The sequence below is a fragment of the Pseudomonas aestiva genome, assembly GCF_039908605.1.
GTDB classification, from domain to species: Bacteria; Pseudomonadota; Gammaproteobacteria; order Pseudomonadales; family Pseudomonadaceae; genus Chryseomonas; species Chryseomonas aestiva.
In genome coordinates this window covers 2,426,771-2,482,453 of the sequence record NZ_CP150916.1, presented here as the reverse complement: position 1 = coordinate 2,482,453, position 55,683 = coordinate 2,426,771, and the positions used below count along the sequence as shown (strand labels likewise).

Annotated in this window: 53 protein-coding genes (2 of these 53 only partly in view); 28 read left to right on the top strand and 25 right to left on the bottom strand. The window is 64.5% G+C overall.

Going from position 1 to position 55,683, the window contains the following annotated elements; translation table 11 throughout:
* Positions 1–41, top strand: partial view of a hypothetical protein gene (locus tag AABM56_RS11515; protein WP_314563249.1) — the 3' end only. 559 nt of this gene lie to the left of the window's left edge; only the last 41 of its 600 coding nucleotides appear in the window; the start codon falls outside the window, past its left edge; its stop codon occupies positions 39–41.
* Between the two features lie 65 nt (positions 42–106).
* On the opposite strand, the gene AABM56_RS11510 is transcribed toward AABM56_RS11515, so the two are convergent.
* A complete protein-coding gene (locus tag AABM56_RS11510) occupies positions 107–667 on the bottom strand; it encodes a hypothetical protein (RefSeq protein WP_314563247.1) in 561 nt (186 codons plus the stop codon).
* 70 nt (positions 668–737) lie between these two features.
* Here AABM56_RS11510 and AABM56_RS11505 point away from each other — a divergent pair, with 70 nt between their 5' ends.
* From AABM56_RS11505 to AABM56_RS11490, 4 genes are read left to right on the top strand one after another with little or no spacing between them, the layout of a single operon-like run.
* On the top strand, positions 738–1,382 hold the full coding sequence (locus tag AABM56_RS11505) for a glycoside hydrolase family 19 protein (RefSeq protein WP_347884111.1): 645 nt from the start codon (positions 738–740) through the stop codon (positions 1,380–1,382).
* 33 nt (positions 1,383–1,415) lie between these two features.
* Complete coding sequence (locus tag AABM56_RS11500) at positions 1,416–2,726, top strand: hypothetical protein (RefSeq protein ID WP_347884110.1); 1,311 nt, start codon at positions 1,416–1,418, stop codon at positions 2,724–2,726.
* Positions 2,726–3,136: a hypothetical protein gene (locus tag AABM56_RS11495; RefSeq protein ID WP_347884109.1), complete on the top strand. Its 411-nt coding sequence runs from the start codon at positions 2,726–2,728 to the stop codon at positions 3,134–3,136. Before AABM56_RS11500 ends, AABM56_RS11495 begins: the two co-directional genes overlap by 1 nt.
* Positions 3,133–3,399, top strand: coding sequence for a hypothetical protein (locus AABM56_RS11490; protein ID WP_347884108.1), 267 nt, complete (start codon positions 3,133–3,135; stop codon positions 3,397–3,399). Before AABM56_RS11495 ends, AABM56_RS11490 begins: the two co-directional genes overlap by 4 nt.
* On the opposite strand, the gene AABM56_RS11485 is transcribed toward AABM56_RS11490, so the two are convergent.
* Entirely contained in the window at positions 3,362–3,895 is a 534-nt protein-coding gene (locus AABM56_RS11485) for a hypothetical protein (protein ID WP_347884107.1), read from the bottom strand. The two genes, AABM56_RS11490 and AABM56_RS11485, sit on opposite strands and share 38 nt — an antisense overlap.
* Before the next feature lie 1,294 nt (positions 3,896–5,189).
* Here AABM56_RS11485 and AABM56_RS11480 point away from each other — a divergent pair.
* The gene (locus tag AABM56_RS11480; RefSeq protein ID WP_166655948.1) at positions 5,190–5,348 is read left to right on the top strand and encodes a hypothetical protein; all 159 of its coding nucleotides are present in this window, start codon (positions 5,190–5,192) and stop codon (positions 5,346–5,348) included.
* An 81-nt stretch (positions 5,349–5,429) separates the two neighbouring features.
* Here the strand turns inward: AABM56_RS11480 and AABM56_RS11475 are convergent, their stop codons facing one another.
* Positions 5,430–5,663 carry a hypothetical protein gene (locus AABM56_RS11475; protein ID WP_263259703.1) on the bottom strand — a complete coding sequence of 78 codons (234 nt, stop codon included), beginning with the start codon at positions 5,661–5,663 and terminating at the stop codon, positions 5,430–5,432.
* A 159-nt stretch (positions 5,664–5,822) separates the two neighbouring features.
* On the opposite strand from AABM56_RS11475, the gene AABM56_RS11470 reads away from it, so the two are divergent.
* Positions 5,823–6,083 (top strand): hypothetical protein, encoded by a 261-nt coding sequence (locus tag AABM56_RS11470; RefSeq protein WP_133863108.1) that lies wholly within the window; start codon positions 5,823–5,825, stop codon positions 6,081–6,083.
* A 273-nt stretch (positions 6,084–6,356) separates the two neighbouring features.
* On the opposite strand, the gene AABM56_RS11465 is transcribed toward AABM56_RS11470, so the two are convergent.
* The gene (locus AABM56_RS11465; protein WP_133863107.1) at positions 6,357–6,755 is read right to left on the bottom strand and encodes a response regulator; all 399 of its coding nucleotides are present in this window, start codon (positions 6,753–6,755) and stop codon (positions 6,357–6,359) included.
* A 250-nt stretch (positions 6,756–7,005) separates the two neighbouring features.
* On the opposite strand from AABM56_RS11465, the gene AABM56_RS11460 reads away from it, so the two are divergent.
* Positions 7,006–7,200 (top strand): hypothetical protein, encoded by a 195-nt coding sequence (locus AABM56_RS11460; protein ID WP_007158427.1) that lies wholly within the window; start codon positions 7,006–7,008, stop codon positions 7,198–7,200.
* Positions 7,201–7,273: 73 nt separating this feature from the next.
* Here AABM56_RS11460 and AABM56_RS11455 read toward each other — a convergent pair whose 3' ends face one another.
* Positions 7,274–8,482 (bottom strand): MFS transporter, encoded by a 1,209-nt coding sequence (locus AABM56_RS11455; protein WP_347884106.1) that lies wholly within the window; start codon positions 8,480–8,482, stop codon positions 7,274–7,276.
* Positions 8,479–9,687 carry an MFS transporter gene (locus AABM56_RS11450; RefSeq protein ID WP_133863105.1) on the bottom strand — a complete coding sequence of 403 codons (1,209 nt, stop codon included), beginning with the start codon at positions 9,685–9,687 and terminating at the stop codon, positions 8,479–8,481. Before AABM56_RS11450 ends, AABM56_RS11455 begins: the two co-directional genes overlap by 4 nt.
* 64 nt (positions 9,688–9,751) lie before the next feature.
* On the opposite strand from AABM56_RS11450, the gene AABM56_RS11445 reads away from it, so the two are divergent.
* The gene (locus AABM56_RS11445) at positions 9,752–10,225 is read left to right on the top strand and encodes a DUF192 domain-containing protein (RefSeq protein WP_133863104.1); all 474 of its coding nucleotides are present in this window, start codon (positions 9,752–9,754) and stop codon (positions 10,223–10,225) included.
* 211 nt (positions 10,226–10,436) lie between these two features.
* Here the strand turns inward: AABM56_RS11445 and AABM56_RS11440 are convergent, their stop codons facing one another.
* The 3 genes from AABM56_RS11440 to xthA form a co-directional block, all read right to left on the bottom strand.
* Positions 10,437–10,637 carry a hypothetical protein gene (locus AABM56_RS11440; RefSeq protein ID WP_347884105.1) on the bottom strand — a complete coding sequence of 67 codons (201 nt, stop codon included), beginning with the start codon at positions 10,635–10,637 and terminating at the stop codon, positions 10,437–10,439.
* A gap of 5 nt (positions 10,638–10,642) precedes the next feature.
* On the bottom strand, positions 10,643–11,788 hold the full coding sequence (locus AABM56_RS11435; protein WP_347884104.1) for a substrate-binding domain-containing protein: 1,146 nt from the start codon (positions 11,786–11,788) through the stop codon (positions 10,643–10,645).
* Positions 11,789–11,857: 69 nt separating this feature from the next.
* On the bottom strand, positions 11,858–12,670 hold the full coding sequence (xthA, locus tag AABM56_RS11430) for an exodeoxyribonuclease III (RefSeq protein WP_133863102.1): 813 nt from the start codon (positions 12,668–12,670) through the stop codon (positions 11,858–11,860).
* Between the two features lie 121 nt (positions 12,671–12,791).
* Here xthA and AABM56_RS11425 point away from each other — a divergent pair, with 121 nt between their 5' ends.
* The 7 genes from AABM56_RS11425 (at position 12,792) to AABM56_RS11395 (ending at position 27,919) form a co-directional block, all read left to right on the top strand.
* The gene (locus tag AABM56_RS11425; RefSeq protein ID WP_263259698.1) at positions 12,792–14,525 is read left to right on the top strand and encodes an autotransporter assembly complex family protein; all 1,734 of its coding nucleotides are present in this window, start codon (positions 12,792–12,794) and stop codon (positions 14,523–14,525) included.
* Complete coding sequence (locus AABM56_RS11420) at positions 14,522–18,214, top strand: translocation/assembly module TamB domain-containing protein (protein WP_133863101.1); 3,693 nt, start codon at positions 14,522–14,524, stop codon at positions 18,212–18,214. The genes AABM56_RS11425 and AABM56_RS11420 overlap by 4 nt, the downstream gene beginning before the upstream one ends.
* Before the next feature lie 79 nt (positions 18,215–18,293).
* A complete protein-coding gene (tpx, locus tag AABM56_RS11415; protein ID WP_133863100.1) occupies positions 18,294–18,794 on the top strand; it encodes a thiol peroxidase in 501 nt (166 codons plus the stop codon).
* 158 nt (positions 18,795–18,952) lie between these two features.
* Positions 18,953–20,188: an MdtA/MuxA family multidrug efflux RND transporter periplasmic adaptor subunit gene (locus AABM56_RS11410; RefSeq protein WP_133863099.1), complete on the top strand. Its 1,236-nt coding sequence runs from the start codon at positions 18,953–18,955 to the stop codon at positions 20,186–20,188.
* Between the two features lie 9 nt (positions 20,189–20,197).
* Entirely contained in the window at positions 20,198–23,329 is a 3,132-nt protein-coding gene (locus AABM56_RS11405) for a multidrug efflux RND transporter permease subunit (RefSeq protein WP_263259696.1), read from the top strand.
* A gap of 1 nt (position 23,330) precedes the next feature.
* Positions 23,331–26,441 (top strand): efflux RND transporter permease subunit, encoded by a 3,111-nt coding sequence (locus tag AABM56_RS11400; protein ID WP_133863097.1) that lies wholly within the window; start codon positions 23,331–23,333, stop codon positions 26,439–26,441.
* Positions 26,438–27,919, top strand: a complete 1,482-nt coding sequence (locus AABM56_RS11395; protein WP_347884103.1) for an efflux transporter outer membrane subunit — start codon at positions 26,438–26,440, stop codon at positions 27,917–27,919. Before AABM56_RS11400 ends, AABM56_RS11395 begins: the two co-directional genes overlap by 4 nt.
* 51 nt (positions 27,920–27,970) lie before the next feature.
* On the opposite strand, the gene AABM56_RS11390 is transcribed toward AABM56_RS11395, so the two are convergent.
* Positions 27,971–28,282, bottom strand: a complete 312-nt coding sequence (locus tag AABM56_RS11390) for an SCP2 sterol-binding domain-containing protein (protein ID WP_017640561.1) — start codon at positions 28,280–28,282, stop codon at positions 27,971–27,973.
* Between the two features lie 259 nt (positions 28,283–28,541).
* Here AABM56_RS11390 and sohB point away from each other — a divergent pair, with 259 nt between their 5' ends.
* Together sohB and AABM56_RS11380 are read left to right on the top strand one after the other, a co-directional pair.
* Entirely contained in the window at positions 28,542–29,567 is a 1,026-nt protein-coding gene (gene sohB / locus AABM56_RS11385) for a protease SohB (protein WP_133863095.1), read from the top strand.
* A gap of 49 nt (positions 29,568–29,616) precedes the next feature.
* Positions 29,617–30,609, top strand: coding sequence for a YhdH/YhfP family quinone oxidoreductase (locus tag AABM56_RS11380; protein WP_133863094.1), 993 nt, complete (start codon positions 29,617–29,619; stop codon positions 30,607–30,609).
* Positions 30,610–30,667: 58 nt separating this feature from the next.
* Here AABM56_RS11380 and AABM56_RS11375 read toward each other — a convergent pair whose 3' ends face one another.
* The 9 genes from AABM56_RS11375 to AABM56_RS11335 form a co-directional block, all read right to left on the bottom strand.
* Complete coding sequence (locus tag AABM56_RS11375) at positions 30,668–31,168, bottom strand: DUF934 domain-containing protein (RefSeq protein WP_133863093.1); 501 nt, start codon at positions 31,166–31,168, stop codon at positions 30,668–30,670.
* Entirely contained in the window at positions 31,152–32,810 is a 1,659-nt protein-coding gene (locus tag AABM56_RS11370) for a nitrite/sulfite reductase (protein WP_133863092.1), read from the bottom strand. The genes AABM56_RS11375 and AABM56_RS11370 overlap by 17 nt, the downstream gene beginning before the upstream one ends.
* Before the next feature lie 201 nt (positions 32,811–33,011).
* A complete protein-coding gene (efeO, locus tag AABM56_RS11365; protein ID WP_347884102.1) occupies positions 33,012–33,827 on the bottom strand; it encodes an iron uptake system protein EfeO in 816 nt (271 codons plus the stop codon).
* Between the two features lie 21 nt (positions 33,828–33,848).
* Positions 33,849–35,141: an iron uptake transporter deferrochelatase/peroxidase subunit gene (gene efeB, locus AABM56_RS11360; RefSeq protein WP_347884101.1), complete on the bottom strand. Its 1,293-nt coding sequence runs from the start codon at positions 35,139–35,141 to the stop codon at positions 33,849–33,851.
* Positions 35,138–36,292, bottom strand: coding sequence for an iron uptake system protein EfeO (gene efeO, locus AABM56_RS11355; protein WP_166655950.1), 1,155 nt, complete (start codon positions 36,290–36,292; stop codon positions 35,138–35,140). The genes efeB and efeO (AABM56_RS11355) overlap by 4 nt, the downstream gene beginning before the upstream one ends.
* A 41-nt stretch (positions 36,293–36,333) precedes the next feature.
* The gene (gene efeU, locus AABM56_RS11350; RefSeq protein WP_133863088.1) at positions 36,334–37,188 is read right to left on the bottom strand and encodes an iron uptake transporter permease EfeU; all 855 of its coding nucleotides are present in this window, start codon (positions 37,186–37,188) and stop codon (positions 36,334–36,336) included.
* Positions 37,189–37,337: 149 nt separating this feature from the next.
* Positions 37,338–38,360, bottom strand: a complete 1,023-nt coding sequence (locus AABM56_RS11345; RefSeq protein WP_133863087.1) for a twin-arginine translocation pathway signal protein — start codon at positions 38,358–38,360, stop codon at positions 37,338–37,340.
* A gap of 51 nt (positions 38,361–38,411) precedes the next feature.
* Entirely contained in the window at positions 38,412–38,816 is a 405-nt protein-coding gene (locus tag AABM56_RS11340; protein ID WP_133863086.1) for a 3-phosphoshikimate 1-carboxyvinyltransferase, read from the bottom strand.
* Positions 38,817–38,916: 100 nt separating this feature from the next.
* Complete coding sequence (locus AABM56_RS11335) at positions 38,917–39,945, bottom strand: RNA methyltransferase (RefSeq protein ID WP_133863085.1); 1,029 nt, start codon at positions 39,943–39,945, stop codon at positions 38,917–38,919.
* An 85-nt stretch (positions 39,946–40,030) separates the two neighbouring features.
* Here AABM56_RS11335 and AABM56_RS11330 point away from each other — a divergent pair, with 85 nt between their 5' ends.
* Positions 40,031–40,333 carry a DUF1883 domain-containing protein gene (locus tag AABM56_RS11330; protein WP_133863084.1) on the top strand — a complete coding sequence of 101 codons (303 nt, stop codon included), beginning with the start codon at positions 40,031–40,033 and terminating at the stop codon, positions 40,331–40,333.
* Between the two features lie 35 nt (positions 40,334–40,368).
* Here AABM56_RS11330 and AABM56_RS11325 read toward each other — a convergent pair whose 3' ends face one another.
* Together AABM56_RS11325 and metH are read right to left on the bottom strand one after the other, a co-directional pair.
* Entirely contained in the window at positions 40,369–41,496 is a 1,128-nt protein-coding gene (locus AABM56_RS11325) for a PQQ-dependent sugar dehydrogenase (protein WP_347884100.1), read from the bottom strand.
* A gap of 93 nt (positions 41,497–41,589) precedes the next feature.
* Positions 41,590–45,306: a methionine synthase gene (gene metH, locus AABM56_RS11320; protein WP_263259692.1), complete on the bottom strand. Its 3,717-nt coding sequence runs from the start codon at positions 45,304–45,306 to the stop codon at positions 41,590–41,592.
* A gap of 226 nt (positions 45,307–45,532) precedes the next feature.
* Between metH and AABM56_RS11315 the strand changes: the two genes are divergently transcribed.
* From AABM56_RS11315 to nfuA, 3 genes are all read left to right on the top strand, one after another.
* Complete coding sequence (locus AABM56_RS11315; RefSeq protein ID WP_133863081.1) at positions 45,533–46,534, top strand: response regulator; 1,002 nt, start codon at positions 45,533–45,535, stop codon at positions 46,532–46,534.
* Positions 46,535–46,536: 2 nt separating this feature from the next.
* Entirely contained in the window at positions 46,537–47,502 is a 966-nt protein-coding gene (locus tag AABM56_RS11310; protein WP_017640577.1) for a diguanylate cyclase, read from the top strand.
* Between the two features lie 81 nt (positions 47,503–47,583).
* Complete coding sequence (gene nfuA, locus AABM56_RS11305; protein WP_133863080.1) at positions 47,584–48,168, top strand: Fe-S biogenesis protein NfuA; 585 nt, start codon at positions 47,584–47,586, stop codon at positions 48,166–48,168.
* Positions 48,169–48,227: 59 nt separating this feature from the next.
* On the opposite strand, the gene AABM56_RS11300 is transcribed toward nfuA, so the two are convergent.
* Positions 48,228–48,638, bottom strand: coding sequence for a PA2817 family protein (locus AABM56_RS11300; RefSeq protein WP_133863079.1), 411 nt, complete (start codon positions 48,636–48,638; stop codon positions 48,228–48,230).
* A 142-nt stretch (positions 48,639–48,780) separates the two neighbouring features.
* Here AABM56_RS11300 and AABM56_RS11295 point away from each other — a divergent pair, with 142 nt between their 5' ends.
* From AABM56_RS11295 to queF, 3 genes are read left to right on the top strand one after another with little or no spacing between them, the layout of a single operon-like run.
* Positions 48,781–49,713, top strand: coding sequence for an ABC transporter ATP-binding protein (locus AABM56_RS11295; RefSeq protein WP_133863078.1), 933 nt, complete (start codon positions 48,781–48,783; stop codon positions 49,711–49,713).
* Positions 49,710–50,489, top strand: coding sequence for an ABC transporter permease (locus AABM56_RS11290; RefSeq protein WP_347884099.1), 780 nt, complete (start codon positions 49,710–49,712; stop codon positions 50,487–50,489). The genes AABM56_RS11295 and AABM56_RS11290 overlap by 4 nt, the downstream gene beginning before the upstream one ends.
* 13 nt (positions 50,490–50,502) lie before the next feature.
* Complete coding sequence (gene queF / locus AABM56_RS11285; RefSeq protein WP_347884098.1) at positions 50,503–51,330, top strand: NADPH-dependent 7-cyano-7-deazaguanine reductase QueF; 828 nt, start codon at positions 50,503–50,505, stop codon at positions 51,328–51,330.
* On the opposite strand, the gene AABM56_RS11280 is transcribed toward queF, so the two are convergent.
* A complete protein-coding gene (locus AABM56_RS11280; RefSeq protein WP_007158392.1) occupies positions 51,331–51,600 on the bottom strand; it encodes a DUF4404 family protein in 270 nt (89 codons plus the stop codon).
* 144 nt (positions 51,601–51,744) lie between these two features.
* Here AABM56_RS11280 and AABM56_RS11275 point away from each other — a divergent pair, with 144 nt between their 5' ends.
* The gene (locus tag AABM56_RS11275) at positions 51,745–52,446 is read left to right on the top strand and encodes a VacJ family lipoprotein (protein WP_347884097.1); all 702 of its coding nucleotides are present in this window, start codon (positions 51,745–51,747) and stop codon (positions 52,444–52,446) included.
* A gap of 31 nt (positions 52,447–52,477) precedes the next feature.
* Here AABM56_RS11275 and AABM56_RS11270 read toward each other — a convergent pair whose 3' ends face one another.
* Positions 52,478–53,818: an IS4 family transposase gene (locus tag AABM56_RS11270; protein WP_263259874.1), complete on the bottom strand. Its 1,341-nt coding sequence runs from the start codon at positions 53,816–53,818 to the stop codon at positions 52,478–52,480.
* A 125-nt stretch (positions 53,819–53,943) separates the two neighbouring features.
* On the bottom strand, positions 53,944–54,243 hold the full coding sequence (locus tag AABM56_RS11265) for a PilZ domain-containing protein (protein WP_133861613.1): 300 nt from the start codon (positions 54,241–54,243) through the stop codon (positions 53,944–53,946).
* Between the two features lie 204 nt (positions 54,244–54,447).
* Between AABM56_RS11265 and rssB the strand changes: the two genes are divergently transcribed.
* A complete protein-coding gene (gene rssB / locus AABM56_RS11260) occupies positions 54,448–55,632 on the top strand; it encodes a two-component system response regulator RssB (RefSeq protein ID WP_133861614.1) in 1,185 nt (394 codons plus the stop codon).
* Positions 55,629–55,683, top strand: partial view of an anti-sigma factor antagonist RssC gene (rssC, locus tag AABM56_RS11255; RefSeq protein ID WP_007158388.1) — the start only. The gene runs 428 nt beyond the window's last position; only the first 55 of its 483 coding nucleotides appear in the window; its start codon is at positions 55,629–55,631; its stop codon lies beyond the right edge, outside the window. The genes rssB and rssC overlap by 4 nt, the downstream gene beginning before the upstream one ends.

Genomic DNA, 55,683 nt, shown 5'->3' with positions numbered 1-55,683 from the left:
GGCCAACTATGGATGCAACCTCGAAGGTAACTGAAACGTAGTTTTCTATCACAGCACAGTTTTTATGTTTCTGCGGCTCACTAGCCTGAGAAGGCTAGTTGCCCATTTAGCTCAGGCTTGAAGTAAATTCATTGGGCTCTCCGTAGATGCTTGTGTAGCTGATTTTTATCTTCAGTCTATTGTGCACCTCTGTCTCGATCTCTGACGTATTTCTATCATTGAATATCAATCGGAACAGCTCGTACTTTTTTCCGACTGGAACAAACTCGCCCGTAGAAAAAGTTTCGATGATGCTTTGAAAGCCGCGCTCAGGAAAAACTATTAAGAGAGCGTTTTCGATCTGCTCGATACCTTTTCCAGTAACCTCGACTCCGTCCACAGTAACCTGCAGCGAATTAATAATTGCGGGTCCGATGCCTGCATTTTCTACAGCGTAGATATATATGAATTGTCTGATCTCGACATGGGATATCCCTAATAGGTGCGGTGTCGCCATCAAGCGATTGTGATGTTCTTGTATTTCTATTTGTCTTTTTGCGAAGTAGATGGCTACGGCTGCGGCAATTGCGGAGAACGTCGCGGCAATTGCTGAAAGTAACGCCGCCCAATCAAAGTCTGTCTTGGTGTTCGAAATTATGTAAACGACCGAGTCTAGAGGAGTTTCCACTTTTAATTATTCCATGTGATTGATTTGCATTTGGGATGTCCGCACCGAGCGTTTTCCTTGGAGTTTGCCTATGCCTATCACTGAATACCAGTTGGTCGCCATCCTGCCCGGCGCCGCCAAGGTGGCGGCCGTCTTCGTCCCGGCGTTGAACGCCGCCATGAATCGCTATGCCATCGACCATAACCCGCTGCGCATGGCCGCCTTCATTGCCCAGTGCGGGCATGAGTCCGGCGAGCTGACCAGGCTGGTCGAGAGCCTGAACTACGGCGCTGAGGGGCTGGCCAAGACCTGGCCAAGCCGCTACGCCATCGACCCGCGCGCCAAAGAGCCGAAACCGAACGAGCTGGCCGTCCGCCTGGCGCGGCGGCCCGAGGCGATCGCCAACAACACCTATGCCAACCGCAACGGCAACGGCCCGGAGTCCTCCGGAGACGGCTGGACCTATCGGGGCCGCGGCCTGCTGCAGGTCACCGGCCGGGCCAACTACATCGCCGCCGGCGCCGCCCTGGCGCTGGACCTGGTCCGTCACCCCGAGCTGCTGGAGCTGCCCTGGAACGCCTGCGCGTCTGCCGGCCACTTCTGGTCGGTCAACGGCCTGAACCAGCTCGCCGACCTGCAGGACACCGTGGCCATCACCAAGAAGATCAACGGCGGCACCAAGGGTCTGGCCGAGCGCACCACGCTCACCGCCCGGGGCCTGGCCGTTCTCGCCTGATCCACCCACCGCGTCACCTCAAGGAGAGGGACCATGCCCCTGCCTACCTCGGATCTACCGTTCCAGCGCCTGTTCGGCGACTTCTACAAGCGCCTCGACGACCAGGGCCGCCTCGATGGCCTGATGACTACCGGGACGAACGTGCTGACCAAGCACCTGTTCGGCCGGATGAAGACCCAGGACGCCGCCAATGCCATCACTTTCAACATGCAGATCGAGCTGGAGGCGCCGTTCATGGCCTTCCGGATCGGCATCCCCAACATCCACACCGCGGCGGTCACCGGCGTGAAAGCCAGCGTCGGGCTCTCGGCCTCGGCGCCCGCGGCGAACTACCTGGTGCAGACCTCGCCCGAGGGCGGCGAGTGGATCGATTGCACCTTCAACGGTTCGGCAACCGTGGATCTGCTGAAGCAGATCGACGCCGAGCGCTACAGCATGACCTGGTCGGATCTGATCTATCTGCCCAGCATCGCGCGCACGGATGTCGCGAATGGGCGCCCCATCGTCATGGTCCGGATCGAATTCCCGGCCGGCTCTAAGCTGACCACGCCGAACAACGATCTGTATTTCTGGCGCTCGATCGGCCCGCGCATCTACTGCTGCTCGAACCAAGAGGTACAGGGCGTCACCAACAAGGGCGCCTTCACCCAGAACAACGTCTATTCCAGCGGCGGCGATGCGAAGGCCGTGGTGCCGGCGATCCAATACGTCAGTCAGGCCCGTGGCCACCAGCTGATGCTCTGCGGCGACAGCATCGTCGAGGGTCTCGGTGGCGATGTCCGGGACTATGGCGCCATCCAGCGCGCGGCCTATGAGCTGAGCACGCCGGCACGGCCCATCGAATACTGGAACGCCGGCCTGCACGCCCAGGCGCCCGCGGTCTACAGCCGGATGGTGGACGATCACATCGATCGCGTGCGGCCCACGGTGCTGTTCTATGCGCCCTGGTCGGTGAACGATGTGGCAGCCGGCGGCATTACCACTGCGGCGCTGCGCCGGGCGAAGGGCGAGATGGCCCGAGTGATGGCTACGCTCCAGAGCAAGGGCCAGCGGCCCCTGGTGGCGATCCTCGAGGCGCTGCCGTGCAATACCGACTACCGCGCGGTGGGCGCCGCGGACAGCATCCGGCGGGACTTCAACGGTGTCTATCTGCCGAGCCTGTCGGGGGTGGTACTCATGTCCGGCTACGCCGCAGCGATCACCGGTGTCCGGGATGCCAGCGGGCAGGACCAGATCAGGGAGGGGGCGACTGTCGATAAGGTCCACCCGAACGATGTGGGCCACATTCTGCTCAAGGCGATTCCGAAGGCCTTCCTGCTCATGCTGCTGGATCGGGTGCAGTAATGGCCGTCGTCGAGCAGTACAGGGTGGCCGTGCTATGGGTCGCCGCAGTCGTGTTGCTCGCCGTGGGTGCGCTGGCGGGTGCCGGCGCTGCCTACTGGGCCACCGCCGGCCATTACCGGCCCATCGTCGACGCCAAGACGAAAGCAGCGGAGGCCTCGGCCAGCACCCTGGCGTCCTGCCGGACCACCAGCAGCACGCTGGAAGGGCAGGTCTGGCAGCAGAACCAGGCCCTGGCCGATCTCCGCCTGGCCGCCGAGAAGCGCGCCAAGGATGCCGAGCCGATTCAGCAGCAGGCCGCCAAAGCCGCCGCCGGCGATTACCAGGCCGCCAACCGCCTGCAGCAGGAGCGCACTGGCGGCGACCCGGCGACGGCCGCCGCCGCCATCATCGACAAGGAGCTGGGGCTATGAGGTGGATCATGGTGGGGGTGCTGGTCGCGCTGGCGGGGTGCGGCGCCCAGCCCGTTGTTGAGCCTGAGCCGCGCGTGGTGCGCGTCGAGGTGCCAGTCCAGGTACCGTGCCGGGTGAAGGAGCCGGCAGTGCCGGCTTGGGCGGCAGATGGACTGCGGAGGGAGGACAGCCTGGAGGTGAAGGTCCGGGCGCTGCTGGCTGAGCGCCGGCAGGCGAAGGGGTACATTAGGGAGCTGCAGGCAGCGGGTGTGGCGTGTCAGTGATCGGCACCACCTGCAGGCCGTCCCATCGACCAGCCAGCACCATTTCGTAGAGCCGGCCGTCGATCTCGGCGGCGGTCGGTGTCACGAACACGCCCAGGACCTCCTCCTGGCGCGTGTCCACCAGGTGGATGCGGCCCTCGCCGCGCCGACTGAACTGGCCAACCGGCAGGCGGCCGAGCTCTGGCCTGACGAAGCTGGGCCCGCCTGATGTCGCCCATACCTCGCCGGTATCCGGGCAGGTCAGGCGGTAGCTGAGCCGGATGTCCCAGCCTCGAGGCCAGGTCGCCTGGATCTCCAGCGAGTGGTCGAGCCCGGCATCGGCATGCTCGCAGAGCTCGACGCAGTCCGGCTGGCTGATGGTCCTGCGCTCCAGCAGGGCGAGGGCGGCCGAGGTACAGAACCGATGCCACATCTCTGGGAAGTTGAGCCGGTCGCGCTCGTCGGCGAGGTAATCCCGCAGCCCAGTAAGGGTGGGGTTGTCTGGGTCGAAAAGCATGGGCGCGTCCTTACTGTTCGGGCATACAGTAATTCCGCCGATCTGGATGTCGAGTGCGTGGTGACGAAAGGAGAGGTTTTCGGGTCGGCAGAACGCCGGAAGAGGGGATGCGGCCGGGGCCAATTCTGGGGCCAATCGGTGCAATTCAGCGGGCAAGGCGGGGGATAGATGGGGACGAAACCCGCATGGTTACTGCCCTCTGATCCCCACACAACCCCATGACTTACTGCATGGTGATGTTAGCGGTGGAGATCAAGGGGGTACCTATCAGGGACTAAAGGCGTCGCCGGAACTGACGGTACCGATTCGATACCGACACCGAGCTTGGCTATCTTGCTCAGAACTGAACCTGGCCGACTCAGCGAGCGTAGGTGGAAAGGAAAAATCTGGAGGAGGGTTTCCAGCTGTAGGCCATGAAGCCGATGCTCATGCCGGACATTGGGTTCATTGTCGCATAGGTCCGCCAGTGCTGATAAGGCCGCTGTCGGGGCGACAGGGCTGCTGCGACTCGCCATTACGCCAGCGGCGTTCGGGCCGCCGGTGATGATGGCCACGGAACGGCAATCGTCAGGACCCTGCTTATGGTGCATTGATGTCGCCATCCCAGGAGCAGGAGATGTCCGAGCAAACGAAAAGCCGAATAGATGCTGGAGCACCGCGGGAGGCGCTGCCGCCCACGCTGGAAGAAATCCAGGCATTGAAATGCTGAGTTGCGGCTGCAGAAGATGGCGAAGGAAGGTCAGCAGGCGCGGTCACAGCGGTCAGCTCAGCGCTGAAAGGAATGGAAAGCCGGCGCCTTGAGCCCGGGACCGTCGGTAATAGTGGCCACTGAACAGGTAACCCCCGTGGCGCCTCTAATCCAGTGAGGCCAATATTGGTCTCACTGTGAGGTGACCCATGATCACAACCACCAGTCATTGGCAAAGATTCAGTTCGCCCCAGGCTCCCGGAATGATCGCGAGGGCGATGTTCGGGGTCGATGCCCAGCTCGCCGTGGCGCAAGGTGGGCAGGCGACAGAGCCTGCTCCGGCTGAGCCATTGAAACCCGATGACACCAATGTCGCTGACCCATCTGTCCCCGCGCCCGACGATCCGTCAGCGCCCGAGCCTGGTGAAGCTGATGACCAGGAGCCAGCGCCCCGGTAGCCCCTGAGCCGTGAGAGAGCCCAGCCTGGGTGCTGGGCTCTCTCACGAACAGCGGTAGACAGACGCGTCTTTGGGGCATGGCCTCCAGGCAGGAAGTGTTCTTTAGGTTTATGTCAGGGTGGCTTGGATACTCTCCCGATTCATCAAGATGTCCCTTTCCATCAGTGATATAGGGTTGGCCCTTCCGAAAAGCGTAGAACAACAACTTCCGGTGGGTGATGTAATCGGCAATATTGAAAACAATCGTTGTGCTGGAAGTGCAGAATATTGGCCAAAATTTCCGTTTTATATGAAGCAAGGCGGTTAATAGGCAAGACCTTCTTTCCGGGAGATTGCCGCGCATAAGCGACGGTTGAGGAGCGGCTTATGAAGACTGATCGCCGCTTCGCTATTCCTTACCCGGCTTTTCCTTGAGATCAAGTAAAAAGCGGAACGCACTTTGAACGGTGGTCTGCCGATCTTGTATTTCAGCTATGCATAGCGTCAGCATATCCCTGAGCGCTTCTGAGTCAGAGGTGCCATGGCATTCGTAAATCTGCCGCAACAGCTGATTGATCGCATCTTGTTCGGCGGAGTATCGCTCCAGTAGCAGAAGGCCATGTTTCCGGTCCTGTTCGTTCATTCGACGTTCTCCGGTACAGCTTGAACGGGCTACAAAAGCAGCGTTGCGACCGTTAGAAAATAGCCTTAATCCAAGGAGCCGGATAAACGGTCAAGGACAGCATGGAAAGCGGTATGTCAAAAAGATGAAACGTTTCACTAGTTTCACCCCGGGGGCTTCATGAACAGGCTGAAAAAAGCGTTGGAAATGCTGGATCCACCGGTGAAGCATTTCATCGAATACCGGGGTGAAGATATCTTGCTGACGCTCCTGGATCCCAGAGTGCCAGCAAAGGTGTCTCGCCTTATTGTCAAACGCACGGTGTTGAATGTCGAAGCACTTAATATCATGGTGCTATATGCCGTCAACGAACTTCGCCTGAAAGGTTCCCATTTACCGTTGCAAGCCGATACGGTGCTCATTGGCGGTAAGGCTCCGTAATCCTGGCCAAGCGGCAAATTGCTGATTGACCATTACCTTTCAATTCGCTTCTTCTCGATATCGCCATGTGCGCATACCCGCCATAGCCTGCAGTTCTTTCCTTCGTCCCTGGCAGCAGTGAAGGTTGTCAGCCGTAAGGAGGATGTCGCCTTGGCTATCCTCTTCAGCAGCAGCGTTGGACGGCTCGCGTCTTCCGGGATCTATCCGGGTTACCGTCGCCCGCCGAATTCTGCGTCTGCTCAGCAGACAGCTGCAGGTCCTGTCCACGGTCACTCAAGGCGATGGTAGCGGTACTACCTTCCAGACGGCCTCGGTCAATTGATCCAGTGTCCAGGGTTTATGGAGGAAGGGCACACCGGCGGGAATGTCATCTCTCAACCCGGCATAACCGGACATCAGCACAAAGGGCACCCCGGGCCAGCGTTCACTGACGATTTTCGCCAGCTGGATGCCATCGATCACGCCTGGCATCCGCACGTTGGACACCACCACGTTGACCTGTTGCCAGTGCAATTCGAGAAACTGCAGGGCGGCATCGGCAGTGCCAAAGGTCTCCACATGGAAGCCTTCCTGTTTCAGGACCTCCCGGACCAGCGCTTGCAGCAGCAACTCGTCTTCCGAAACGACCGCGAGCAGATTCGAGGCGTGAGGGGGGAGAGCGTTGGTTTCCATGGACAGCCTTTCCTGGGTGGAGAATCTTTTCAGTCTAGTCAGGCCTGGACCTTCCGCCTGGCCAATCGCCAGGATCTGCGGCCGCACCTGCTGCCAGGCGTGGCGAATTCTGTCCTGGAGGGTCACCAGCCGCGCTGGCGTGCACCAGTCAGTTGCCTGCCATCCGACGACGTGCGGTAGGGGCCTGGATGAAACATCTGGCCCCGCCGACCTACTAATCTCTGAGACCGACAGGCACAGGAGCCACGGCATGATCCTTTCTCTTTCTCCCGCGCCCGACACCACCTCGCCGCTGGCCCTCTGGCTGGGCGGCGATCAGGCACCGCTCAACGACTCCGACATGGCCGACGAGGAAATCGATACCGAGATCCCCGACGAGGTGGTCGAGAATCTGACCGAACCCGCCAAGCCCCCGGCGCCGATCCCGGATCCTGGTCCGCTATAGGCACCACAGGAAGCCGGCGGGCGACAGCTGCTAGGTGATGCAGCCGCCGCCTGTCGCTGACCCGGTCAGCCGCTCAGGCTGGTGTGAGGCCGGGACGCTCGCGCAAGGCGCGGCGATAGAGCAGGGCGCTGAGGCCCAGGCCGGCCAGGGCCATGAGGCCGGCGAACAGGAAGATGGCACTGAAGCCGAAGCCATTGGCGATGGCCCCGGCCAGCGGCCCGGTGATGCCGAGCGCCAGGTCCAGGCACAGCGAGTAGGCGCCCAGTGCGGCACTGCGGTTGGTGGGCGGTACCTTGACGATGGCCTCTACTCCCAGGGCGGGATAGACCAGCGACAGCCCGAAGCCGGCCATGGCCGCGCCGATCAGCGCCATCTGCGGGGTGACTGCCAGCCAGAGCAGCAGTAGACCCAGGGTCTCGACGGTGAAACAGGCCAGGGCGACCCGAAAGCCACCCAGTTTGTTGATGGTGCCGGCGAACAGCAGCCGCGCGCAGATGAAGGCTGCGCCGAAGGCAGTGAGGCAAAAGGCGGCGTTGGGCCAGGCATTGCTCGCATAGTAGAGCGTGACGAAGGTGGCGATGGCGCCGAAACCGACGGAGCTCAGCAGCAGGCAGAGACCGAAGGGACTGATGCGCCAGAACACCTTATGGAAGGGCAGTCGTTCTCCGGGAATCACCGGCGCCGGTTCCTTGTTCCAGGCCAGGGCCAGGCCCAGGGCACCCAGCAGGGCGATGGCCACGCCCAGGCTCCATAGGCCGAGGCCGGCGACCATGGCCACGCCCAGCGGCGCGCCGATCGCGAGGGCGCCGTAGGCGGCGATGCCATTCCAGGAGATCACCTTGCTCACGTGCTGCATGCCGACGCTGCCCATGCCCCAACTCAGGCAGCCGGTGCCGATCAGGGCCTGGGACATGCCGAGGATGATCCGGCCGACGATCAGCAGGCCCAGGCTGAGACCAGGCAGGCTCTGCAGCGAGGTGGCCAGCAGGGTCAGCACGCCGCAGGCGACGCAGCCGAACAGGCCGTAGATCACGCCGCGCTTGGCGCCAATGCTGTCGGCCAGCTTGCCGGCCAGGGGCCGAGTGAACAGGGTGGCAAGGTACTGGATGCTGATCGCCAGTCCCGCGATCACCGAGCCGTAGCCGAGATCGTCGTGCACGTAGCCCGGCAGGATCGCCAGCGGCAGGCCAATCGCCAGGAACAGCAGGAAGCTGAAGACGACGATCGAAACGATGCGCAGCGTGACGGCGAGCGAGGTAGCGGGAGGGACGGTCGTGGTCATGGCTGTTCTCGGGAGGACTCGTCGAAACGGCAGAGGAGGCGAACGCTGAGGGCCAGGCCGGCGAGCGCGGCCAGGGCAGCGCAGAGAAAGCTGGCGGCATAGCCGAAGTGGGTGGCCACGGCGCCGATCAGGGGGCCAGTGACTGCCAGCGAAAGGTCGATGAATACCGAATAGCCGGCCAGGGCGGCGCCCCGGTTGGAGGACGGGACCCGCTGCACCGCTTCCACGGCGAGTGCCGGGAATACCAGTGAGAAGCCGATCCCGGTGAGGGCGGCACCCACCAGGGCGGTGGTCACGCTGGGCGCTAGCCAGAGGACCGCCAGGCCGACCGCTTCCACCGCCAGGCTGACGATGGCGACGCGAAAGCCGCCGTGGCGGTTGATGGCGTTGGCACAGACCAGGCGTACACCGATGAAGAAGGAACCGAATACGGTCAGGCACAGGGCCGCGCCGCTCCAGCCCTGGCTGGCGTAATAGAGGGTAATGAAGGTCGCCAGGGTACCGAAGCCGATGCCGCCCAGCGCCAGGCCGAGGCCGAAGGGCAGGACCCGACCCAGCACGGTGGTGAAGGGCAGGCGTTCGCCGCGCACCGGGACGATTGGCGGACGGGGTTTGGCGATGCGATAACCCACGGCGGCCAGCCCGATGATGCTGACGCCCATGATCCACAGCCCCAGGGTATCCACCAGGACTACCCCCAGCGGCGCGCCTATGGCCAGGGCGCCGTAGCTGGCGACGCCATTCCAGGAAATCACCTTGGCGGTATTGGTCGGGCCGACCCGGCCGATCGCCCAGGAAATGGCACCGGTGCCCGACAGGCTTTCGGCGCAACCCAGCACCAGTCGGCCGAGCAGCAGGGCAGTGAGGCTGACCCAGGGCCAGGCCTGGAGAAGCACCGAGGCCAGCATCAGCACGCCACTGAGGCCGCAGCCGAGCATGCCGTAGAGCACCGACTGCTTGGCGCCCACGGTATCGATGATGCGTCCGGCGTGGGAGCGCGAAAACAGGGTCGCCAGGTACTGACTGCTGATCACCAGGCCGGCGATGATGGAGTTGAAGCCCAGCTGGTCATGCACGTAGCCCGGCAGCACGGCCAGGGGGATGCCGATGGTAAGGTAGGCGATAAAGGTAAAGAGCACCGTGCCCAGGGTAATGCGGGTGGCCAGAGCGGGTGAGGGTGCGGGCGGTAGGCTGGCGGTCGACATCGGACTCGAGAGGTTGTCTGACAATGTGGGATAGATTGCTTTCGTCCGGTAAAGGTCACATGCGATGACATTTTTTGTCCATGGGCGCGAGGAAGCGAAACGAGCGCCAGGTCCTGCTTGGGTTGGTTTCCTGCTGTTGGTCGCCATGCCCGGTTGGGCAGCGGAGCGGATCGAATTGCGGATCGGTGGGCAGCGCCTGGCCGTCGAGGTGGTGACGACACCTGCGCAGCGGGCTCAGGGACTCATGGGGCGACCGCCACTGGGCGCCCGCGAAGGGATGCTGTTCGTTTTTGCCGGGGATGACGAACGCTGCCTGTGGATGCGCGATACCCCCAGCGCATTGGCCGCCGCCTTCATCGACAAGGGTGGCAGGATCCTCAATACTGTCGAGATGCAGCCACTGACCGATACCCATCATTGCTCAAAGGCTCCGGCGCGCTACGCGCTGGAAACCCAGGCCGGCTGGTTTTCAGGGCGTGGGATCAAGCCGGGCGAAGCTGTACAGGGGCTGGAGACGGCCGCGCCTGCCTCCCGGTAGTCCTTCGATTTGGTATCAAGATAATTTTATATTTTTTTCTAAATCAATTAGATACGTTCATTTTATAATCTTGAGTAGAGTCTACTTTTAAGATGTTACCTTAAGTTTTTTACGCATCTGAATTGCCTGGCAACCGCTGTGCCTGCACTGCCGGCTGGCGCTGTAGGGGTGTGCTATACCTCTTCACGTTCTTGGCATAACACCTTGATTACTATTGAATCCAGGCCTCGACACGCCGGTTCTTCACCCGACCGTTGGACGACAGTCCTGCAACGGGCAGCTGGTCGCCGAGGGAAAGCAATTCGCCGGCAAAGGCCTGCTGATGACGCAACGCCGTGGCGACCGCGGTGGCTCGCAGGCGCGCCAGCAGGGCGGCGCGTGCCGGATCTTCAGTGGCATCGTTGAAGCCCACCAGAATCAGCTGCCGACCGGCATTTCTGGCTGGCGCATGAAGGCGGCCAGCCGCTCGGCATCACGCAGCGCCTTGTTGTCCAGGCGCGCGCTGCCGGCGGTGAAACGGAAGTTGACGGTGAGGCGCTGCGCCCGGCGCGCCAGTTCGCCGTAGGCCGGTGGCATGCCGCGGGTGTCGTCTATGGTCAGAGGCTCGATGCGCTGGGCGACAAAGCCGCTTTGTTGCACCACCGCCTGACCCGTCGGGGTCTGGCTGAATTCCAGCAGACTCTGCGCCCAGTCCGAACGCTGGGCAGGCGGCGCATAGAGGAAGAGGCGGCGGGCGAGCGGATAGTCTTCGGTGGCGATGCTGGCTTCGCTTGGCGCTATGGCGCGACCTTCACCGTCGCGCAGGGCGAGCTTTGGCGACCCGGCAGCCGCCGCCAGGCTGGTGAAGCCTATGCCGGCGGGATCCTCGGCCACCCGCTGCGCCAATTCTTCATTGGATTCGAAGCGCCTGGCGGCGGCGCTCAGGCGTTTGCCGGCAGGAGTCAACACCAGCTCGCGAAAGGTGTCGTAGGTGCCCGAGCGATCATCTCGCGCATAGAGTCGGATCGTGCCGGGCTTGCCGCCCAGTTGCTGCCAGTCGCCGATGTCGCCGGAGAAGATCTGCGCCAGCTGCTGCAGATCGAGTTCTCGCAGCGGATTGCCGGGATGCACGATGATCGCCAGGCCGTCCAGGCCGATGACGTACTCCGCCTCCTTGCTGCGCAGGTCACCCAGACCGGCCAGGGTGTTCACCTCGGCATCGGTGACCGGGCGCGAGGCGGCAGCGAGATCGGCTGTGCCCGCGGCCAGGGCGGTAAAGCCGGTACTGGAGCCATGGGCCGCGATTTGCACGGCCACGCTAGCGCCGTTCGGGGTGCGCGCCACCAGCTGCCATTCATCCATCACCGCGGTGGGTACCACCTGGGGATCGCGGAAGCCGCGCTCGGCGAGCAGGGCCGCGACCAGGCGCGGGCCCAGGCGGGCGTTGATGGTATTGGAGCCCTGCAGACGCAGTAGGGTGGTTGGGCTGTCGCTCGCCAGCAGGGGGGAAGACAGCAGCGGAAGCAAGGTCGCGAGCGCCGCTCGCCGCAAGGCGCGACGAAATACCGGAGCAGAGCAGTTCATGGGCCGGCCTCGAGCCTAAGGCGAGGCCGACGCCTTAGGGATGTCGCATGACGTCGATGTGACAGGACCTCACGTCAATTCCAGCCAGATCGGCGCGTGGTCGGAGGGTTTCTCCATACCGCGGATGTCGTAGTCCACGCCGGCGGAGACGATACGCTCCTGCAGGATCCGCGAGGCCAGGATGGTGTCGATGCGCAGCCCGCGCTTGGGTTCGTCTTCGAAGCCGCGGCTGCGATAGGGGAACCAGCTGAAGCGGTCGTCGACCTCAGGGTGTAGCTGGCGGTAGCTGTCGATCAGGCCCCAGCCGAGCAGCCGCTGCATCCATTCGCGTTCTTCCGGCTGGAAGCTGCAGACGCCGGTACGCAGCCAGCGCTTGGCGTTGGCTGCGCCGATGCCGATGTCGTGATCCTGGGCGGAGATGTTGAAGTCGCCCATGAGCAGCAAGGGCGTGTCCGGTGAGAAACGTTCTTCAAGTAGATTCTGAAGATCCGCGTAGAACTTCCTCTTTCCAGGGAATTTTGTCGGATGGGCAATGTTCTCGCCCTGGGGAAAATAGCCGTTCATGACCACCAGCGGCTGACCCTGGCGATCCGCGAAGACGCCATAGATGAATCTCTTCTGGGATTCTTCACCATCGCCCGGAAAGCCCTTGTGCAATTCCAGCGGCGCCAGGCGTGACAGCAGGGCCACCCCGTAGTGGCCCTTCTGCCCGTGGTAGTGCACGTGATAACCCAGGGCCTCGACCTCTGCCAGGGGAAACTGGTCATCCGCGACCTTGGTTTCCTGAAGGCCGATCACATCCGGATTGTAGCGTTCGATGATAGCGGAAAGTTGATGAGGTCTTGCGCGCAACCCATTGATATTGAAGCAAACTACCTTCATGACGCCCTCCCGAAACGTGGATGGCCCTAGCCTAGCAGAAAGCCTCCTGCCGAAACCGCCACCTGGCGAACCCTGGCCACTCCCGTTTGTCTCACAGCGCAACGCCCGTTAGCATCCCTGTATGAATAAGCCGAACGCTCTACGCCGCGCCCTGATTGGAATTTGTTGTCTGCACGGCGTGGCCTGGGCGGCACCGGCCGAAGTCAGCGTTCGCGTCCAACCCGCCAATAACGCGTTGCGAGACAACATCCAGGCCTATATCGGCTCGGTCGAGGGAAGGGATGTCGCCGGGCTGCAGCGCCTGCGTCCGGCGACGGAACGGCAGGCCGAACAGGCCGCCCAGGCACTCGGCTACTACCACGCGCAGATCGAGACCCGGGTCGAGCCGGGGGATACGCCACGGCTGGTGGTCGAGGTACGGCCGGGCGAGCCGGTCAGGCTGCGCAACGTCGATATCCGCATCGAAGGTCCGGCGCGCGAGTTGCGCGCCTTTCGCCAGCCGGTTCCGGCCGGGCTCAAGGCGGGCCAGCCGCTGAACCAGGGTCTCTACGAAGACGCCAAGAGCCTGATCCAGAATCAGGCGCAGCGGTATGGCTTCTTTCGTGGCACCTTCACCCAGCATCAGCTGCGTATCGATCCCGCCACCGGCTTTGCCGATATCGCCCTGGTGTTCGCCAGCGGGCCACGCTTTGTCCTTGGCAAGGTGTCCTTCGAAGGGGATGCGCCCTTCGATCCCGATCTGCTCCAGCGCATGGTGCCTTTCGCCCAGGGCACGCCCTACGATTCCGAGCTTATCGCCGATTTCCAGAGCAATCTGCTGGCCAGCGGCTTCTTCGATGGCGCACGGCTCGACACCTATCCCAAGCAGGAAGGCGCCGCCGAGGTGCCGGTGACGGTCACCCTGCGGACCCGCAAGCCACGGACCTTCGGCTTCGGCCCCGGCTATTCCACCGATGTCGGCCCACGGCTGAGATTCACCTGGGAGAACCACTGGCTCAATCCCCAGGGGCACAGCCTGGGTGCGGAAGCGGAGCTGTCGGCGCCACGTCAGAGCATTGCCACCTGGTACGACATTCCCGGGCAGGACCCGATCAATGACAAGTTCCGCTTCGCTGGCGGCTATCAGTACGAGCAGATCGCCAACGACGACTCCCTCAGCCAGTTGCTGACCGTGGGCCCCGAGTGGCATCGCAAGTTTCCCAACGGCTGGGAGCGGGTGCTCTCGCTCAAGTGGCGCAACGAAAGCTATCGGCTGGGTAATGACGAAGGCACCTCCAATCTGGTGATGCCCGGCGTGGATTTCTCCCTGCTGCGCAGCGACAACCGCATCGACCCCAATCGCGGCTACCGTCTGCAATTCGGCGTCTCGGCTGCGAAGGAAGGACTGCTCTCGGATGCCAACATGATCCATGCCACGGCGCTGGCCCGTGGGCTGATCACCGTGGGCGATGGGCACCGCTTTCTCGGGCGCCTGCAACTGGGTGGCAACTTCACCAACGGCTACAACAAGGTCCCGCCGTCGCTGCGCTTCTTCGCCGGCGGCGATCAGAGCGTTCGCGGCTACGACTACCAGACCCTGTCGCCGGAAAACGACGAGGGCGACTATGTGGGCGGTCGCTACCTCGTGGCTGGCGGCGTCGAATACCAGTATCCCCTGCGGGACAAATGGCGCCTGGCGACCTTCATCGACCAGGGGAGCGCCTTCAACGACCTCAACAATTACGAGCTCAAGACCAGCGTCGGCATAGGCGTACGCTGGGTCTCGCCGGTAGGACCGATCCGTGTCGACCTGGCCCACGGTCTCGACGAACCCGGCGGCATCCGCCTGCACTTTTCCATAGGGCCTGAGCTGTGAAGTCGGTAGGCGGTGTCATCCTTAGCGTACTGGCGGCCCTGCTGGGCGCCCTGATCCTGCTGCTGGCCCTGATACTGGGTAATGGCGGTGTCGGGCGCCTGGTGCTGGATCACGTTCCTGGTCTGACCCTGACCGATTTCCAGGGTCGCCTCGGTGGCCACTGGCAAGCCCGGCAGCTGGTCTGGGACGGTGGTGCTACCCGGGTGACGGTAGAGGCGCCCGAATTCGCCTGGCGACCCGGCTGCCTGATCAGACTGCAGCTGTGCATCGATACCCTGACCGCTTCGCGTATTGCCATCGACCAGGCGCCCAGTCCCGAGCCTGCGCCCGAGCGGAGTGGGCCCATCCAGTTGCCCAGCCTCGGCTTGCCGCTGGGGGTGCAACTGGGCGAGGTGCGGATCGGCGAGATCCGCTACAACGGCGCCGAGCAGGCTCGCGACCTGGCACTCCAGGCGCGCTGGCAGGCTGAGGGCATCGCCATCGAGCGACTGGCCGGCGTGGCCCACGGCATCACGCTGGATACCCATGGCCAGCTGCAACCGAGTGGCGCCTGGCCGCTGCAGTTGCAAGGCACCCTGGGTCTGCCCGCGCCGGACGCCGCGCCCTGGTCGCTGGCGCTCAAGCTGGACGGTGAATTGCAGAAGACCTTGCACCTGGAGGCTGACAGCAGCGGTTATCTACCCGGACGCCTAACCGGCACGGTGCAACCGCTGGTGGAAAACGTCCCGGCCGACCTGCAGCTGGTGGCCGATGGCTTCAAGGCAGCCGCCAGCCTGCCCGATACCCTGCGGCTGAACGATCTCAAGCTGACCGCGCGGGGCGATCTGACCGCGGGCTACGCCCTGGTTGGCCAGGCCCGGTTGCCGGGCGAGGGCGGTCCGGTGGAGCTGAATCTGGATGGCCGCGTCGATGCCCAGGGCGCGCGCATCGCCGCCCTGCGCTTGCTGGCCGCGCCCGAACAGCGCGTGGCGCTGGCCGGGCAGGTCGACTGGCACCAGGGACTGGCCGCCGATGCCACGCTGGACTGGCGTGATTTCCCCTGGCGGCGGCTCTATCCCATGGCGGAGCCACCGGTGAGTCTGCAGCGCCTGCAAGGCGAGGTGGCCTACCGGGACGGCGCCTACCTGGGCAATCTCAAGGCCGCCGCCACTGGCCCGGCCGGCGCCTTCACCCTAGCCACCCCCTTCAGTGGCGACACCACCCAGCTAAATCTGCCGTCACTGGATCTCCAAGCCGGCCAGGGGCGGGCGCAGGGCAAGGTCAATCTGGGCTTCATCGACGGCGTCAGCTGGCAGGTGGCCCTGGACCTGAGCCGCCTTGATCCGGCCTTCTGGGTGGCCCAGCTGCCCGGCAGCCTGGGTGGTCCGCTGCGCAGTTCGGGCGCCTTCAAGGACGGTCGCCTGCAGCTGGATGCCGATCTGGACCTCAGGGGTCGCCTGCGCAACCAGCCGGCCGTGCTGGCTGCCAAGGCCAAGGGCGCCGGCGAGCAGTGGCAGGTATCCGAGCTCGACATTCGCCTGGGTGACAATCGGATTCAGGGGCAGGGCGCTCTCGACCAGCGTTTGCAAGGTCAGCTCCAGCTGGACCTGCGCCGCCTGGCCCAGCTCTGGCCCGATCTTTCCGGAAGCGCCCAAGGCCGCCTGGACGTGGCCGGGACCCTCAAGGCCCCTGCCGGTCAGTTGCGCCTCGACGGTCGCCAGCTGGCCTATGCCGACAGCCGCATCAGCAGCCTCGCGCTGGCCGCCAACCTGGATGATCGCCAACGCGGCACGCTGGACCTTACCGCCCAGGGGCTGCAGGCCGCCGGTCGCGATTTTGGTGTCCTGCGCATGCAGGGGCAGGGTGATCGTCGTCAGCAGCAGGCGGATTTCTCGCTCAAGGGGTCGCAACTGAACCTGGTGCTCGCAGCAGGTGGCACGCTGGCCGACAACGGGGGCTGGAAGGGGCAGCTGGCGCGTGGCTCGGTCGCCGCCAGTGGCCAGAACTGGTCCTTGCAGAGCCCTGCACGCATCGAGCGCCTGGCCAACGGGCGCCTGGAGCTGGGCCGCCACTGCTGGCGTTCTGGTGCGGCCAGCCTCTGTAGCGACGATCAGCAACTGCTGCCCGATACCCGCCTTGCCTGGCACCTGCGCGCCTTCCCGCTCGCCAGTCTGCAACCGCTGCTACCGCCGGAGCTGGCCTGGCAGGGTACCCTCGACGGCGACGTCGACCTGCGCCTGCCCAAGGCCGGACCCGATGGCGAAATCCGCCTCCAGGCCGGGCGCGGCAGCCTCAGGCTGCGCGACGCTGCCGGTCAGTGGCAGACCTTCAGCTACGACAGCCTGGACGTCACCAGCGTCCTGAAGCCGCAGAAGGTCGACACCCAGGTGCGCCTGGCCAGTGCCGATCTTGGCCGGCTCGACGTCCAGGCCCGGCTGGATCCCCGTGATCCGAGCCAGGCACTGGCCGGTCGTTTCCAGTTGCAGGGCCTGAATCTGGCCCTGGGCAAGGCCTTTGTCGAAGGCATCGAACACCTCGAAGGCAAGATCAACGGCGCCGGCGAACTGGGAGGGACGCTGCTGCAACCGCGGGTCAATGGTCAGCTCCAGCTCAGCGGTGGCGACATCGGCGGTGGCAGCGTGCCGACGCGCCTGCAGGATCTCGGCCTGACCGCCCGCATCCAGGGCGATAGCGCCGTGCTCGATGGCGGCTGGCGCAGCGGACCCCAGGGGCGTGGCCAGATCCGGGGCAGCGTCGGCTGGGCCAATGGCCTGGACGTCAACGTGGCGGTCACCGGCGACAGGCTGCCGGTCAACGTCGAGCCCTATGCGCAGCTGGAAGTGGCGCCCAATCTTAAGATCCTGATGAAGGATGGTCGTCTGGCCCTGGCCGGTGAGGTGCGGGTGCCGCGCGGGCGCATCCGGGTCCAGCAGCTGCCGCCGTCCACTGTCAAGGTGTCGGACGATGCGGTCATCGTCGGCCAGGAAGCGCCCGCCAGGCAACAGCCGATGCAGATCGCCATGGACGTCGATGTGCTGGTCGGTTCCGACAAGCTCACCTTCGATGCCTTCGGCCTGTCCGCCGAAATCGCCGGCAAGGTGCATATCGGCGACAATCTCGACACCCGCGGCGAGCTGAATCTGCGCAACGGACGCTACAACGCCTACGGTCAGCGCCTGACCATGAGACGCGCCCGGCTGTTCTTCCAGGGCCCCATCGCCCAGCCCTATATCGACGTGGAAGCCGTGCGGGTGGTGCAGGAGCAGAATGTCACCGCGGGCCTGCGGCTCTCGGGCTTTGCCCAGCAGCCCCGTATCGAGGTGTTTTCCGAGCCGAGCATGAGCCAGGAGCAGGCGCTGGCCTACCTGGTACTGGGTCGCCCGCTGTCCAGCGGCAGCGAAGGGGACAACAACGTGCTCGGCCAGGCGGCGCTGGCCCTGGGCCTGGCTGGCAGTTCCGGTACCGCGGGCGCCCTGGCGCAGCGGTTGGGCATCCAGAACTTCCAGCTGGATACGGCGGGTTCGGGGGACAAGACCAGCGTGGTGGCCTCGGGTAACCTCACTGACAGATTGTCGGTGCGCTATGGGGTCGGGGTGTTCGCTTCGGCGAACACCGTCGCCTTGCGCTACCAGCTCACCCAGCGGCTCTATCTGGAGATCGCCAGCGGTCTCGCCAATTCCCTGGATTTCTTCTATCGCCGCGATTTTTGAAGCCGGGGCGCGTAACGCTTTGATCGCCTGCGGAAAACGTGTTTACTCCCTGTCCCGTCTCATGAGAAAGGAGCAGTTCATGGCAACCGTCAATTTGCGTGGCAACCCGGTCGACGTGCAAGGCAGCCTGCCGCAGCCTGGGCAACAGGCCCCGGCCTTCAGCCTGGTCAATGGTGATCTGCAGGACGTCACCCTGGCCAGCCTCGCTGGCAAGCGCAAGGTGCTCAATATCTTCCCCAGCGTCGATACCCCGACCTGCGCGACCTCGGTACGCAAGTTCAACTCCGAAGTCGACAAGCTGGATAACACCGTGGTGCTGTGCATCTCCGCCGACCTGCCGTTCGCCCAGAAGCGTTTCTGCGGCGCTGAAGGCCTGGAGAAGGTCGTGAACCTCTCCACCCTGCGTGGTGCCGAATTCCTCCAGGACTATGGCGTCGCCCTGGCCAGTGGTCCGCTGCAAGGCCTGGCCGCCCGCGCCGTGGTCGTGCTGGACGAGCAGGACAGGGTGCTGCACAGCGAGCTGGTGCCCGAGATCGGCCAGGAGCCGGATTACGCGGCGGCACTCGCCGTTCTCGGCTGATCGCCGACGACCCAACGCCCAGTGCGGTGGGTGCTTCGAAACGGGCAGGCGCCTCTCGTGCCTGCCCGTTTTGCTTTAGGTAAAAACGCAGTAAAGGGGCTGGTTAGCCGTCTCGCTACTGCTTATCTTCCGTCTTTCCCAGCGTGTACGTATTCTCGATGTCCGACTCTTCGCCTCGCTCTTCCTCCCGTCGCCGACTGGTCTGGCTGCTCGTCCTCGTGGCGCTGGCGGCCGCGGGTGGCTGGTATTGGTATCACCAGCACGGACAGAAGGGCGAGGCCGCCGCCGGCAAGGGCGCGCGCTCGCCCTTCGGCATGACCGGTCCGACTCCGGTACGGGTGGTGGCGGTGGAGCAGCGCAGCTTTCCCATCGTGCGCAAGTCCATCGGTACGGTGACGGCCCTCAATACCGTCAATGTGCGCACCCGGGTCGCCGGCGAGCTGGTACGCGTCGCCTTCGACGAAGGCCAGAAGGTCAAGGCCGGCGACCTGTTGGCCACCATAGATCCACGACCCTATCAGGTGGCGCTGCAGCAGGCCGAAGGCACCCTGCAGCAGAATCAGGCGCAGCTGCGCAATGCCGAGCTGGACCTCAAGCGCTACCAGGGCCTGTTCCGTGAAGACAGCATCGCCAAACAGACGCTGGATACCCAGGAAGCCCTGGTCAACCAGTACCGCGGCACCCTCAAGAACAGCCAGGCGGCGGTGGCCGATGCCAAGCTGAATCTGGCCTTCACCCAGATCAAGGCGCCCATCGCCGGGCGCGTTGGTCTGCGCCAGCTCGACGGCGGCAACCTGCTGTCCGCCAACGACAGCACCGTGGTGGCCGTGATCACCCAGACCCAGCCGATCTCGGTGGTCTTCACCCTGCCGGAAAGCCAGCTCGGCGAGCTGCTCAAGCGCGCCCGCGCCGGCCAGACCCTGGCGGTCGAAGCCTGGGATCGCGGTGGCTCGCGCAAGGTCGCCGATGGCACCCTGCAAAGCTTCGACAACCAGATCGACACCGCCACCGGTACCCTCAAGTTCCGCGCCCGCTTCGCCAACGGCGACGAGGCGCTGTTCCCCAATCAGTTCGTGACCGTACGGGTGCGCGAACAGGTGCTGGACCAGGCGCTGGTGGTGCCTTCGGCAGCCATCCAGTTCGGCTCCAATGGCACCTTCGCCTACGTGGTGGGGCCCGACAACAAGATCCAGGTGCGCAGCCTCAAGCTGGGCCCGGATGACGGCAGCCTGACCGTGGTTACCGAAGGCCTGGCCGCTGGCGACCGGGTGGTGACCGAAGGCACCGATCGGCTGCGCGAGGGCAACGAGGTGGAGGTGGTCACCGGGGCTTCGGCGGCGCCCAGCGAACCGGCCAAGCCGGCGGTACGCAAGCCCGGCAAGACCCAGGGCTGATCGGCCGCGATGGATATCTCGCGCCCCTTCATCCTGCGCCCGGTCGCCACCACCCTGTTGATGGTGGCGCTGCTCATCGCCGGTCTGCTGGCCTATCGTCTGCTGCCGGTGGCGGCCTTGCCGCAGGTGGACTATCCCACCATCCGCGTGCTCACCCTCTATCCCGGTGCCAGCCCCGATGTCATGACCAGCGCTGTCACCGCGCCGCTGGAGCGTCAGTTCGGCCAGATGCCGGGCCTGTCGCAGATGGCCTCCACCAGCTCTGGTGGTGCCTCGGTCATCACCCTCAGATTCAACCTGGAACTGGACCTGTCGGTCGCCGAACAGGAAGTCCAGGCCGCGATCAATGCGGCCAACAACCTGCTGCCCAACGATCTGCCGGCACCACCGGTGTACAACAAGGTCAATCCGGCCGATACGCCTATCGTCACCCTGGCGATCAGCTCCAGGACGCTGCCGCTGCCCACGCTCTACGACCTGGTCGACACCCGCATGGCGCAGAAGCTCGCCCAGGTGACCGGGGTCGGTATGGTCAGCCTCGCCGGCGGCCAGCGCCCGGCGGTGCGCATCCAGGTCGATCCGGACAAGCTCGCGGCCCACAACCTGACCCTGGCCGATGTGCGCAGCCTGGTCACCAGCGAGAACACCAACCAGCCCAAGGGCAGCTTCGACGGCCCCACCCGGGTCGCCACCCTGGACGCCAACGACCAGTTGCGCGATCCCAAGGCCTATGGCGACCTGATCCTCAACTACGCCGACAACGGCGCCCTGCGCCTGGGTGACGTGGCCACCATCGCCCAGGGTGCGGAAAACGACCGCCTGGCTGCCTGGGCCAATCGCAGCGGTGCCATCCTGGTCAACGTCCAGCGCCAGCCGGGTGCCAACGTCATCCAGACCGTGGATCGCATCCAGGCGCTCCTGCCCAGCCTCAGGGAAAGCCTGCCGGCCGGTCTCGACATCGCCGTGCTCAGCGACCGTACCGAGACCATCCGCGCCGCGGTCACCGACGTCCAGCACGAGATGCTGCTGGCGGTAGGACTGGTGGTGATGGTCACCTTCGTCTTCCTGCGCCGGTTCAGCGCCACCCTGATTCCCTCGGTCACGGTGCCGCTGTCGCTGATCGGCACCTTCGGCGCCATGTACCTGGCCGGCTTCTCGCTGAACAACCTGTCGCTGATGGCCCTGACCATCGCCACCGGCTTCGTCGTCGACGATGCCATCGTCATGCTGGAAAACATCTCCCGGCATCTGGAAGAGGGCGCCACACCCATGGAAGCGGCGCTCAAGGGCGCCCGCCAGATCGGTTTCACCCTGGTGTCCCTGACCGTTTCGCTGATCGCGGTGCTCATCCCGCTGCTGTTCATGCAGGACGTGGTCGGCCGGCTGTTCCGTGAATTCGCCATCACCCTGGCGGTGGCCATCCTCATCTCCCTGGTGATCTCCCTTACCCTGACACCGATGATGTGCGCGCGGCTGCTCAAGCGCGAGGAGGCCGGCGAGCACCAACTGGTCTGGCTGGAGCGGCTGATCGCCGGCTATGGCCGCGCGTTGCGCTGGTCGCTGGCGCACCGGGCGCTGATGCTGCTGCTGGCGGTGGCGACCTTCGTGCTCACCGCGGTGCTCTACCTGCTGGTGCCCAAGGGCTTCTTTCCGGCCCAGGACACCGGCTCCATCCAGGGCATCACCGAGGCGCCCCAGTCGATCTCCTTCCGCGGCATGAGCGAGCGCCAGCAGGCACTGGCCGAGGTGGTGCTGCAAGACCCGGCGGTGGCGAGTCTGTCCTCCTACATCGGCGTCGACGGTGACAACGTCACCCTCAACAGCGGTCGCCTGCAGATCAACCTCAAGCCGCAGGGCGAGCGCGACGTCACCGCCCAGGAGGTCATCGACCGGCTGCGTCCCGCGGTCGCCAAGGTGGTGGGCATCACCCTCTACATGCAGCCGGTGCAGGACCTCAGTGTCGAGGACCGGGTCAGCCGGACCCAGTACCAGCTGAGCCTGGACTCGCCCGACGCCAGCCTGCTCGACACCTGGGTGCCGCGCCTGATCGAGGCGTTGCACGAGCGCCCGGAACTCACCGATGTCACCAGCGACCTGCAGAACAAGGGGCTGCAGCTGTACCTGACCATCGACCGCGACGCCGCGGCGCGGCTCGGCGTGCAGGTCTCGGCCATTACCGATGCCCTCTATGACGCCCTCGGTCAGCGGCAGATCTCGACCATCTATACCCAGGCCAACCAGTACCGGGTGGTGCTGGCCAGCGCCGCCGCCGACAGCCTGGGACCGGATGCCCTCAGCCAGGTCTGGGTGAAGGCGGGCAGTGGCTCCTCGTCCAGCGGCAGCAGCGGCACCGGTACGGCCACCAACACCGAGACCACCACGGACACCAGTCGCGCCCCGGTGCGGCTGTCCAGCCTGGTGAAGATGGAGCAGCGGCCGACGCGCCTGGTGATCAACCACCTGAGCCAGTTCCCGGCGGTGACCCTGTCGTTCAACCTGGCCAGCGGCGTTTCCCTGGGCGCCGCAGTGGCGGCCATCGACGCGGCCAAGCAGGAGATCGGCCTGCCGGTGGGCATCAATACCCACTACCAGGGCGCGGCAGCGGCTTTCCAGGCTTCGCTGTCCAGTACCCTGCTCTTGATCCTGGCGGCGGTGGTGGTGATGTATATCGTCCTGGGGGTGCTCTATGAGAGCTTCATCCATCCGCTGACCATCCTCTCGACGCTGCCCTCGGCGGCCATCGGCGCGCTGCTGGCGCTGCTGCTCACAGGCAATGACCTCGGCCTGATCGCGGTGATCGGCATCATCCTGCTGATCGGCATCGTCAAGAAGAACGCCATCATGATGATCGACTTCGCCCTGGATGCCGAACGCCACCAGGGACTGCAGCCGGAGGAGGCCATCTACCAGGCGGCGCTGCTGAGATTCCGGCCGATCCTGATGACCACCCTGGCGGCGCTGTTCGGCGCGGTGCCGCTGATGCTGGCCACCGGCGCCGGCGCCGAGTTGCGCCAGCCGCTGGGCCTGGTGATGGTCGGCGGCCTGCTGGTCAGCCAGGTGCTGACGCTGTTCACCACCCCGGTGATCTACCTGGCCTTCGACAGCCTGGGCGAGCGCCTGGGTCGACGCAGGGCGGTCTGAGGTGAATCTCTCGGCGCCCTTCATCGCCCGGCCGGTCGCGACCCTGCTGCTGAGCCTGGCGTTGCTGCTGCTGGGCGCCATCGCCTTCCGGCTGTTGCCGGTGGCGCCCCTGCCGCAGATGGACTTTCCCACCATCACGGTCTCGGCGACCCTGTCCGGGGCCAGTCCCCAGGTGATGGCCTCCAGCGTCGCCACGCCGCTGGAGCGTTCCCTGGGCACCATCGCCGGCATCAGCTCCATGACCAGCCGCAGCAGCCAGGGCTCGACGCAGATCATCATCCAGTTCGATCTGGACAAGAACGTCAACACCGCCGCCCGCGAGGTGCAGGCGGCCATCAATGCCTCGCGCAACCTGCTGCCGAGCGGCATGCGCCAGATGCCACGCTATCGCAAGGTCAATCCGTCCCAGGCACCCATCATGGTGTTCTCGCTGACCTCCAAGACCCTGAGCAAGGGCGAGCTCTACGACCTGGCGTCCACGGTGCTGGCCCAGAGCCTGTCCCAGGTCAGCGGCGTGGGCGAAGTGCAGATCGGTGGCAGCTCCCTGCCGGCGGTGCGCATCGAACTGGAGCCGCGCCAGCTGGAGCATTACGGGCTGGCGCTGGACGACGTCCGCACCGCCATCAACAGCGCCAACCAGCGTCGCCCCAAGGGTGCGGTGGCCAATGACGAACACAATTGGCAGATCCAGGCCAACGACCAGCTGTTCAAGGCCGCCGACTACGCCCCCCTGATCATCCGCTACCAGGATGGCGCGACGTTGCGCCTGCGCGATGTCGCCAAGGTCAGCGATGCCGTGGAAGACCGCTACAACGCCGGTTTCTACAACGACCAGAGCGCCGTGCTGCTGGTGGTCAATCGGCAGGCCAATGCCAACATCATCGAGACGATCGCCGCGCTCAAGGCGCGCCTGCCGGCACTGGAGGCCATCGTCCCGGCCAGTGCCCGCCTGGAAGTGGCCATGGACAGATCCGGGGTGATCAAGGCCACCCTGCATGAAGCCGAACTGACGCTGATCATCGCCGTCTTCCTGGTGATCGGCGTGGTCTGGCTATTCCTCGGCCGGCTGCGCAGCGCGGTGATTCCGGCCCTGGCGGTGCCCATCTCCCTGGTGGGTACCTTCGCCGTCATGTACCTGCTCGGCTTCTCGCTCAATACCCTGTCGCTGATGGCGCTGATCCTGGCGGCGGGGCTGGTGGTGGACGATGCCATCGTGGTGCTGGAGAACATCGCCCGGCACATCGATAACGGCATGGCGCCGCTCAAGGCGGCCTACCAGGGCACCCGCGAGGTGGGCTTCACCCTGCTGTCGATGAATGTTTCCCTGGTGGCCGTCTTCGTCGCCATCCTCTTCATCGGCGGCATCGTCGAGAAGCTGTTCCGCGAATTCTCCCTGACCCTGGCCGCCGCCATCCTGGTGTCGCTGGTAGTGTCCCTGACGCTGACGCCCATGCTCTGCGCGCGCTGGCTCAGGCCTCACGATCCCGCCACCGAAAGCTGCCTGCAGCGCTTCAGCGAGCGGGCCCATCGCCGGCTGGTGGCGGGTTACGACCGCAGCCTCGGCTGGGCCCTGCGTCATCGGCGGCTGACCCTGCTGAGTCTGATCGCGACCATAGCGCTCAATGTGCTGCTCTATGTGGTGGTGCCCAAGACCTTCATGCCCCAGCAGGACACGGGCCAGTTGATCGGTTTCATCCGCGGCGACAATGCGCTGTCGTTCCAGGTCATGCAGCCGAAGATCGAGATCCTGCGCAAGTCGCTGCTGGCCGATCCGGCGGTGGCCAGTGCCTCCGGCTTCGTCGGCAGCTCCGGCTCCGGCAGCGGGGTGAACAACGCGGTGATGCTGATTCGCCTCAAGCCCATCGCCGAGCGCCAGCTGGATGCCCAGAAGGTCATCGAGCGCATCCGCGCCAATGCGCCCAAGGTGCCGGGCGCCCAGCTGTTCCTCATGGCCGACCAGGACCTGAGATTCGGCGGTCGCCAGCAGAGCACCTCGTCCTATGAGTACAACCTGCTCTCGGGCGACGTCGGGCTGCTGGAAACCTGGCAACCCAAGGTATTGGCCGCGCTCAAGGCGCTGCCGGAGCTGACCGCGGTGGACGGCCGCGAAGGCAGCACCCAGCAGATCACCCTGCAGATCGACCGCGAGAAGGCCAAGCGCCTCGGCGTGGACATGGAGACCGTCGCTGCGGTGCTCAACAACTCCTTCGCCCAGCGGCAGATCTCGACCATCTACGAGCCGCTCAACCAGTACAAGGTGGTGATGGAGATCAATCCGCGCTATGCCCAGGACCCGACCGTCCTCGAGCAGGTGCGGGTCATCACCGCCAGCGGCGCCCAGGTCCCGCTGGCGGCCTTCGCCTACTACACCAACAGCCTCGCCGAGGATCGGGTTACCCACGATGGCCAGTTCGCCTCGGAGAGCATCAACTTCGACCTGGCGCCAGACGTCAGCCTGGAACAGGCGACCCGGGCGGTGCAGCGCGCGGTGGCGGCCATCGGCTTGCCGACCGATGTCCAGGGTCGCCTGGGCGGATCCGCCAACATCTTCGCGAGCACGGTGTCGGGGCAACCGCTGATGATTCTCGGCGCCCTGGTGCTGGTCTATATCGTCCTAGGCGTGCTCTACGAGAGCTACGTGCATCCCCTGACCATCCTCTCGACGCTGCCGTCGGCCGGAGTAGGGGCCTTGCTCGCCATCCAGCTCACCGGTGGCCAGTTCAGCCTGATTTCCATGCTCGGCCTGTTCCTACTGATCGGGGTGGTGAAGAAGAATGCCATCATGATGGTGGATCTGGCCCTGCAGCTGGAGCGCCAGCAGGGACTGACGCCCGAGGAGGGCATTCGCCAGGCCTGTCTGTTGCGCCTGAGGCCCATCCTGATGACCACCATGGCCGCCATCCTCGGTGCCGTACCGCTATTGATCGGCAATACCGAAGGCGCCGAGATGCGCCAGCCACTGGGCCTGGTGATCGTCGGTGGCCTGGTCCTGAGCCAGATCCTCACCCTCTACACCACCCCGGTGGTCTATCTCTATTTCGAACGCCTGCGCCGCCGCGTCAATCGCTGGCGCGGCATCCGTACCGACGCTGCCCTGGATACGCCGCTATGACTCCAACCCTGCGCCTGCCGACGCTGACCCTGGCTCTGCTACTGGCCGGCTGTACCCTGGGCCCGGATTACCAGCGGCCGACCACTGCGGTGCCGGTCGCCTACCGTCATGCCGAGGGCTGGCAGGCCGCCGCGCCCAAGGATCTGGAGGTCCGTGGCGACTGGTGGCGCCGCTACGATGATCCGACCCTGGATCGCCTGATGGTCCAGCTGAACCAGCGCAACCAGAGCCTGGCCCAGGCCGAGGCGACCTATCGGCAATCCCTGGCCCTGGTCAGTCAGGCGCGGGCCGCGTTGTTCCCGACCCTGTCCAGCAGCCTGGGCGCCACCCGCTCCGGGCGCGGGGGTGGCTCGGGCAGCAACACCGTCATCCGCAACTCCAATGGCACCAGCAGCACCTTCAGCAGCGGTGGCACCAGCACCATCAGCAACGCCTACGACGCCAGCCTGGGGGTGAGCTGGGAGCTGGATCTCTGGGGGCGCGTAAGGCGCCAGGTGGAGGCGGATCGGGCTTCCGCCCAGGCCAGCGCTGCGGAGCTGGCAGCCACCCGCCTGAGTCTGCAGACGCAACTGGCGACCAACTATTTGCAGTTACGGGTGCTGGACGCCCAGCAGCGGTTGCTCGATGCCACTGTGGCCGCCTACGAGCGATCCCTGCGCCTGACCCAGAACCAGTACCGCGCCGGCATCGTCACGCCGGCGGATGTGGCCCAGGCGACCACCCAGCTGAAGAGCACCCAGGCCGACGCCATCGACCTCAGGTACCAGCGTGCCCAGCTGGAAAACGCCATCGCGGTGCTGGTCGGCGAAGTCCCGGCCAATTTCCAGCTGGCCGCGGTCAAGACGATTCCCGAATTGCCGCCGCTCCCGGGCGCCGTGCCCTCGACCCTGCTGGAGCGGCGTCCGGACATCGCCCAGGCTGAGCGCCAGGTCATGGCCGCCAATGCCGCCATCGGCGTCGCCGAAGCGGCCTACTACCCCGATCTGACCCTGAGTGCCAGCGGTGGCTACAGTGCCAGCCAGTGGGGCAATCTGATCAGCACGCCGAATCGCTTCTGGTCGATCGGGCCATCCTTTGCCCTGTCGCTGTTCGATGGTGGCCTGCGCCGCGCCCAGGTGGAGTCGGCCGAAGCCAGCTACGACGCCAGCGTCGCCGGTTATCGCCAGACCGTGCTCGATGGCTTCCGCGAGGTGGAGGACTATCTGGTGCAGCTGCGCACCTACGGCGACGAAGCCGGCGTGCGCCAGGAGGCCCTGGATGCCGCGCGCCGCGCCCTGCAACTGGCCGAGAACCAGTACCAGGCCGGGCTGATCGGCTATCTCGACGTGGTCACCCTGCAGACCACCGCCCTGAGCAACGAACGCACCAACCTGACCCTGCTGGGCAGCCGCCTCAGTGCCAGCGTCCAGCTGATCGCCGCGCTCGGTGGTGGTTGGGATGGCAACGTCACCCCACCGGCGCCGCCGCGGCGACCTTGATCCCGGGCACAAAAAAGCCGGGCGATTCCCCGGCTTTTTCATGACTGGCGCTTAGTTGGGGAAGAGTTCGCCCAGCTTCATGCTCAGCATCATGTTGCCTTCGACGCGCAGCTTGCCGGACATGAAGGCCTGCATGCCGTCGGTTTCGCCGCTGACGATGCCGGCCAGGGTGTCCTGGTCCATGATCAGGGTGCAATCCGGGTCGGCGGCGTCGCCTTGCTGGACGTCGCAGGTGCCGTCCTTGACGACCACGTAGTAGTTGTCACCGCCCTCGACGTCGAATTGATAGGTGAGATCCAGGCCGGCCGCGGCGGAGGGGTCGAACTTGCTCTTCAGGGTGGCGATGGCTTCGGCTGCGCTCATGGCGAGGGTCCTTGTGGTCTTTTTCGATGAGGCCCACTCCAGCGGGAGGGGCAGGGCACTCGACCGAGGGTAGGGGGCGGCAGGAGGCCTGTCAACGGATATTCATACGCTTGTTTGAAAGGCGGGTGCGTGCGCACGGCCCGATGGCCGCGAATGGCTAGCGGGTGCCGGAAGACCGCCCGTGAGTCGCCGAGTTTCTATCGGTCGGGCGACTCGGTATGCTGGGCAGGGCACTGCTGCCGCCATCCTAGGAGAGTCCGTGGAGTTTCTTGCCGACTATGCCAGTTTCCTGGCCAAAACCGTCACCGTGGTGGTCGCCATCATCGCCGTGCTGCTGTTCACCGTCGCCGTCCGCGGCCGCAACCGGCGCAGCTCCGCTGGCCAGTTGCAGGTACAGAAGCTCAATGACTTCTATCGCGATCTGCGGCTGAGGTTGCAGCAGAGCGTGCTGGGCAAGGAAGCCTTCAAGGCCCTGCGCAAGCGCGAGACCAAGGCCGAGAAGACCAAGCGCAAGAGCGAGACCGGCAAGTCGCGGGTCTATGTGCTCGATTTCCATGGCGACATCAAGGCCACGGCCAACGAACACCTGCGCAACGAGATCACCGCCGTCCTGACCCTGGCGACGCCCAAGGACGAGGTAGTGGTGCGGCTGGAAAGCGGCGGTGGCCTGGTGCACAGCTATGGCCTGGCCGCCTCGCAGCTGGCGCGCATCCGCCAGGCGGGAATTCCCCTGACCATCTGCGTCGACAAGGTAGCGGCCAGTGGCGGTTACATGATGGCCTGCATCGGCGACCGTATCCTCTGTGCGCCCTTCGCCATCCTCGGCTCCATCGGTGTGGTCGCCCAGTTGCCCAATGTCCACCGCCTGCTGAAGAAGCATGACGTGGACTTCGAGGTCTTCACCGCCGGCCAGTACAAGCGCACCGTTACGGTGTTCGGCGAGAACGACGAGAAGGGCAAGGAAAAATTCCAGCACGATCTGGATACTACCCATGTGCTGTTCAAGAATTTCGTCGCCCACTACCGGCCGCAGCTCAATATCGACGAGGTCGCCACCGGCGAGGTCTGGCTCGGCCAGGCCGCGCTGGGCAAGCAACTGGTGGACGAGCTGCGCACCAGTGACGAATACCTGGCCGAACGGGCCCAGGTGGTCGAAGTCTTTTCGCTGCGCTTCGTCGAGAAGAAGTCGTTGCCCGAGCGCCTGGGCATGGCCGCGAGCCTCGGGGTCGATCGTCTGGTGAGCACCTGGTGGGAGCGCCTGGCCGAGTCGACCCGCTGGCGCTGAGGTCCAAAGGACTGACGGCCCATAACAAGACTCCAATGGAGGTTATGCGATGAGCAATTTTCAGGCGCTCTGGGTGACCGAAGGGGCCCATGGTGCTTTCCGGCAAGAGGTGGTGACGCGCAGCCTGGACGACCTGCCCGCGGGCGAGGTGCTGATCCGGGTGCACTACTCCTCGCTCAACTACAAGGACGCCCTGTCGGCCATCGGCAACCGCGGCGTGACCCGGCGCTATCCCCATACCCCGGGTATCGACGCTGCCGGGGTGGTGGAGCACTCCAACGCTGGCGAATTCGCCGTGGGCGATGAGGTCCTGGTCACGGGCTACGACCTGGGCATGAGCACTCCCGGCGGCTTCGGCCAGTACATCCGGGTGCCGGCCGCCTGGGTGATCCGCCGCCCGGACAATCTCGGCCTGCGTGAAGCCATGGTGCTGGGCACCGCGGGGCTCACCGCGGCGCTGTGCGTCGAGAAGCTCGAACAGATGGGCCTGACCCCTGAAGCCGGTACCGTGCTGGTCACCGGTGCCAGTGGTGGCGTGGGCAGTCTGGCGGTCAAGTTGCTGGCACGCCTGGGCTATCACGTGGCGGCGTCCACCGCCAAGCTGGAGCGCGCGGAGTGGCTGCATCGGCTGGGTGCCCGGCAGATCCTCGACCGTGCCACCCTGGCCGATGGCGTCGGCAAGCCGCTACTGGACCAGCAGTGGGCCGGGGCGGTGGATACCGTCGGCGGCGACATCCTCTTCAACGTCATCAAGTCGCTGGAATACGGCGGCAGCGTGGCCTGCTGCGGCATGACCGCCGGCACCACCTTCGCCGCCGGGGTCTTTCCCTTCATCCTGCGCGGGGTGAATCTGCTGGGCGTGGATTCTGTCGAGTTGCCACTGATGGCCAAGGCCGCGCTCTGGGACAAGCTTTCGGTGCAGTGGAAGCTGGACGACCTGGACAGCCTGACCCGCGAGGTCGGCCTTGCCGAACTGCCCGACACCATCAGTCAGATCCTGGCGGGCAAGATGGTGGGGCGTGTGGTGGTCGATCTCGGTTGAGCGAAGGCCAGACAAAAAGAAACCCGCCGCGGCGGGTTTTCTTTTGCGTCCGCGGCGATCAGGCCTGGCGGCGGCGGAACAGCGGCTCGGCCTGGTCGACCGCGCCCTGATAGGTCACGCTGAAGTCGCGCAGACCGGCCAGGGCCGCTTCCGGATCGCGGTCGGCACGGACCACGTAGGCATCGAAGCCGCAACGCTTGAGGAAGAACAGCTGGTCCTGCAGGACATCGCCGATGGCGCGCAGCTCGCCGGTCCAGCCGAAGCGTTCGCGCAGCAGGCGGGCATAGGAATAGCCACGCCCGTCGACGAAGGCCGGGAAGTTGATGGCGATCAGGGCGAAGTGCGCGAGGTCGCCGGCAATGCTCTCCGGCTCTTCATCGCTGTCCAGCCAGATGCCCAGCTTGCCATCGCGGCAGGTGAGGGCATGGCCGTGCTCCAGCCACAGGGCGGCCGGGATGATCACGTCGTCGCTGTTGGGGACGTCTGCCAAGGCGACGTCCTTGGGCAGCAGATGCCAGTTGTCGGTGACCAGCTGGTCGCCCTTAATGATTCTTTGCATAGACGCGCTCCTTGAAGGGGTCGATACCGATACGGCGGTAGGTGTCGATGAAGCGCTCGTCTTCGGTGCGTCGCTCGACGTAGACGTTGATCAGCTTGCCGATCACCTCGGGCATCTGGTCCTGGGCGAAGGAGGGGCCGAGGATCTTGGCCAGGGTGGCGTCACGGCCGGCGTCGCCACCCAGGGACACCTGGTAGAACTCCTCGCCCTTCTTGTCCACGCCGAGGATGCCGATGTGGCCGACGTGGTGGTGACCGCAGGCGTTCATGCAACCGGAGATGTTGAGGTCCAGCTCGCCGATGTCGAACAGGTAGTCCAGGTCGTCGAAACGGCGCTGGATGGCTTCGGCGATGGGGATCGACTTGGCGTTGGCCAGGGAGCAGAAATCACCGCCCGGGCAGCAGATCATGTCGGTCAGCAGGCCGATGTTGGGGGTGGCGAAGCCATGCTCGCGCAACTCGTGCCAGAGCTCCAGCAGCTGGTCCTGACGGACGTCGGCGAAGATGACGTTCTGCTGGTGCGAGGTGCGCAGCTCGCCGAAGCTGTAGCGATCGGCCAGCTCGGCCATGGCGTCCAGCTGGAGATCGGTCACGTCCCCCGGCGCGACGCCGGTGGGCTTGAGCGACAGCGTCACGGCGACATAGCCCGGACGCTTGTGGCGGAAGGTGTTGCGCTGGCGCCAGCGGGAGAAACCGGGGTGCTCGGCGTCCAGGCGGGCGAGGGCGGCGTCCTGGTCCTGCAGCTCGGCATAGGGCGGATCGACGAAGAAGGCGGAGACCCGCGCGACCTCGGCGTCGGTCAGGGTGATGGGGCCGTCCTTGAGGTGGGCCCACTCGGCCTCGACCTTTTCGGCGAAGGCGTCGGCACCCAGCGCCTTGACCAGGATCTTGATGCGCGCCTTGAACTTGTTGTCGCGGCGGCCGTAGCGGTTGTAGACCCGCAGGGTGGCTTCCAGGTAGCTGAGCAGGTGCTGCCAGGGCAGGAATTCACGGATGAATTCACCGGTGTGGGGAGTACGGCCCTGGCCGCCGCCGACCAGCACGCGGAAGCCCAGCTCGCCGGCCTCGTTACGCACCGCTTCCAGGCCGATGTCGTGCACCTCGATGGCGGCGCGATCCAGGGCGGCGCCGTTGACGGCGATCTTGAACTTGCGCGGCAGGAAGGCGAATTCGGGGTGGAAGGTCGACCACTGGCGGATGATCTCGCACCAGGGGCGCGGATCGATCAGTTCGTCATGGGCGACGCCGGCGAACTGGTCGGTGGTGGTGTTGCGGATGCAGTTGCCGCTGGTCTGGATGGCGTGCATCTGCACGGTGGCCAGCTCGGCGAGGATCTCGGGGACGTCTTCCAGCTCCGGCCAGTTGAACTGGAAGTTCTGCCGGGTACTGATGTGGGCGTAGCCCTTGTCGTAGTCACGGGCGATCTGCGCCAGCTTGCGCACCTGGGTAGTGTTCAGCAGGCCGTAGGGCACCGCGACCCGCAGCATGGGCGCGTAGCGCTGGATGTAGAGACCGTTCTGCAGGCGCAGCGGGCGGTATTCTTCGCCACCCAGCTCTCCGGCCAGGAAGCGGCGGGTCTGGTCGCGAAACTGGGCGACACGCTCTTCGACGATCCGCTGATCGTACTGATCGTAAACGTACATGGTCATCCTGCTGTCAGGCGGCGCGCACGGCTGCGCGTGATCGAAGTCCTGGGCACCCCGGGGTGCTCTGGAGACTTTTCTAGGCCGTGCACGATAGCAGCAGGTCTATATGCTTAAAAGCGATGTTTCTTTATATATAAATCTATTCCGGCGATAAGCAAGAGCAGGGTGGGCGGCGCCGGACACCGCCTACCACGGGCCTCAGTTCAGACCCAGTTTGCCGCGCAGGGTGGAGAGATCTTCCGCCAGGGTGTTGACCGGACCGACCAGGGCCTTGCGATCACGCTCGCTGACCTTGTCGTAGGTCTCGAAGCCGCCGTCCTTGGTCTTGTACTTGGCCAGGATCCTGTCGACCGTGGCGAAGTTCTTGTCGACCTTGGCGACGAAGGCCTGGTCCTGCTTCGCGATCTGCGGGCGGAACAGGTCGACGATCTTCTTGGCGCCATCGACGTTGGCCTGGAAGTCATACAGGTCGGTGTGGCTATAGCGTTCTTCCTCGCCCGACACCTTGGTCGCCGCCACTTCCTCCATCAGCGCCGCTGCGCCACCCACCACCTTTTCCGGCGGGAAGGTCAGGCCGTCGACGCGGGCCTGCAGGTCCTTGACGTCTGCCAGCAGCTTGTCGGCGAGGGGGCCCTGGCCTTCGGTGGTGTTCTGGGTGAAGAGGCGGTGCTCCATGCGATGGAATCCGGTGAAGTCCTCGGATTTGACCCCCTGTTCGTGATCGTCTTCGCGGGAGTCGATGGCGGCGTCCAGGTCGCTGAAGAGTTCGGCGATGGGCTCGACCTGCTCGTAGGAGACCCGCGTCGGGGCATAGAGCCTGCGCGCGGTGGCCAGGTCGCCGCGCTTGACCGCCGCGGTGAAGGCCTGGGTCTGCTCGGTGAGCTTGGCCAGGTTGTCGGTGACATAGATCTTGTAGTCGGAGATGGGGCCGACCAGATCCAGCGGCGAGTTGGCAGCGAAGGCCGGCGTGACGAAGGCCAGACTGAGGGCAGCGGCGAGGAACGAGCGTTTCATTCGACTTCTCCTGTCGAGGTTTTAAAGCGATGCGGCGGCCAGCAGGCTGCGGCCGAGATAGTCCTTGGCATCGGTGATCCCCGGCAGGACGAAGAAGTAACCGCCGCCGATGGGCTTGATGTATTCCTCCAGGGGCTCGCCATCCAGGCGTTTCTGTACGGCGATGAAGCCCTGCTCCAGATCGGCCTGGTAGGCGATGAACAGCAGGCCCATGTCGAGCTGGCCGTTCTTGCGCACGCCATTGGAGTAGTTGAAGGGGCGGCGCAGGATCAGGTTGCGCTGGCTCTCCGGGGTACGGGGATTGGCCAGGCGGATATGGGCGTCCAGCGGCGTGACCTTGCCCTTGGGATCGCTGGCATAATCCGGCACATCGGTCTCGTGACCGCCGGCCATGGGCGCCCCACTGGCCTTGCGCCGCCCGAAGATGGCTTCCTGCTCCTGCAGCGGGGTGCGATCCCAGCGCTCGACGAAATTGCGGATGATGCGCACCGCCTGGTAGCTGCCCTGGGCGGCCCAGGCGGGCTCGCCGCTGCCGGGCTGGACCCAGACGATCCGGTCCATCGCCTGGGCGTCGGTGGAATCGGGGTTGGCCGAGCCGTCGCGAAAGCCGAGGAAGTTGCGCGCGCTTTCCGCCGGTTGCCCGGGTGACGGATCCTGCACCGGCACGCTGCCTTCCTGCCTCCAGCGGATCGCCAGCAGGTCGGGCAGATTCTTCACGATGTCGCGCAGGGCGTGGATGTTGGTGTCCGGGGTATTGGCGCAGAACTGCAGGCAGAGATCGCCGTGGCAGCAGTCCGCTTCCAGGGCGTCGTTGGGAAAGCCGGTCATGCGCTGCAGCTGACGCGGCTTTACCGCGCTCAGGCCGAAACGGTCGTCGAACAGCGACTCGCCTACCGAGACGGTGATGGTGAGGTTGTCCGGCGTCACCACCGGACCGAGGATGCCGGAATCCAGCGGCGGCAACCTGGGATCGACCTCCGGTACCGGGCCGCCCTGCATGAGAAAGCGGATGCGCTCGTCGAGGGTCCGCAGCAGGCGTTCCAGGTCGTCACGGTCGCTGGCCAGCACATCGAAGGCCACGATCATCCCGGCCGCCGGCCGTGGGGTGACGATGCCGCTCTGGTGCTGGCCGAGGAACGCCTGGCGCTGGTGGGTATTGGCGCTACCGGGGGCACGGGTCACCTCGGCGGTGCTGGCCGCGCGGGCGTGCATCGGGCAGAGCCCGGCACCGGCCAGGGCCACGCTGGCGGCGCCAAGGCCACCCAGCAGGCGGCGACGGTCGATATTGGGCTGATCGGGAGCGGACTTCTTCATGGCGTGGTCTTGGCCGCGGCCAGGCCCAGGGCCGGGGCGACCTGGTCGAGGGAGTCGGCCAGGGCCTGGGCCGCGGCGGCAATGCGCTGGCGGTCGTCAGGGGAAAGGGAAGAGTAGGGACGCTGGACATCGCCCAGGGCCGCGGCCAGGGCGTCGGCCTGGGTATCCAGGCGTTGCTGCAGCTCGGGATGCCCCTTGCCGAGCAGCGGGCGCAGCAATTCGATCACCTTGCGCGTGCCGTCCAGATTGGCGGCGAAACCGGGCAGCACGAGCTGGCTGTAGCGTTCTTCTTCGCCCGTGATCCGGGTGCTGGCCAGGTTGTGCAGCAGGCGTGCGGCGTTGCCGCTGAGTTGTTCGGGCGGTAGCGACTGGCCGAGCAGGGCATCGCGCAGGGCGGCGGCGTCCTGTTGCAGGCGGGCAGCGACGGGTTCCAAGTCCCGGGTGCTGTTGCCGGCGAAGAGGCCTTGTTCGAGGCGATGGAAGCCGCCGAAGGCCGGATCCTGTTCGCGCTTTTCGTAGTAGTCGGCGCGCGCATTGAGGCGATTGTCCAGTTCGGCAAAGCGCTGCGCGGTCGCCGCCAGGCGCTGGTAGGGCAGGCGGGCGGCGGCATAGGCGGCACGCGCCTGCTCCAGATCGCCCGCGGCCAGGGACTGCTGCAGGGTAGTGAGGCCCTGCAGCAACAGGCGGCTCTGCTGATTCAGATAGACGCGGTATTCCGACAGCGGACCGACGAACTGGGTCAGGGTCGGACCGGCCTTGCTGGCGGCTTCCGAGGCGGCGGTCGGGAGTACCTTCAGCGTACCCCGCGGATTGCTCAGCAGCCCGCAGGTGATGGCGTAGTCGCCAGGCGCCAGGGTGGCATTGATGACCTGGCTGAGACCGGGGGCGATGTTCTCGCGCTCCTCGACCACCAGGACGCCGTCGAGGATTTCCCACTCCACCGCCCGATCCGAGCGGTTGACGATACGAAAGCGCGCCGGCCCGGCAGGCACTTGCAGGGCGTTGGGCTCGCAGCGATTGGCCAGGATATCGACCTTGATCTCGCCGTCGGCGACGGTCGCGTGACGCTCGCCTGCGGAGCGCGAGGCGTAATAGAAGGCGGCGCCCGCGGCGATCAGCAGGGTTGCCGAGCCGATCAGGGCCAGGCGCATGGCCGTGGAGCCCTGCTTCGGCGAATGGGGGTTGGCGTTGTTCAAGACGGGCGCTCCAGCGAGGCGGGGGTGGTTACCACAGGACGCTGGGGCGGCGCCGGGGTGCGGAAGAACAGCGGCAGGGTGACCGCCAGGAACAGCAGATAGGCGCCGAGGGTGCTCACGGTCGGGGTGTCCTGGTAGCCGAACATGCCGGCCAGCACCGTACCCACCGGGCCGTCGGCGGGCAGCACGTGGCTCCAGTCGAACAGTACCTGCTGCAGCGAATTCCACAGGCCGGCTTCATGCAGGGCCTTGACCGAGTTGGTGAACAGGCCGGCCGCGACGAAGAGGATGAACAGGCCGGTGAAGCGAAAGAACTTGCCCAGGTTCAGTCGCACGCCGCCGGTATAGAGGCCGTAACCCACCGCGATGGCGATGATCAGGCCCAGCAGGGCACCCAGGGGCGCACCGGGGCCGGCGCTCTGCTGGAAGATGGCGAGCAGAAAGAACACGGTTTCCAGGCCCTCGCGGGCCACCGCCAGAAAGACCATGCCGATCAGGGCATAGACCTGGTTGCGCGAAGCGGACAGGGCGTTTTCCAGGGAGTCGTGGAGTTCGGTCTTGATCGAGCGCGCCGCCTTGCGCATCCAGAACACCATGGAGGTGAGGATGGCGGTGGCGGCCAGGCCGACTACCGCTTCGAACAGTTCCTGCTGACGCTGCGGGAATTCGGCGCTGGCCAACTGCAGTCCGGCGCCCACGAACAGGGACAGGGCGGCGGCCAGCATCACCCCGATCCAGACCGCGGGCATCCAGTGGCCACGACCGGTGCGTTGCAGATAGCTGGCGATGATGCCAACGATGAGCGCCGCTTCGATACCTTCGCGGAGCATGATCAGAAAGGGAACGAGCATGAAAGCTATCACCGCCGGAAGCTAAGGGCGCAGAGGCGCCCGGAGGTCGGTGATTTGTATCACAATGATTCGGATTGTTAAATGCGGATGATTCTCGTGCCTTGCGGATCCGCCGACTGGTTGGCAGCGGATCAGCGTGCAGGCGCGCGTCAGGCCTGGAAGACCACGGCGGTATCCGGAGCCTTGCCGGTGGCGAAGCGACGGATCTCCCGCCAGTTGCGCAGGTCGACCACTGCCAGCTGATTATCTTCCAGCGCCGCGAACAGCCGCTCGCCGCGGGGATCGAGGTTGAGGCCGGGCACCGCACTGCCCATGGGCAGATAGGCCACTTCGGCGAGGGTATCGGGCCGCAGCAGCGAAAGACTCTTGTCCGCCAGATTGGACACCAGCAGGCGGCCATCGGGCAGGGCGGCTACCCGTACCGCTTCGCCCCGCAGCTTGATCTGGCGGATCGGCGCCAGGTCGCGGGCATCCAGCGCATGGAGGATGCCGGCGAAACGGTTGAGTACATAGAAGGTACGCTCGTCCGGACTCAGGCAGCAGCCCTCCGGCGCCTGGCCGAGATATTTCTTGACCGGCAGCACGGCGGGATTGTGCGCGTCCACCAGGATCACCAGGCCGCTCAGGGTATCCGCGACGTAGGCACGGCGTCCGTCACGGGTCAGGACGAAGTAGTGGCTGCGGGTCCCGCCGACCGGGACGATCTGGCTGGGCGATTCGGCGGTGGCGGGGCGATCGACGCGGATGAGCAGCGAGTCGGTTTCGCTGAGCACATAGAGGCGACCCTGGTCGTCCAGGCGCATGCCGTGCAGGCGGTGATAGGGCGACAGATCGATGGACCTCACCAGGCGGCGCTCGGCGAGATCTATCACGCTGACCTGGTGGCCGCCCTCGCCAGGCGCCTGCCAGCTCTTGACGCCGTACTGGCCGACATAGGCATAGCGACCCTGGCGGTCGGCGACGATCTCATGGGGTTGCTCAGGCAATTCCAGACTGCCGACACGCTTGCCATCGGCCAGGCGATAGAAGCCGATGCCGGGGGCTTCCTTCTCGACCAGGGCGAGGTATTCATCGCCCGCTGCGAAGGCGCGGAGCGGATAGCCGCCCAGCAGGGGCAGGGCGGCACTGGCAGCCAGCAGGCCGAGGGTCTGACGGCGATTCAGGTGGGGCATAGGAGGTCTCCCAAGGGGCAAGCCTCCCTGCCAGGGTCAAGCGAATCCGTGCTACTCGAATAGACCCTTGAACCAGGTCCAAACTCCGAAGGAGTAGTCGGGAAAGATGTCGATGCCCAGTGCGGACTTGAGCAGATAGAGCAGCAAGAGGCCCACCAGGCCGCAGGCCAGCAGGATCACCGCCAGCACCGTGGCCTTGCCGAGCAGGGACAATTCCTGCTCCAGGCGCGAGAGTTGACGGTAGTTGCGACCGGCGAGGAAGACGAAGTAGTAGCGGCGGTGCCAGAACTTGACGGTGCCGCGCAGATCGACACTGTGCTTGCCCCAGCTGCGGGTGCCGAAGGCCAGCTTGAGGGCTTCCAGCTGCTCCTCGGTAAAGGATTCACGCAGCGCCTCGGGCAGGCGTTCCTTCAGACCAGCGATGAAGGGGTCGTGGCGTTTGATGCGATCCTGCATGGAAAAGCTTCCCTCTGAATGGTGCGAATGCACTCTGAGGGGGCGCCCGACCGGGCGTTCCGCCGCACCTGATAGGCGGGGCCCCGCGCAGGACGATCGGTCAGGCGCTGACGCGTACGGGGCGCAGCACCTCGGCCCGGGCGCGCAACTGGCCACAACCGCCGTCGACATCCTGGCCCGCGGAATTGCGCACCTTGGTGAGCAGGCCGCGGCTGTGCAGGTAACGCACGATCTGCACGATGCGCTCGCCGTCGGGGCGCTGGTAGTCGTCCACTTCCAGGCTGTTGTAGGGAATCAGGTTGAGTACGCCGTACTTGCCCTTCATCAGCCGCAGCAATTCGTCCATCTCGTCCTGGCTGTCGTTGATGCCGGCGAGCAGCGTCCACTGGTACTGGATGGGATAGCCGATCAGCCGGGCATAGGCTTCACCCTGTTCGATCAGCTCACCCGGTTCGTAGCGGGGCGCCTTGGGCAGCAGGCGGGCCCGACGCTCGGCATTGGTGCTGTGCAACGACAGCGCCAATGCCGGCCTGACCGTCTGCTGGGGCAGTCGCTCGAACACCCGCGGATCGCCGACGGTGGAAAACACCAGGTTGCGATGGCCGATACCGCCGGCGGTGCCCAGCAGGTCGATGGCTTCCAGCACGTTGTCCAGGTTGTGCGCCGGCTCGCCCATGCCCATGAAGACCACCTTCTTGACCGCCCTGAGGCGTCGCGCTAGGGCGACCTGGGCGACGATCTCGGCGCTGCCCACCTGGCGCAGCAGGCCGCTCTTGCCGGTCATGCAGAAGACGCAGCCCACCGCGCAGCCGACCTGGGACGACACGCAGAGCCCGTCGCGCGGCAGCAGCACGCTTTCCACCGCCTGGCCATCGCCCAGGGTCACCAGCATCCGCGCCGAACCGTCGGCTCCCGGATGCTCCGAGGTCACCCGGGCCAGGCCTTCCAGCCGCGCGGTCAGTGCCGGGATGGCCTGGCGTACCTCCAGCGGCAGGAAGTTTTCCGCCTGCTGGCGCCGGGTGCCGGTATCCAGGGCCAGTCCCTGGCACCAGGCGCGCAGGATACGGGCACTGTGCTTGGGCTTGGCGCCGGCATCGGCGAGCAACTGGACGACATCGGAAATACGCATGGGAAAAGGGCAGGTCGAGGGCGGGCGGCGATAATAGGACAGGGCAGGGATGCTATCCTAGTCCTTTGCAAGACGAGGACCCGTCATGAAGTTCATCCACCAGCGCGAGCATCTCAACGAGGGCGATCTGGTCGTCATCCAGAGTTCGGGGGTGTGCAACATCCGCCTGATGAACGATGCCAATTTCCGCAGCTTCAAGAACGGCGGCCGCCACTCCTATCACGGCGGCGCCTTCGACACCTTTCCGGCGCGCATCACCGTCCCGAGCACCGGCTTCTGGAACATCACCCTGGACACCGTCACCAAGCGGCCGATCAGCGTTACCCGCAAGCCCGAGATCAAGCACTCGATCAAGATCGTCCGTCGCTCGCCTTCCGAGTTGCGTTGAGACAGCGGTCACCCGTCCCTGGGTGATCCTGCTGGCTATTTCGGCTGCAACTCCAGCAGCCGTGCGTTGGCGCCGTCTTCCAGTACCCAGAGGCTGCCGTTGGGACCTTCCTCGACGTCGCGGATGCGCGTGCCCATGGCATAGCGCTCGACTTCGCGTGCCTCTTCGCCCTTGAGTTCGATCCGCACCAGCGCCTTGGAAGACAGGCCGCCGATGAAGGCATTACCTTTCCAGGCCGGGAAGCGGCTGCCCTCGTAGATCATCAATCCGGCCGGGGAAATCACCGGCGTCCAGGTGATCTTCGGCGGGATGAATTCCGGGCGGGTCGCGTGATCCGGGATCGGCTTGCCGCCATAGTGATCGCCATTGGAGACCTCGGGATAGCCGTAATTGCCGCCGCGCTGGATCAGGTTCAGCTCGTCACCGCCCTGGGGACCCATCTCTTGTTCCCACAAGCGGCCTTGGGCATCGAAGGCGATGCCCAGCGGGTTGCGGTGACCCAGCGACCAGACCTGCGCCGCTACGCCGCCCTGCTGGGCGAAGGGGTTGTCCGCAGGCGTACTACCGTCATCGTTGAGGCGGATGAGCTTGCCCAGGTTGCCGGTCATGTCCTGGGCCGGGGTGAATTTCTGCCGCTCACCCGAGGTAATCCACAGCTTGCCGTCCGGGCCGAATCTCATGCGATGGCCATAGTGACCGTTGCCAGTGACCTTGGGGGTCTGCCGCCAGATCACCTTGAGGTCACTGAGCGACCCGCTGCCATCTTCTTTCAAGGTCAGCTTGGCACGGGCCACGGCGGCACCCTGGGTACCGTCTTCGCCGGCTTCGGCGTAGCTCAGGTAGATCAGCTGATTACTGGCATATTGCGGATGCAGGATGACATCGCCCAGCCCGCCCTGGCCGGCGGCGACCACCTTGGGCACACCGCCGATGTCCTGCGCCTTGCCAGTCTGCACGTTCAGGTGCTTGAGGACGCCGCCTTTCTCGGTGACCAGCGCCGTGCCGTCCGGCAGGAAGGCGATGGCCCAGGGCGCATCCAGGGTGGCTCGTGACGTCGCGGTGAAGGGCCACTGAGCTTCACTCAGCGCCTGGGGCGCGGCATTGGCGTTCAGGGTGGCGAGACCGAACAGGAGACTGCCGGCGGCTAGGGTAAGGCCTTTCATGGGCACGCGGTCCTCGTCGATGGAAGTCCCTACACCCTAGTAGGGACGCCCGCGAAAAGGGCTGCGTTTTTGTTACCTGAGGCGTCTGCCGGGCTAGTTGTCATACCCCAGATTCGGCGCCAGCCACCGCTCCGTCACCGCCAGCTCCTGGCCCTTGCGCTCGGTGTAGCTGCCTACCTGATCCCGGTCGATCTTGCCCACGGCGAAGTACTGGGCTTCGGGATGGGCGAAGTACCAGCCGCTGACGGCGGCGGCCGGGAACATGGCGTAGTGCTCGGTGAGGAAGACGCCACTGCGACCGGCCTCGTTGAAGCTGGCCTCGGGGTCCAGCAGCTTGAACAGGGTGGCCTTCTCGGTGTGATCGGGGCAGGCCGGATAGCCGGGGGCAGGGCGGATGCCCTTGTACTGCTCGCGGATCAGCGCCTCGTTGTCCAGGGTCTCGTCCGCGGCATAGCCCCAGTGCTCCTTGCGCACCTGCTCGTGCAACCATTCGGCGCAGGCCTCGGCGAGGCGGTCGGCGAGGGCCTTGACCATGATCGAGTTGTAGTCGTCGCCCTTGCGCTCGTAGTTCTTGGCCAGTTCCTCGGCGCCGATGCCGGCGGTGACGATGAAGCCACCCATGTAGTCGGTCACGCCCGTCTCCTTTGGCGCGACGAAGTCGGCCAGGGACAGGTTGGGCTTGCCCTCGGGCTTGATGGTCTGCTGGCGCAGGTGGTGCAGGGTGGCCAGGGGCTGGCCGTCCTCGCCGTAGACTTCCAGGTCGTCGTCACGGACCTGATTGGCCGGCCAGAAGCCGAACACGGCGCGGGCCTTGATCAGCTTCTCGTCGATCAGCTTGCGGAGCATGGCCTGGGCATCGTCGAACAGCGCGGTGGCGGCTTCACCCACCACCTCGTCGCTGAGGATGCGCGGGTACTTGCCGGCCAGGTCCCAGGAGATGAAGAAGGGGGTCCAGTCGATGTACTCGGCCAGCACCGCCAGGTCGATGTCTTCCAGCACCCGGGCACCGGTAAAGGTCGGTTTGGGTGCCTTGTAGCCGAGCCAGTTGAAGGCCGGCTTGTTGGCCACGGCCTTTTCGTAGGACAGGCGTTCGGTGCGGGCGCTGCGGTTGGCAGTGCGCTCACGGACCTCGACGTAGTCGGCGCGAGTGCGCTCGACGAAGCCGGCCTTGAGTTCCTTCGATAGCAGCTGGGTAGCCACGCCCACCGCACGGGAGGCGTCGGTGACATAGACCACGGCATCGTTCTTGTACTGCGGCTCGATCTTGACCGCGGTATGGGCCTTAGAGGTGGTGGCACCGCCGATCATCAGCGGCAGGGTGAAGCCCTGGCGCTGCATTTCCTTGGCGACGTGGACCATCTCGTCCAGCGAGGGGGTGATCAGGCCGGACAGACCAATGATGTCGCACTTCTCGGCGATGGCGGTCTGCAGGATCTTTTCCGCCGGGACCATGACACCTAGATCGACGATGTCGTAGCCGTTGCAACCCAACACCACGCCGACAATGTTCTTGCCGATGTCGTGGACGTCGCCCTTGACCGTGGCCATGAGGATCTTGCCCTTGGCCTCGGGCTTGTCGCCTTTCTCCGCCTCGATGAAGGGGATCAGGTGCGCCACCGCCTGCTTCATCACCCGAGCGGACTTGACCACCTGGGGCAGGAACATCTTGCCCGAGCCGAACAGGTCGCCGACCACGTTCATGCCGCTCATCAGCGGGCCTTCGATGACCTCGATCGGGCGCGCGCACTGCTGGCGGCACTCCTCGGTGTCCTCGACGATATGGGTGGTGATGCCCTTGACCAGCGCATGCTCCAGTCGCTTGCCTACCGGCAGGCCGCGCCATTCCTCGGTCTCGGCTTCCTTGACCGCGCCACCGCCCTTGTAGTCGTCGGCGATGGCCAGCAGGGCGTCGGTGCCGGCCGGGGTGCGGTTGAGCACCACGTCCTCGACGCGCTCGCGCAGCGCGGCCGGGATCTCGTCGTAGATCTCCAGCTGGCCGGCGTTGACGATGCCCATGGTCAGGCCGTTCTGGATGGCGTGGTAGAGGAAGACCGAGTGGATGGCCTCGCGCACCGGGTTGTTGCCGCGGAAGGAGAAGGAGACGTTGGACACGCCGCCCGAGGTCAGGGCGTAGGGCAGGTTGTCGCGGATATAGGCGCAGGCGTTGATGAAGTCGACCGCATAGTTGTTGTGCTCTTCGATCCCGGTCGCCACGGCGAAGATGTTGGGATCGAAGATGATGTCTTCCGGCGGGAAGCCGACCTGGTTGACGAGGATGTCGTAGGAGCGCGCGCAGATCTCGTTCTTGCGCGCCTCGGTGTCGGCCTGGCCGTCTTCGTCGAAGGCCATGACCACCACCGCCGCGCCGTATCTCTTGCACAGCCGGGCGTGATGGATGAAGGACTCGACGCCTTCCTTCATGGAGATGGAATTGACGATGCCCTTGCCCTGGATGCACTTGAGACCGGCCTCGATCACCTCCCACTTGGAGGAGTCGATCATGATCGGCACGCGGGAGATGTCCGGCTCGGAGGCGATCAGATTGAGGAAGGTGACCATGGCCGCCTTCGAATCCAGCATGCCCTCGTCCATATTGATGTCGATGACCTGGGCCCCGGCTTCCACCTGTTGCTGGGCCACTTCCAGGGCCTCGGCGTAATTCTCTTCGCGGATCAGGCGGGCGAACTTGGCTGAACCGGTGATGTTGGTGCGCTCGCCGACGTTGACGAACAGCGACTCGCGGCTGATGGTGAAGGGCTCCAGGCCGGAGAGGCGGCAGGCCTTGGGGATATTCGGCAGCTGCCGCGGGGCATGGCGGGCGACGGCTTCGGCGATGGCCTGGATATGCGCCGGCGTCGTGCCGCAGCAGCCGCCGACGATGTTGAGCAGGCCGCTGGCGGCGAATTCCTCGACCACCGCCGCCATCTGCTCGGGGCTTTCGTCGTATTCGCCGAAGGCATTGGGCAGGCCGGCATTGGGGTGGGCGGAAACGAAGGTGTCGGCCTTGGTGGACAGCTCCTCGACGTAGGGCCGCAGTTCCTTTGCCCCCAGCGCGCAGTTGAGGCCCACGGAAATCGGCTGGGCATGCCGCACCGAGTTCCAGAAGGCTTCGGTGGTTTGGCCGGAGAGGGTGCGGCCGGAGGCGTCGGTGATGGTGCCGGAGATCATGATCGGCAGCTCGATGCCGACCTCCTCGAACACGCCCTGGACGGCGAAGATCGCGGCCTTGGCGTTGAGGGTGTCGAAGATGGTCTCGATCAGGATGAGGTCGGCGCCGCCTTCGATCAGGCCACGGGTGGCCTCGGTGTAGTTCTCCACCAGCACATCGAAGGTGACGTTGCGATAACCGGGATTGTTGACGTCCGGGGAGATGGAGCAGGTCCGACTGGTCGGGCCGAGGACCCCGGCGACGAAGCGTGGCCGATGCGGTGTCTCCAGGGTCTTGGCATCGGCCACCTCGCGGGCGACCCGGGCGCCGGCCAGGTTCAGTTCGTAGGTGATTTCCTCCATGCCGTAGTCGGCCTGGGAGACGCGGGTGGCGTTGAAGGTGTTGGTCTCGAGGATATCGGCGCCCGCGTCCAAATAGGCCTTTTCGATCTCGGCGATGATCCGCGGCTGGGTCAGCAGCAAGAGGTCGTTGTTGCCCTTGACGTCACTTGGCCAGTCGGCAAAGCGCTCTCCGCGGTAGTCCGCTTCCTCCAGCCGATAGCTCTGGATCATGGTGCCCATGCCGCCGTCGAGGATGAGGATGCGCTGCGCAAGGGCGTGGCGGAGGGCGGCGAGGCGAGAGCTGCGATCGGTCATGGGCATTCCACACAGATGAAGAGGCAAAGGACAAAGGCCGGCAGCATAGCAAAAGCCAAGGGTGCTCCCGGCATTGGAAGGTCTCTAGAATGAGCAATGCTCATACAGGGTCGGCGGCTCTTTCATTCTCAACGCCGCCGCGATCCAGCGTGGTCGCCGTGCAAACCGTTGAAGCGCTGCTTTACTGTCTGATGACCGACGTTTACTGTGCGTCAAAACTGCGTCATGGAAGGTGGCCGTGATTCCTCTGGTGATATGCGACGACTCGAACATGGCGCGCAAGCAGCTGGTTCGCTCCCTGCCCGAAGGCTGGGCGGTATCCATCACCCAGGCCACCCATGGCGAGGAAGCCCTCACGGCGCTGCGCCAGGGTCTGGGCCAGGTGATGCTGCTGGACCTGACCATGCCGATCCTGGATGGCTATGGCACCCTGGCGGCCATCCGCAACGAAGGCCTGGCGGTCAAGGTGATCGTCGTCTCCGGCGACGTCCAGGAGCAGGCGGTGGCCCGGGTACGTGAACTGGGCGCCCTGGACTTCCTGCGCAAGCCCGCCGATCCCGCCGAACTGGCCGCGGTGCTCGCACGCCACGGCCTCTACAGCCCCAATCCGGCGGTGCCGGCGGAGCCCGTCCCGCGCCCCGAGCTGGAGGTCAGTTTCCGCGATGCCTTCCGCGAGGTGGTCAACGTTTCCATGGGCCGTGCCGGGGCGCTGCTGGCCAAGGCGCTGAACGTCTTCGTCCAGCTGCCGATTCCCAACGTCAATATCCTGGAAGTCAGCGAGCTGCACATGACGCTGGTGGACGCCCAGCGTGAGGATCGCCTCAGTGCGGTCTGCCAGGGCTACATCGGCGAGGGCATCGCCGGCGAGGCGCTGCTGATCTTCCATGATTCCGAACTCGACGACATGGCCCAGCTGGTGCGCTGGCGCGAGGCGGGGGAGTCCGGCGACATCGAGATGCTGCTGGACCTGTCGAGCATCATCATCGGCGCCTGCCTGGCCGGCATCGCCGAACAGTTCGACATCCGCTTTTCCCAGGGCCACCCGACCATCCTCGGTCACCATGCGTCCATCGACGAACTCATCGTCGTCAACAAGACGCGCTGGAAGAAGACCCTGGCGGTCGAACTCAGCTACAGCCTGGAAGGCCATAACGTCCACTTCGATCTGCTGCTGCTGTTCACCGAGGATTCGGTGAAGCGCATCACCCGCAAGATCGGCTACCTAATGAGTTGAGCATGGCCGCACAGATCGATATCAACGAACTCCACTGGTTGCTGGACATCGTGCAGAACATCGATGTCGGCGTGGTGGTGCTGGATCTCGACTACCGTATCGAGGTCTGGAACAGCTTCATGGAAAACCATTCCGGGCGGATCCTCAGCGAGGTCAGCCAGCAGTCGCTGTTCGCCGTCTTCGCCGAGATCGACGAAGCCTGGTTTCGCGCCAAGGCCGAGAGCGTGGTGCTGCTGGGCACCCGGGCCTTTTCCATCTGGGAACAGCGACCCTACCTGGTCCACTTCAAGAGCTACCAGCCGATCACCGGCGTGGAAGCCTTCATGTACCAGAACGTGACCCTGCTGCCGCTACGGGATTCCACCGGGGCCATCGCCCATATCTGCGTGGTGATCTACGACGTCACCGATGTCGCCATCAACAAGCGGCAACTGGAGCTTTCCAACGACAAGCTGCAGGAGCTATCGCGCACCGATCGCCTCACCGGGCTGGCCAATCGCGGTTACTGGGAAGAGCGGCTCACCGAGGAATTCGCCCGCCACCAGCGCTATGGCGGCCGCCTGGCGCTGATGATGCTCGACATCGACCACTTCAAGCGCATCAACGATACCCACGGCCACGCCGTGGGTGACCAGGCGATCAAGGCGCTGGCCGGGGTGATCAAGACCCATGTGCGCAATGCCGACATAGCCGGGCGCTACGGTGGCGAGGAATTCGGCGTGGTGCTGCTCGACACCGGCGTGGAAGGCGCGCGGCTGCTCGCCGAGCGCCTGCGCGAGGCAGTGGAGGCCATGCGTCTCGATGTGCTGGGAACACCCATCGCCTTCACCATCAGTATCGGCCTTACCGATCTGTCGGTGCCCCTGGGCAATCACGAGCAGATGATCCAGCAGGCGGACAAGGCGCTCTACGAGTCCAAGCACGCCGGGCGCAACCGGGTGACCAGTTTCGTGCAGCGGCTCGATTGAGTCGATTATCCGACTGTTTCACTAGGGCTTTCGTAGCGGGGTGGGGTGGCGTAAACTTGGGACACCTGTTGAGGAGTGACCATGAGCGCCATCACGATTACCGACGCGGCTCAGGATTACCTGGCCGACCTGTTGGAAAAGCAGAACACCCCCGGGATCGGTATCCGCATCTTCATTACCCAGCCCGGCACCCAGTACGCCGAGACCTGCATCGCCTATTGCAAGCCTGGCGAAGAGAAGCCCGATGATCAGCCCGTAGGGTTGAAGAGCTTTACCGCCTACCTCGATGCCATCAGCCAGCCCTTCCTCGAAGATGCCCTGGTGGACTACGCCACCGACCGTATGGGTGGCCAGCTGACCATCAAGGCGCCCAATGCCAAGGTGCCCATGGTCAACGAGGACAGCCCGCTCAACGAGCGCGTCGACTACTACCTGCAGACCGAGATCAATCCGGGGCTCGCCAGCCACGGTGGCATGGTCAGCCTGGTGGACATCGTCGACGACAACGTGGCCGTGCTGCGTTTCGGCGGTGGTTGCCAGGGCTGTGGGCAGGTCGATCTGACCCTCAAGGATGGCGTCGAGCGCACCCTGCTGGAGCGGATCCCCGAGCTCACCGCCGTGCGCGACGTGACCGACCATACCAACCGCGAAAACGCCTACTACTAGAGATAGCGCGTTTTGCGGGTACGAAGGGCTATCGACCGGTTCGATAGCCCTTCGGCGTTTCAGTGGCGCGCGGCGTCAGCCGGCAGGGCCATCAGGCGCTGTTCCTGCGCCCAGTCGAAGACCTCGCCGCGGGATTCCGCCTCGTGACGACGCTCGTCCAGTCGCTGATAGAGCGCCAGCTCTTCGTCCGGCATGAAGTGCAGGCAATCGCCGCCAAAGAACCACAGCAGGTCGCGTGGTACCCGGTGGGCGATCTGCGGATAGCGGCTGAAGATCTGGCTGAGCAGGTCCTGGCCGAGATAGGCGTATTCTTCGGGCGCCTGCGGCAGGCCGGCGACCAGCTCGTCGAAGCGGTCGAGGAACAGCGCGTGATTTTCCGACGGCACCTGCTCGGCCGTGCCGACGTCGGCCAGGAGCGCACGCAACTGGGCGAGGAGGGCAACGTGGTGGTCGAGATAGGAAGTGGCCATGGGTGTCTCCTGAAAAAGCGGCTGCGCAGTATAGGGGCACTGTCCGACGTTGTCTGGTTCGACTAGGATCGAACCTTTGCCCTCTGCCGGGGTTATAGGAAGTAGCACTTTTCTTTGCGAATCAGTTCTTGCCGGGAGGCACATGAGTCTAGCTCTCTCCATTCGCGGTCTGACCAAGACCTACAACAACGGCTTCACCGCCCTCAAGGGCATCGACCTCGATGTGGTCGAAGGTGATTTCTTCGCGCTGCTCGGTCCGAACGGAGCGGGCAAGTCGACCACCATCGGCATCCTCTCGACCCTGGTCAACAAGTCGGGCGGTGAGGTGTCGGTGTTCGGCAATGACCTGGACAAGGATCCGGCAGGCCTCAAGCGCTGCCTCGGCGTGGTGCCCCAGGAATTCAATTTCAACCAGTTCGAGAAAGCCTTCGACATCGTGGTGACCCAGGCGGGCTACTACGGCATCCCGGCACGCATCGCCGGTGAACGCGCCGAGGAGTACCTGACCCAGCTCGGGCTGTGGGACAAACGCGATACGCCGTCGCGCATGCTCTCCGGCGGCATGAAGCGCCGTCTGATGATCGCCCGCGCCCTGATCCACAAGCCGCGCCTGCTGATCCTCGACGAACCCACCGCCGGGGTCGATATCGAGCTGCGCCGCTCCATGTGGAGCTTCCTCACCGAGCTGAACAAGCAGGGGACCAGCATTATCCTCACCACCCACTACCTGGAAGAGGCCGAGCACCTCTGCCGCAACATCGCCATCATCGACCATGGCGAGCTGGTCGAGCACACCAGCATGCGCAAGCTGCTGCAGAAGCTCAACGTCGAGACCTTCATCGTCGACGTGGTCCAGCCGTTGACGGCAGCGCCGCAGCTGGACGGCTATCCGGCCAAGCTGTTGGGCGATCACTCCTTCGAGGTGCAGATCGACAAGGCCAGTGGGGTCAACGCCCTGTTCCGCCAGCTGGACGCCGCCGGCATCCAGGTGCAGAGCCTGAGAAACAAAGCCAATCGCCTGGAGGAGCTGTTCGTCTCCCTGGTGGAAAAGAATCTAGCCAAGGTCGCCCGATGAGTACCGAATTCCAAGCCAACATGGTGGCGCTGCGGACCATCGTCCATCGCGAAGTGCGCCGCTTCACCCGCATCTGGGCGCAGACGCTGCTGCCCCCGGCGATCACCATGGTCCTGTACTTCGTGATCTTCGGTAATCTGATCGGCAATCGCATCGGTGGCATGGGTGGCTTCACCTACATGCAGTACATCGTGCCGGGCCTGATCATGATGTCGGTGATCACCAACGCCTACAGCAACGTGGTCTCCAGCTTCTTCAGCAGCAAGTTCCAGCGCTCGGTGGAAGAACTGCTGGTCTCGCCTGTGTCGCCGCACGTCATCCTCATCGGCTATGCCATGGGCGGCATCCTGCGCGGACTGGCCGTGGCCGCCATCGTCAGCGTGCTGTCGCTGTTCTTCACCCACATGCAGGTGCACCACCTGGGCATCATGCTGCTGGTAATCATCCTCACTGCAGCGATCTTCGCCCTGGGCGGCTTCATCAACGCCGTCTATGCGCGCAACTTCGACGACATCTCCATCGTGCCGACCTTCGTGCTGACGCCGCTGACCTACCTGGGGGGGGTCTTCTACTCCATCGACCTGCTGCCGGCCTTCTGGCAGAAGGTGTCCCTGATCAATCCGATCCTGCACATGGTCAACGCCTTCCGCTACGGCATCCTCGGAGTGTCCGACATCCGCATCGGGGTGGCGATCGCCTTCATGCTGTTCGCCGTGGTCGTGCTTTATCTGGTCAGCATCCGCCTGCTCGTGAGCGGGCGCGGCATGCGTAATTGAGTGTCGGAGCGTCATGCATAGCGTAGAACAATCGCCCCTGGGCAAAAGCACCGAGTACGTCAGCCAGTACGCGCCGACGCTGCTGTATCCGATCCCGCGCGCGCCCAAGTGGGCGGAGCTGGGCCTGGACGGGCAGGACCTGCCGTTTCACGGGGTGGACGTCTGGACCTGTTACGAGCTGTCCTGGCTGCTGCCGTCCGGCAAGCCGGTGGTGGCCATTGGCGAATTCGCCATCCCGGCCGATTCGCCGAACATCATCGAGTCCAAGTCCTTCAAGCTGTACCTCAACTCCCTGAACCAGTCGATGTTCGCCAGCCCGGCCGAACTCGAAGCCGTACTGGTCAAAGATCTGAGCGCCGCAGCCGGTGGTAGCGTCGGTGTCAGCCTGGTATCCCTGGATGACTGGACGGCACGGGGTGTGCGACGCCCCGCTGGCCAGTGCGTCGACGATCTGGATATCAGCCTGGATCGCTATGCCCACCCGCAGGTTGAACTGTTGAGCGTGAGTGAGGCGCGGGATAGTCAGAGGTTTTACAGCCACCTGCTCAAGTCGAACTGCCCGGTCACCGGCCAGCCGGACTGGGGCACGGTGGTGATCGACTATGAAGAGGGGTTGGCGCTGGACCCGGCCAGTCTGCTGCGCTACCTGGTCGCCTTCCGCCAGCATGCGGATTTCCACGAGCAGTGCGTCGAGCGCATCTATCTGGATCTGTGGCGGCTGCTCAAGCCGGCGAAGCTAACCGTGTTCGCCCGCTATGTGCGGCGTGGCGGACTGGACATCAATCCCTACCGGAGCAGTGACGCCATCCAGCCCGCCGCGGAACGTTACGTCCGGCAGTGATCAGATGCCCATGCTGCTCAGGCTGTTCATGATCGAGCGGAGCGTGCCGGCCATGGTCGGGTGACTGACCTCGAAGCGCTCCACCGCCAGATTGACGCCTTCCACCAGGCTGCCATCCCGGGTATGGGTGGCGTCTTCGTTGGCCAGCTGGAATTCGATATCCCGGATCAGCAGTTCCAGTTCTTCCCGGTCCTCGGGCGAGGCGGGCGGATCCTGGTCCAGCTGGTGGCGGAGGTGGTCGAGTTGTTCCTGCAGATGAGAGGTGGTCATAAGGCGTTTCTCCTGTGTTCGGATTCTTTGACCGCAACCTTGGGTCAAAGATCGAGTCACAGCGCCGGGCCCTAAGCCAAACTGGCAAAGCTATGACTATAATCGGCGCCTTTCAGGCGTCTGAGTGTAACGAGGAGAGAAGCGATGACGGTCGAGCGACGTGGTTCCAGGGTTTGGGGAGCGCTCCTTGCAACGGCCCTGACGTTTGCCGGTCAGGCGATGGCGGCCGAAGCCGAGAATCCCGATCCCTGGGAAGGCTTCAACCGCAAGATCTTCGTGTTCAACGATACCCTGGATACCTATGCCCTCAAGCCGGTCGCCCAGGGCTATCAGCGCTTCACGCCCGGCTTCGTGCAGACCGGCGTGAGCAACTTCTTCAACAACCTGGGTGACGTGCGCAACCTGGCCAGCGATCTGCTACAGGGCAAGGTCGAGCACGCCGGGGTCGATACCGCGCGCCTGCTGATGAACACCACGCTGGGTGGCCTCGGCCTGGTCGACGTGGCGACCAAGGCCGGTCTGCAGCGCAACGACGAGGATTTCGGCCAGACCCTGGGCAAGTGGGGCGCCAACAGCGGTCCCTACCTGGTGTTGCCATTCTTCGGTCCCAGCAGCGTGCGTGACGGCCTTGGCCGCATTCCGGACAGCTACACCAGCGCCTATCCCTATGTCGACGATGTCGCCGTGCGCAACGGCGCCTTCGCCCTCAGCACCGTCGACACCCGGGCCGGTCTGCTGCAGGCCGAGCGCCTGATCACTGGCGACAAGTATGTTTTCATCCGCAATGCCTACCTGCAGACCCGCGAATTCAAGGTCAAGGATGGCCAGGTGGTCGACGACTTCTAGTCGCCGCCCAATAAAAAAGGCAGCCTACGGGCTAATGCCGGTCAGTTAAGCTGACTGGCATTTTTTTTCTGGTCGGATACTTCGAGGGCTTGGCCTTGATGACTCTCGGATAGGCCCGGTAATCGCGCCTATGCGGTAGAACGAAGTGCGGTGCCAAGGCGTGCAGTTCGGCCATATCACGTGGGATGTTGCCAGGGCTATTCAGCGAAAGGCTCAGCAGGAATTTCAGGATGGCCCAGCTGCAGGCGGAGAAGCTCATCTCGCAGGGATGAACTCCCGGGCACTGGCGACTCATCTGTACCATCTGATAACGCAGTAGGTTGTATCCCAGCAGTAGCCCCCATAGCTCCTGCGCCACCATGTCGGGCGTTTTGCTGCGTAGCGTGTAACGGCCATCGAGTAGACCCTGCTTGATCTCACGATATCCGAGCTCGATTTCCCAGCGGTGGCTGTAGAGATCGACGATCTCATCGGAGACGAAACGCCCAGGGTCCGTCATGGAAGTAAGGATCTGGCGCCGCTTGCCCTTGACGGTCTTGCTCAGCAGTCGCGCCTGCAAGGTGTCCGGCAAGCCGGGCCATTGTCGGCGGGCCTGCGGCGAAGTTCGAAGGCTGACAATCGCATCCTGCTTGCCCAGTGAGCGTATCACCTCGTATTGGGCGTCTTTGCGCAGTGGCAATAGCCAGTGCCGTTCGTTACCGGTTCGCTGCCAGCGATGTAGCAGACCTAAAGAGTAAAAGCCCTTGTCGAACAACGTCAGCGAATGGTCGGGGGTGCCCTCGATCAATTGCTCGGCCAGCTTCATTTCATTGCTGGCATAAGCGTCGAAGGCGCTGCTTACCAGCAAATGGCTGGTCAGTTCCATCTGGCACACCATGCGGATCTGGGGAAATCCTCCATCACCGTACTGATTGATCGCCGAGCCGTAGCGCTCGCGATTTTCGAGCGTGTCCGGAGCGCGCCAGACCACGCCGTCCACACCGAGCAAGCGCAGCCCCTGCCAGCCTGGATGTTCGGCCGTCTCATGCCAGCGCTGTTGGGTCAGTTGAAACACCTCCCGTACAGCGTCGCTTCCCAATCGCTGACGGCCTTGCACCACCGCGCTGGGCGCTACCAATGGCTTCTGACCGGGCAGCATGATGTCCAGTTGGTTGACCACATCCCAGGCCGACAGGCGACGAAACAGGGCCAGGCCGATGACGCACCAGAGCATGGATTCCAGCGGCAGCCTGCGTTTGCGTAGGGTAGCGACTCCGGCCGTTTCCAGGGCGGTCTTGACCAGCTCAGGATCGAGCAGTTCGCCCAGGGCCTCCAGTGTCTGTGTGGCCGAAGAGAGCTCGCGAGTCATTTCCAAGGCTTGAGCAATACGCATAAAAAATCCGGTGCTTGAGGAATCAAGCACCGGATTCTGTGCGACGACAGTCAGGCGTCAAGGTGAAGCTCTTAACTGACTGGCATTAGCCTACGGGCTGCCTTTTTTATTGGGGATCGGAGCGTCTAGCGCATTTCCAGTACGGACAGGCCGAGCAGTTGCTTGCCGGCGTCCGTCGCCTGGACGCGCAGGACCTCGGTATCGGCTTCCAGGCCGGGGAGTTCGGCATGGCTGGAGGGGATGAGCACGGTCACCTTGTCGCCGATCTGTAGGCTGGTGGCGGCCTCGATCTGGAAGCCGGTGCTGGACAGATCGACGCAACGCGCCTCGAAGGAGGCGTCGCCGACCTTCAATACGGCCTTGGAGTCGACATGCATGCGAATGAAGTCGCGCTTTTCACTGTAAGAACGGTCGATGGTACTCATGGCAATCCTACTGCTTGGGAGGATGGATGACGGGTTGCTGGAGGTATAAACTCCATAACGGCACCCTGTAAAGAAATTCCATCCGGTTGGCAAGCTTGAACGCCCCGGTGGATGGGAGTAGTGTCTCCGCCGTGTCGTAATCACCGTGGCCCGTGTCGGATAGTGTCCGCCGGTTTGCCGTTCGGGTGCATGCCTGGATCCTCTATGTCTAATTCGCCTGCCACGCTCTTGATCATTGACGATGACGAGGTGGTTCGCCTCAGTCTCGCCGACTATCTCGAAGACAGTGGCTTCAACGTCCTGCAGGCCAGCAATGGTCAGCAGGGCCTGGAAATATTCGAGCGCGAACAGCCCGACCTCATCATCTGCGACCTGCGCATGCCGCAGGTCGACGGGCTGACGCTGCTGCGCCGCATCAGCGAGCTGTCCATCGATACGCCCGTGCTGGTGCTGTCCGGCGCCGGCGTCATGAGCGACGTCGTGGAAGCCCTGCGCCTGGGCGCCGCCGATTACCTGATCAAGCCGCTGGAAGACCTGATGGTGCTTGAGCACTCGGTCAACCGTGCTCTGGATCGCGCTCGTCTGCGTCTGGAAAACGATCGCTACCGGGTCAAGCTGGAAAACACCAATCGCGAGCTGCAGGCCAGCCTGAGCCTGCTGCAGGAAGATCAGAACGCCGGACGCCACGTGCAGATGAACATGCTGCCAGTGACGCCCTGGGAAACCGAAGGGCTGAACTTCGCCCACGAGATCATTCCGTCGCTGTATCTGTCCGGCGACTTCGTCGACTACTTTCGCATCGACGAACACCGTGTTGCCTTCTACCTGGCCGACGTCTCCGGCCATGGCGCGTCCTCGGCCTTCGTGACCGTGCTGCTCAAGTTCATGACCACGCGCCTGCTCTACGAGTCCAAGCGCAACGGCACCCTGCCCGAATTCAAGCCCTCGGATGTGCTCGGCCACATCAACAGGGGTCTACTGGATTGCAAATTGGGCAAGCACGTGACCATGCTGGGTGGCGTCATCGACGAAACCACGGGTACCCTGGCGTACAGCATCGGTGGCCATCTGCCGCTGCCGGTCCTGCATACCCCGGAAGAAACGCGATTCCTGGTCGGCAAGGGGCTGCCGGTCGGCCTGTTCCAGGAGGCGACCTACAATGACCACCAGATGGATCTGCCCGAGCGTTTCAGCCTGACCCTCTTTTCGGATGGCATCTTCGACCTGCTGCCGGGAGACAATTTGAAAGAGAAAGAACACAGCTTGCCCGACTACGTCCGCCGCGCCGGCGGTACACTGGCAGGCCTGAGCGAAGCCCTGGATCTGGCATCCGTCACCGAGATGCCCGACGATATCGCTTTGCTGGTGTTGAGCAGGAACCTGGCATGAGCACCGGAAAAATCCAATTTGCCGAGCAGGATGGCACCTTCGTCCTGAAGT

Bases quoted from the DNA above. Each gene is read 5' to 3' on its own strand.
- AABM56_RS11310 (WP_017640577.1), top strand. From the start codon at position 46,537: ATGGCCGCACAGATCGATATCAACGAACTCCACTGGTTGCTGGACATC.
- AABM56_RS11445 (WP_133863104.1), top strand. From the start codon at position 9,752: ATGACATTTTTTGTCCATGGGCGCGAGGAAGCGAAACGAGCGCCAGGT.
- AABM56_RS11480 (WP_166655948.1), top strand. From the start codon at position 5,190: ATGTCCCTTTCCATCAGTGATATAGGGTTGGCCCTTCCGAAAAGCGTA.
- AABM56_RS11500 (WP_347884110.1), top strand. From the start codon at position 1,416: ATGCCCCTGCCTACCTCGGATCTACCGTTCCAGCGCCTGTTCGGCGAC.
- AABM56_RS11465 (WP_133863107.1), bottom strand. From the start codon at position 6,755: ATGGAAACCAACGCTCTCCCCCCTCACGCCTCGAATCTGCTCGCGGTC.
- AABM56_RS11375 (WP_133863093.1), bottom strand. From the start codon at position 31,168: ATGCAAAGAATCATTAAGGGCGACCAGCTGGTCACCGACAACTGGCAT.
- AABM56_RS11490 (WP_347884108.1), top strand. From the start codon at position 3,133: ATGAGGTGGATCATGGTGGGGGTGCTGGTCGCGCTGGCGGGGTGCGGC.
- AABM56_RS11345 (WP_133863087.1), bottom strand. From the start codon at position 38,360: ATGCCCCACCTGAATCGCCGTCAGACCCTCGGCCTGCTGGCTGCCAGT.
- AABM56_RS11410 (WP_133863099.1), top strand. From the start codon at position 18,953: ATGTCCGACTCTTCGCCTCGCTCTTCCTCCCGTCGCCGACTGGTCTGG.
- AABM56_RS11405 (WP_263259696.1), top strand. From the start codon at position 20,198: ATGGATATCTCGCGCCCCTTCATCCTGCGCCCGGTCGCCACCACCCTG.
- AABM56_RS11425 (WP_263259698.1), top strand. From the start codon at position 12,792: ATGAATAAGCCGAACGCTCTACGCCGCGCCCTGATTGGAATTTGTTGT.
- AABM56_RS11295 (WP_133863078.1), top strand. From the start codon at position 48,781: ATGAGTCTAGCTCTCTCCATTCGCGGTCTGACCAAGACCTACAACAAC.
- AABM56_RS11340 (WP_133863086.1), bottom strand. From the start codon at position 38,816: ATGCAGGATCGCATCAAACGCCACGACCCCTTCATCGCTGGTCTGAAG.
- efeB (WP_347884101.1), bottom strand. From the start codon at position 35,141: ATGAAGAAGTCCGCTCCCGATCAGCCCAATATCGACCGTCGCCGCCTG.
- AABM56_RS11390 (WP_017640561.1), bottom strand. From the start codon at position 28,282: ATGAGCGCAGCCGAAGCCATCGCCACCCTGAAGAGCAAGTTCGACCCC.
- AABM56_RS11505 (WP_347884111.1), top strand. From the start codon at position 738: ATGCCTATCACTGAATACCAGTTGGTCGCCATCCTGCCCGGCGCCGCC.
- AABM56_RS11475 (WP_263259703.1), bottom strand. From the start codon at position 5,663: ATGAACGAACAGGACCGGAAACATGGCCTTCTGCTACTGGAGCGATAC.
- efeO (WP_166655950.1), bottom strand. From the start codon at position 36,292: ATGCGCCTGGCCCTGATCGGCTCGGCAACCCTGCTGATCGCCGCGGGC.
- AABM56_RS11450 (WP_133863105.1), bottom strand. From the start codon at position 9,687: ATGTCGACCGCCAGCCTACCGCCCGCACCCTCACCCGCTCTGGCCACC.
- AABM56_RS11470 (WP_133863108.1), top strand. From the start codon at position 5,823: ATGAACAGGCTGAAAAAAGCGTTGGAAATGCTGGATCCACCGGTGAAG.
- xthA (WP_133863102.1), bottom strand. From the start codon at position 12,670: ATGAAGGTAGTTTGCTTCAATATCAATGGGTTGCGCGCAAGACCTCAT.
- tpx (WP_133863100.1), top strand. From the start codon at position 18,294: ATGGCAACCGTCAATTTGCGTGGCAACCCGGTCGACGTGCAAGGCAGC.
- AABM56_RS11270 (WP_263259874.1), bottom strand. From the start codon at position 53,818: ATGCGTATTGCTCAAGCCTTGGAAATGACTCGCGAGCTCTCTTCGGCC.
- metH (WP_263259692.1), bottom strand. From the start codon at position 45,306: ATGCCCATGACCGATCGCAGCTCTCGCCTCGCCGCCCTCCGCCACGCC.
- AABM56_RS11330 (WP_133863084.1), top strand. From the start codon at position 40,031: ATGAAGTTCATCCACCAGCGCGAGCATCTCAACGAGGGCGATCTGGTC.
- rssB (WP_133861614.1), top strand. From the start codon at position 54,448: ATGTCTAATTCGCCTGCCACGCTCTTGATCATTGACGATGACGAGGTG.
- AABM56_RS11370 (WP_133863092.1), bottom strand. From the start codon at position 32,810: ATGTACGTTTACGATCAGTACGATCAGCGGATCGTCGAAGAGCGTGTC.
- queF (WP_347884098.1), top strand. From the start codon at position 50,503: ATGCATAGCGTAGAACAATCGCCCCTGGGCAAAAGCACCGAGTACGTC.
- AABM56_RS11380 (WP_133863094.1), top strand. From the start codon at position 29,617: ATGAGCAATTTTCAGGCGCTCTGGGTGACCGAAGGGGCCCATGGTGCT.
- AABM56_RS11325 (WP_347884100.1), bottom strand. From the start codon at position 41,496: ATGAAAGGCCTTACCCTAGCCGCCGGCAGTCTCCTGTTCGGTCTCGCC.
- nfuA (WP_133863080.1), top strand. From the start codon at position 47,584: ATGAGCGCCATCACGATTACCGACGCGGCTCAGGATTACCTGGCCGAC.
- AABM56_RS11335 (WP_133863085.1), bottom strand. From the start codon at position 39,945: ATGCGTATTTCCGATGTCGTCCAGTTGCTCGCCGATGCCGGCGCCAAG.
- AABM56_RS11290 (WP_347884099.1), top strand. From the start codon at position 49,710: ATGAGTACCGAATTCCAAGCCAACATGGTGGCGCTGCGGACCATCGTC.
- AABM56_RS11435 (WP_347884104.1), bottom strand. From the start codon at position 11,788: ATGAACTGCTCTGCTCCGGTATTTCGTCGCGCCTTGCGGCGAGCGGCG.
- AABM56_RS11300 (WP_133863079.1), bottom strand. From the start codon at position 48,638: ATGGCCACTTCCTATCTCGACCACCACGTTGCCCTCCTCGCCCAGTTG.
- efeU (WP_133863088.1), bottom strand. From the start codon at position 37,188: ATGCTCGTTCCCTTTCTGATCATGCTCCGCGAAGGTATCGAAGCGGCG.
- AABM56_RS11495 (WP_347884109.1), top strand. From the start codon at position 2,726: ATGGCCGTCGTCGAGCAGTACAGGGTGGCCGTGCTATGGGTCGCCGCA.
- AABM56_RS11275 (WP_347884097.1), top strand. From the start codon at position 51,745: ATGACGGTCGAGCGACGTGGTTCCAGGGTTTGGGGAGCGCTCCTTGCA.
- AABM56_RS11280 (WP_007158392.1), bottom strand. From the start codon at position 51,600: ATGACCACCTCTCATCTGCAGGAACAACTCGACCACCTCCGCCACCAG.
- AABM56_RS11455 (WP_347884106.1), bottom strand. From the start codon at position 8,482: ATGACCACGACCGTCCCTCCCGCTACCTCGCTCGCCGTCACGCTGCGC.
- AABM56_RS11395 (WP_347884103.1), top strand. From the start codon at position 26,438: ATGACTCCAACCCTGCGCCTGCCGACGCTGACCCTGGCTCTGCTACTG.
- AABM56_RS11265 (WP_133861613.1), bottom strand. From the start codon at position 54,243: ATGAGTACCATCGACCGTTCTTACAGTGAAAAGCGCGACTTCATTCGC.
- AABM56_RS11460 (WP_007158427.1), top strand. From the start codon at position 7,006: ATGATCCTTTCTCTTTCTCCCGCGCCCGACACCACCTCGCCGCTGGCC.
- AABM56_RS11485 (WP_347884107.1), bottom strand. From the start codon at position 3,895: ATGCTTTTCGACCCAGACAACCCCACCCTTACTGGGCTGCGGGATTAC.
- efeO (WP_347884102.1), bottom strand. From the start codon at position 33,827: ATGAAACGCTCGTTCCTCGCCGCTGCCCTCAGTCTGGCCTTCGTCACG.